Here is a 56,248-nt window from a genome sequence, read left to right as displayed (position 1 = left end):
GCACTTTGCTATACGCTTACGAAGAAAAAGAGTGGGTATTAGTTGCTAACTCTGCCGGCAGTATGATTGCTACCGAAATTGCAAGACGTCACCCAGACAAAGTAAAAGCGCTGGTATGTACAGGTTTCGGTTTGGTTGATGACGTTGAAAGCTGGTGGGGGGATTTGAAGAAAATGTCTTCTAACCCTGAACAATTCTTAGCGGCTGCATATTATCACCCACCTAAGATGACCCCTGCGCTTGAAGATTTACTTAACGATGTACTGTCTCGTCCTGCATATCACACTTTCTTGGACGAATACGCACGTAAATCAATGGTAACGACATTTGATGGTGTAATGGTACCAACGTTGTTTGTCGCGGGTAACCACGACCAAATAATTCCACCAGAGTGGAGTGAAAAAGCAGCTGAAAAGCTTGAAAACGCAACAGTTACAAGACTTTCAAGATGTGGCCACTTCTCTGCATCAGAGCGCCCAGAAGAGTTTGTTTGGGTTGTTGAAGATTTCTTAAACAAGGTGGAAATGGCATGAACGCATTCAAAAGTTACGACGTAGTTATTATTGGCAGTGGCCCCGCGGGTAGTTTGTGTGGTATTGAATGCCGTAAAAAAGGGCTATCAGTTCTGTGTATCGAGAAAGATGAATTTCCTCGTTTCCATATTGGAGAATCATTGACTGGTAACGCGGGCCAAATCATTCGTGATTTGGGTCTAGCCGAAGAGATGGAGGCAGCGGGTTTCCCTGATAAACCCGGTGTAAATGTAATCGGCTCTTTGTCTAAAAATGAGTTCTTCATTCCCATTTTAGCACCTACTTGGCAAGTAAGGCGCAGCGATTTTGACACCATGCTGAAGCGCAGAGCGCTTGAGCATGGTGTTGAATATCAGCAAGGCATTGTAAAAGACGTTATCAAGCATGAAGGTAAGGTTGTTGGTGCTATCTATAAAGCTGACGACATGGAGCATCAAGTGCGCTCAAAAGTGCTCGTGGACGCAAGTGGTCAAAATACATTCTTGTCGAGAAAGGGTATCGCTGGTAAGCGTGAAATTGAGTTCTTCTCTCAACAAATCGCTTCTTTTGCACATTACAAAGGTGTGGAACGTGATTTACCGCCGTTTTCAACTAACACCACCATTTTGTATTCGAAGCAGTATCACTGGTCTTGGATCATCCCAATCTCGCCAGATACAGACAGTCTAGGCATCGTGATCCCGAAAGATCTTTACTACAAAGAGTGTAAAAACCCAGATGATGCCATTGCCTGGGGTATGGAAAACATCAGCCCTGAGATCAGAAGGCGTTTCCAAAATGCGGAGCGTATCGGCGATTCGCAATCTATGGCTGATTTCTCTTATCGTATAGAACCGTTTGTCGGTGATGGCTGGTTATGTATTGGTGATGCACACCGCTTCTTAGACCCAATTTTTTCGTATGGCGTATCGTTTGCGATGAAAGAAGGGATCCGTGCCGCTGATGCTATCAAACAAGCCATTGATGGCAATGATTGGAAAACACCGTTCTATGCATACCGTGACTGGAGTAATGGTGGCCAACAGATCGCTGCTGACTTGATCCGTTACTTCTGGATATACCCAATTTTCTTTGGATATCAGATGCAGAACCCTGATTTACGTGACGAAGTAATTCGTTTACTTGGGGGATGCTGCTTTGATTGTGAAGGCTGGAAAGCGCCTACCATCTTTAGAAATGCAATTGAAGAATACGACCGTAAGCAGATGGCTGGTTAAGGAAGAGCATTGCGCTTTTCCTTCTAAAGGAAGGATTGATTATGAACTTTGAGTGGAATGAGGATCAGCTCGAATTGTTTGAACACGCACTAAGCTTTGCGAGGGACTTAGATTTTTCTAAAATGCCTGAAGGAGAATTTCCCGAAGGTGCTTGGCATGCGCTTGGTGAGTTTGGCTACTACGGGTTACCCATAGACAGTAAATACTCTTCATGCGGCAGTGGCTTTGATATTTTAACCACGGTCAAAATTCTTGAAGGCTTAGGGCAGGGCTGTACTGATACCGGTATCTTGTTTGCCGGTGCGGCGCATACCTTTGCTTGTGCAATGCCAATTTATGAGCATGGCAGTGAAAAGCTAAAAATGGAGCTGCTACCGGAGTTAACAAGCGGAGCCAAAATTGCTGCCAATGCGATATCTGAAGCAGAAGCAGGTTCTGATATTGGCAAGCTAACGACAAAAGCCTGGCGAGAAGGCGATTACTATGTCATCAAAGGAGCCAAATCCTATGTAACAAACGGCAGTGTCGCTGATTATTTTGTCTTGTATGCCACAACCAACCCTAAGTTTGGGTATTTGGGTCAAACGGCTTTTGTCGTGCCTGCTAATTTACCTGGGATTGAAGTGGGTAATAGTTATAAGAAACTGGGTTTGAACTCGGCGCAACTTAATCAAGTATTCTTCGATGAAGTGAAAGTGCATAAAGATTACGTTTTGGGCAGTGAAGGTCAGGGGGCACGGATCTTTGCCGCCTCAATGGACTGGGAGCGCTGTTGTTTATTTGCGTTGTTTATTGGTGTTATGCAGCGTGATTTAGAGCGCTGTATTGAATACGCCAACACACGTAAACAAGGTGACAAGACAATCAGTAAATTCCAAGCCGTTGCACATCGAATTGCTGACATGGAAGTGCGCCTACAAAGTGCAAGATTACTACTTTATTTTGCAGCGTGGCAAAAGTCGCAAAACGTTGATAATACGAAGGCGGTTGCTTCGAGCAAGCTAGCTATCAGTGAAGCGTTTGTACAATCTGGCATAGACTCTATTCGCGTTCACGGTGCACTTGGTTATCTACAGGAAAGCGGTGTAGATGCAAGTATTCGAGACGCTCTAGGCTCAGTGCTTTTCTCTGGCACTTCTGATATTCAGCGAGAATTGATCTGCAATAGGTTGGGTCTGCTATGAAGATACTCAGTGACGTACTAACAACTGGGCTTGCTAAAGTTGGCGACCATGCGCTAGCAGTGACTGACAGTTTTGAATCATACAGTTATGGCGAATTATCGTTGTCGGTCACGCAAATTGCTGTGCTTTTACAAAGCAAAGGGGTGGAACCGGGTGATAGAGTTGGCATTTGGGCTGACAAATCATGTCGCGCACTGGCAGCCATGTTAGCGGTGACGAAACTTGGCGCAGTATACGTACCGATTGACCCGATGAACCCGATGGTTCGAGTCGATATTATCCGCAATGATTGTGCGATGAAGGTGATGTTTACGACTCAGACTAAGTTTTCCCAGTATCGTGAGCAGTGTGCTGAGGGTTGTCATTTTGTAGTACTAGACAGTGAAGGCGAGTTTACTGCACCAGCAGCAAAGGCACTTGAGATTAATCAAGCAAGCAGTTGGCAAGATATCAAACGATGTCAGCCATCCAGATTGAGAATGAGTACCGCTGTTAGTGATGATGATCTTGCATACATGCTGTATACCTCGGGTTCAACTGGGGTACCAAAAGGCGTTCGAACAAGTCATACCAACGCACTTGCATTTGTAAAGTGGGTAATAGAAAAGGTAAAGCCAACTTCACAAGATCGCTTTTCTAATCATGCCCCATGGCACTTTGACTTATCTGTTTTGGATATCTATGTGGCGCTGGCAACAGGAGCAAGTGTACATCTAGTTTCTGAATTGGATAGTTATGTACCGCAAAAATTAGTGAACTTTATTGCTGAGCGTGGCATTACCATTTGGTATTCAGTGCCTACAGCCCTGACCATGATGATGAATGCTGACCCTCAGTTTGGTGAGTCTTGTAAGCAACTTCATACCATAATATTTGCCGGTGAGGCATTCGATGTGAAGTCACTCAAAGCACTACGCGCACAGTTTCCAAGCTCTGAACTATTCAATTTTTATGGTCCAACTGAAACCAATGTCTGCAGTTATTACAAGGTACCTGAGGTCGTGCCTGAAGAACTACCAATTGGCTATGCCGCAAGTGGTGCTCGCATCACCATTTGCAATGAAGAAGGCTGTCAAATTGACATGGGCAAGCAGGGATTTATCACCGTTATAGGCCCGACGGTTTTCTCTGGGTATTGGGGACGAGAAACCAGAACTGAAAGTGCCTACAACACGGGTGATATTGGCTATATCAATGAACTTGGCGAACTTATGTACGTTGGTAGGCAAGATCATATGGTCAAAGTAAAAGGGTATCGCGTGCACCTTGGGGAGGTTGAGCGTGCACTATATCAACACCCAGCCATTAAAGAGTGCTTAGTTGTTTTAAGTGAGGCAAAGACGCTCGAAGCACATATCGTGACTGAATCTGATCCCCCGTCATTGCTGACGTTAAAAATGCACTGTGCCAAACGCTTACCAAAGTACATGCTTCCTGAACAGATTGTGTATTGGGATGCGCTACCGCGTAACCGTAACGGCAAACTATCGCGTCAAAGCTTATCAGAATCGCGCCCACAACAAGCGACTGCCACTGTGCAGGGTGGTGCGTAACCAGTTTACATCTTTGTAAACATTAACCTAGGAGTTGTTGCTAGACGCTGTCTTGACGGCAATAACGAGCAGCTCCTTGCTATACACGGAGAGATTTATGAATAAGACCATAGCAGTCATAGGTGCTGGTTTATCTGGTATTGCCGCCGTCAAACAATTAACAGATGGCGGCCATGAAGTTACTTGCTTTGAAAAAGCCGAGAGCTTCGGAGGGGTGTTTGCAGATAAGAAGATCTACAACGACTTACACCTCACAATTTCGAACTATTTTATGGCGTATTCGGACTATGTCCCGAATCACCAAAAATTGAAATTCTGGTCAAAGAAAGAATATATTAACTACTTAGGTGAATACATACAGCGTTTTGATATTGCTAAACATATTCACTATGATCACGAAGTACGTCGCGTTGAGAAGCAAGGTGATAAATGGATAGTCACATGTAAAAACGGTGACAAAGAGCATAGCAAAGAGTTTGATATGGTTGCTGTGTGTTCTGGACATTTCCAGAAACCAAAGCTACCAGAATTGCCAGGCCTTGATATGTTTAAAGGAGAAATAGAGCACTCCAATGACTATCGCGACAAGCACAAGTACACTGACAAGCGAGTGTTGTGTGTGGGGCTTGGCGAAAGCTCTGCGGATATTACATCAGAAATATCAGAAGTAGCGCGTAAGTGTATCTTGTCACTGCGTCGTTACCCTGCCGTTGCGCCGCGCTATATGGCCTTTCAAGAAGACCCATATTTTACGATTGATACATCGTGGTTGACTTCACGTATCGTGAACAAACTACCGCATAAATATCACGGCGGGATCACCAAAGGCATTTTCAAAAAATACGTGAATAGCCGGAATGACCATGTACGTATTCGCGGTGAATGGCTGAAAAAATCGGGCCCTTCCCATCACCAAGCGGTCACTAAAAATGAGCGCCTGTTCCGACCTATCGCCGACGGAACAGTAATGCCAAACATTGGTGGTATCGAGCGTTTCGAAAAGAATGCAGTGGTATTTAAAGATGGCACACGAGAAGAAATTGATGCAGTAGTATTTTGCACAGGGTACCAGCTGAGCTTCCCATTTTTGGATGTCAGTATCGCGAATATGCGCGACCTCTTTAAGCAAATGTTTATTCCTGAGATGGGCCATACGCTGTCTTTCATCGGATTCGTTCGTCCTCAACAGGGCGGAATACCTGTAATCGCGGAAATGCAGTGTCGTTATTTATCTAAGCTGGCAGGTGGGGAAGCTCATTTACCTACTTTGTCGGAAATACACGACATTGTGAAACATGATACCAAGCACTGGCAAACCGAGTACAAGATCACACCACATGTGGCTTCTTTGGTGAACTACTGTCACTACATGGATTCGATGGCAAAGCTAGTTGGTTGTATGCCACAGATCCCGAGCTTGTTTAAAGATCCATTGCTGCGAGTCAAGCTACTTCACAACCCACAATTTGCTGCCCAGTACCGTCTAGATGGGCCAAACAACATGACACATACGGCACGTGAGTTTTTGTTGAGTTTCCCAAATATTAGCTCTTGGCCGCGGATCATTCATTTTGAAGTCGCCTTGGCAGCGCAAAAATTGCTATCCCGTCTGCGTTTAGATGGGTTACGCGAAATCAGCAAGTAAATAACAAGTACGAGGAAAGGACATGATCCAATTGTCAGATGAGTGTTTGAGCAACTTAGATGAAAATCTTGAAGTGCAAACCTATAACTTAAGCAGGCTCAGTTACCTACAAAAAATTATTTTGGGCACCGATGGTACGGTCACGCAGTTACTTGAAAGTATTGTAGGTGAACAGATCGTGGTCGAGAAGTTACTCGAGGCCGATGTGAATGTACTTCCTCATGAAGAAGACATGCACTGCCAACAGCGCGTGATCACGCTCAATGGGGCCAAAACTGGGTTACCTTATTTATACGCCGACTCTTTGGTGTATCACGGCAATATGAACGTGAACTTTTCTCGGGCTTTAACAGAAACACGCATTCCCATAGGAAAAGCGTGGGAAAAATTTCAAATAGAAACCTATAAGACCTTGCTCTCATGGGGCTTTGAATATGCAGGCGAACTGTCGCATCACTTCGCCGTAGAGCCCAGTGATCTTGTGTTATACCGCACTTACCTCGTGTATTCACAAGGCAAAAAAATATTTCGCATTACCGAGAAGTTTCCATTTGCTTGGTATATGCAATCAGAGCAGTTCGACTCTCAATTCGTATCAGCAGAACTATCAACCTTAGTCAGTGGGATTTGACCAATGAAAAATACCGATACAGCAGAAGCTTTGCCACAGAGCAAGTTAGACATAGACAAGTTGACACCAACGATTCCTCATATTCCATTTAACAGTGAGGATGGTCAGCGCTTTTTCTGGGGCGAAGATTACCACCTCATAATAGAAGAGTTGTCAAAGAAATACGGCGATATCTACTCAGTAGAGACCGCTAAGGGCCCAATTGTTGCGTTAAATGGATATCAATACATTAGAGAAGCGCTGGTAGCGCAAAATGATGTATTTAACGTGCGTGCAGATTATGAAATTTTACAAACTGCACCGCAAAAGCATTTCCTAGAATTAGAAGCGGGCGAGCAATGGCAAGTGCACCGTAAAGTGTTTGCACATGCAATGCGTGAGTACTTTGCTACTCGTTGGGATCAAATTGAAGATTGGATGACGACAGAGATTAATGACATTGCTGCCATTTGGAAAGAGCAGGGAGATATTTCATTTGATCCAAATAGAGAAGTTTCTTTAAAGTTAGCGAGCTTCTTGCACAAAGTGATGTTTGACGACCGCTTTGGTGAATTTGAAGTGAATATCTTTGATGAAAAGAGCTTAAGTTGGCTTCCAAACGGGTTTATCAACAGTACGCGCCACGAATTGATGCCTGAAAATTTACAGGAAAAGTATTACGCTCAGTATGGCGATGCAATTGAAAAGTTCAGCTCAAATCTAAATGGGTTAGACCAGTATGTGTCGTTTAATGTGGGTCGTCGCAAAGAAGATTATGTGCCGGGTGAATACCGCGATTTATGTGATTATTTATTTGAAGCCAATGACAGTGTAGATGACTCGACAAAAGCGGCATTAAACATCGGCGAAAAAGAGATTGTTGTTGGCTCTTTGACTCAAGTGGCTGGTGCAGGTGGCGGTGTTGGCGCATTTGCAATGCGTTGGGCGCTTCTATACTTAGCTGCTTTCCCTGAATACCAAGCGCGCGTGCAAAAAGAATTAGATGAAGTCGTGGGGCGTGATGAAGTACCACTGAATAAACACAAAGCAGACTTGCCATATACGCAGGCATTTATCGCTGAAGTATTGCGTCATTGCTCAATTACATCGATGCCAGCTGCTAACTATGGAACCAGTAAAGATACTTTACTGGACGGTTATTTTATTCTAGGTGGCACGCCATTGGTTATTAATAACTACAGTATCACTCGCGATGAAACGTTGTGGGAATTGCCAGACGAGTTTATCCCAGAGCGCTTTTTGGACGACAATGGAGAGTTAAGCAAGAAGCAGCAAGGCAAGGCATTTCCATTTGGACTTGGACAACGTCGTTGTTTAGGTGAGCATTTTGGCAAATACATTATCCATACTCTATTTGCACAATTGGCACACAAATTTGAGTTCTCAATTCCTGAGGGTAAAAAGGCGAACTTAAAAGCGATTTCTGGCGTATTTTTAGTGCCTGAAGAGGTTGAAATTAAAGCTAAGCCACGCTTCTAATTCTCTTTATTTAGTATTATGGCTAAGTACATTAAAACCACCGTTGTCGGTGGTTTTTTTATGAAATAGGTCAAACTAGAATTTGACCTATTTTGTCTATTGGCTCAGTTGTGACACTGCTTCGACGATACTTTCAACTTGGCGGTTGATGTCGGTAATCGTGTGATTAAGCTCTTCTATTAATAACACGCCAGACTCTACCTGTTGAGCACTTTTGCCCATTGACGCTGTAGCTTCTGTGGATAAAGCGACATTTTCTTTAACAACGTCAGCAATTTCAGTGGTCGAAGAACTGGTTCGAGCAGCCAATTGTCGGACTTCATCTGCGACAACTGCAAAGCCGCGGCCTTGTTCGCCGGCTCGTGCAGCTTCAATAGCAGCATTTAAGGCGAGTAAGTTTGTTTGATCGGCAATGGCGCTGATTGTCGATACGATGTTATTTATTTGGTCTGATTGTTTATTGAGTGCGTCAATATTAGTAACCGCGACACCCATATCTGTGCGTAAATCTTGCATGAGTTTGATAACTGTCTTTACTGATTCAGTGCCATTTTGTGCTGCTGTATCTGCAAGCTCAGATGCATGACCGACATTTTCTTGAGTTTGGCGTGTTGCAACAATTCGCTCTGTAATATCCGACGCAAACTTAGTGATTTTTATGACTTGGCCATTTTTATCGATTACGGGATTATAACTGGCTTCTAACCAAAGCTCATGACCATGTTTGTCTTTACGCTCTACTTGACCACTAAAATATTGGCCGTTGGCTAGTTGCCGCCACAGGAATGCATAGTCAGGGGAGTTTACAATATGACTAGGGCAGAAAGTACGGTGATGTTGACCTTGTATTTCATTTAGTTGATACCCTGTTGCAGCTAGAAAGTTCTCATTGGCTGTTAAAACATTGCCAGATACATCAAACTCAATGATCGCCATAGAGCGATACAACGCATCAATTACGTTTTGTTGTGACACAGCCGTGAGCTCTCGCTCGGTGACATCTGCTGCAAATTTTACAATCTTTAGCAGTTTACCTGAGTTGTCCAAAACTGGGTTATAGCTTGCTTCAAGCCAAAGCTGCTTTCCTGACTTTGTGAAGCGTTCAATTGTACCAGAAAAAAACTCGCCATTATTCAAAGTACGCCACAATGCCGCGTATTCAGGGGTGTTGGTATATTTTTTATCACAAAAAATGCGATGGTGCTTGCCAGCTAACTCCGCGACTGAATACTCCATTGCATCCAAAAAATTTTGGTTTGCAGTAATAATTTTACCATCAGGGGTGAATTCAATGATAGCAGTGGAACGGCCCACAGAAGCAAGGGTTTGCTCTAGCAATTGTTTATGATTGCGTTCTTGCTCAATAGAAAGCTGCAAAGCTCTTCTTTCTTTTCCAAAGGTAAACATTGATGATAAAACCCCGTGCGTTTATTGTTGATAAAACCGGCATTATTGCAATCAGGGTAAGCATGTCAATCATTGTACGCAAATATCATCCTAAGTTATGAGTTAAGAAATAGAGCTGATTATCGGCGGTAGAACAAACTAATTTTGGGACATGTTTCTCAAGAGAGAGGCTCTGTTGCAGTCTAACCACCTAGAGTTATTCGTTTTTTCTTTTTTTGGGTGCGCGAAAGGCGCATCCACTGAGCATTACAACACGTTAAGTTGCTTGAGCCATCTCTGCTTTTAACCATTGCGTAAATACCTTTAATCTAGCCACCCAGGCGAAGTAGGGTCGTACACAAAGTATCTTTTTATCGTATTTTTATGAGGTAAATCAAAGGGAATGGATAGCTCTGCTGAATCGAGTTGTCGTTGGCATACATACGGTACTGCCAACGTTACACCATGACCGCTAGAAACGGCGCTTAGTGCTAAGTCAGTTGAGTTGACTTTGGTCCACTGTTTATAGTTTTCAAATCTACAAACCTTGCTGAAGAAGACGCGTTTATCTGAATGCACGGATATTGCTCAGTAAACGATTGTAATCTTGGCATGAGCCACAGTGCGATAAACGCCTGAGTAGAAGTAATTGTAAGCTCACCTTCAATGCTTTCTTCCGGCAATTGATTGACGCCTTGATTTAAAATAGTTAGACCTTGTTGTGCGTGTTCAAATAGCACACGTCCGGACAGGCTTAGTAGCATCTTTTTTCCCTTGCGAACAAACAAGCGGGTGCTGAGTAAGCCTTCTAACTGGCGTATTTACTGGCTAACAACAGCTTGAGAAATACATAGCTTTTGCGCTGTGAGGCTATAACTGCGATACCTTGCTGCACACTCGAAAGTTACAAGCAGATTTATATTCTTAAACACAATATCTTAATTTTTGTCCTTGGCATTCATAATTATAAGCTCTGCTTATATTAAAAGTCGATTTTGATTGTTGGCGTTTGTAAATGAATATGAAGACAATAGTTCCATCACAGTCAATAAAATAGTTTACATGGAAAACATCATGAATAAATTTGAAATGCTTCATCAACAAACACAACCATTACTTATTGCAAATGTTTGGGATGCTGAAAGTGCCAAACGTGCCGAAAAGGCTGGGTATCAAGCATTAGGGACATCAAGCGCGGCAGTTGCTGCCGTATTAGGTTACGAAGATGGTGAACATATACCATTTGAAGAACTCGTATTTATGGTAAAAAGAATCTCTGCTTCAAGTTTGCTGCCACTGAGTGTGGATATTGAATCTGGATATAGTCGAGATCCCAAAGAGATCGCAGCTAACATAAAACAGCTAACTGAATTAGGTGTGGTGGGTGTGAATTTAGAAGATAGCAGAGTGACCAAAACCAGAGCGCTTATAGATAAAGATACATTTGCTGCATTGTTATCGGAGGTTATGAAATATCTAAGAGCCAGCGATGTTCGGGTTTTTGTAAATGTTCGCTGCGACGTTTTTTTATTGGGATTGGGCAATGCAACTGAAGAAGCAACCAAACGGGCTGATAGCTACCAAAATGCAGGAGCTGATGGATTATTTTTTCCTTGTATGACAGACGAGTCAGATATCAAGGCTGTTGTGGAAGCAACGTCGTTACCTATCAATGTAATGGCGATGCCTGATTTACCTGCTTTTGATACGCTGTCAAAACTAGGTGTCAGACGTATTAGTATGGGAAATTTCGCCTATTTATCGATTTCCAATCAATTAGAAAAAACAATGAAAGATATTAAATCACAAGGCGATTGCAAAACTTTATTTGCAGCAAACAATTTGTAAATTGAAAGCGAGGAGGCGTGGGCTATAGGTAAATTGAAATAAGAGAGTTAGGTTGCGGTATAAGTTTAAAGCTTTACGTAAAATAAAAACTACAAAAGGACCCGTTATGCGCTTTATATTAATTATTTTCATTACTGTTATGTCATTCAATGCCCTCGCTTCTTCTCCTGAGAGGTTGTGAGCCAACTTTGACAAGCCCTGTCACATGATAAAAATGAAAAAGCCGATATTGAACGGCTACAACAATTATTCCATTCGAATGCCACCGTTTTTGGATTGCATTTGAAAGAGGTAAACACAGCTTGATGGTCAAATCTGGCACGGACTTTATTCAGTTGTTGGATAAGACCTCTAAAAGAGGGTTTACGAATGCAAGGTTGTAGGAATAATCGAGAACAGTGTTGGAGTAGTCTAACGAGTGAAATAACAGAACAGTCAGTGGAAGTCGCCAGCTATTAATGGCGACATGATTCAAAATTACCTTTGAAACTGAGCAGCTACAATACGTCTACGTTAACTATTACCAGTGCTGATATTGACGCGATGGAAAATGTAACCTTTATTGTATTGGTGGTTGACACTAGTGACAACGAGTTTGAAAAGTCTCATATGGTTTGCATTGAGCCATTGATCAATTTAGCGCCAGAGTTAGAGAGCTCTGGGCCATCGGATGCACAAGAGCTTTCACAAATATAGTTTATCACTTCGATTAACGACCCCTAAGGGGATGACGTTGAGCTCAGTTGGCAGCATGATTCTGACTTAGAATTTAATATGACCGGAGAGGAGACTGCGAAGCTCAATATATCCATACCAGATATAGAAACGCAAACTTCAGTTACGTTTACGGCTACTGATAACCAAGGCGCTGTGGCCATCGAGGAACATCAAGTCTCGATCATCGCATTACCCAATGTCTTTACTGAAATAACTCTACCTCAACAAGCACAGAGTTTGAAGAGCGTGCGCCGTTTACTTTGAGTGCAAATGCAACGGGTGCTGATGGGCAGATAGAAACATATTCTTGGCAACCTGACTTAGGCTTAGAGCTGATATTGTCAGGCGAAAATAGCGCCTCTTTAACTGTATAAGTACCTGATATCACCGATTCACCGATTGCCAATGCGGATGTGCTGCTCAGAGTGGGTGAGCATATTTTACATGCTGTTGTGGACGCGAATGGTAACTATGAAATAGATATTGATCTTGATAAATCAGAAAAGAACAACCTGATAAAATTGTTTGCTCAGGGGGGCACCCAAAAAGATGTGGCTTTGATCTCTCAACTTGGCGAGTTTGCTGGTTTAGTTGAAGCAGTAGGGCAAGGTAACACTGTCGAATCAAGCGAATATTTTGGTATCAATATTACAAATGTAACAACTGCTGAATATGCATTTATTGTGGAAGGGGGCTCTGTACTTACCTACGAAGCTGAATTGGCAGCAGCGCAAGCGCATGTAGATAGAGAAGAAAAGCTCGAGGTTGCAGCATTGCTCAAGGCTGCAATAGATCATGGCCAAGCATTACCCGATGGGATCGACTCTACGTTAGAACTTGCCAGTGACTTTCGTGAAGCTCAGAAAATGCTTAAAGCCCTTAGAAAGTTAGGTCCAGAACTTATGGCGAAGTTACGTGAAATCAAAGGAGAGGTTATTGCTTGTGGAGGGTGGAGTTATCGCCCGACACTCTGGGGAGTGATAATGAAAAGAGCCGTAATGCTGCCTAGTTAGACCCTAAATCCCAAGCGGCAAAAGTACGAGCATTTTTTGTTATGCCTTACTATGCGAGACAAGGGCTTGGTTCTATGCTTATGAAAAAGTGTGAATCTGAGGGTGTTGCTATGGGGTATTCAACACTCGAACTTATGGCTATCTTACCAGGTATAAAGCTGTACGATAGGCATGGATTTATTGAACAGGGCTCATCGAGTGCCAATTGAGTGATGAGGCGACGATTACATTTGTGCCGATGAGCAAACAGATTTTAAAAGTTTAACCGCTTATACTTTCGAACTTACCGTTCATGTTATTCGTGACCTGAATTGATTGCGTAATAAATGTGAATTTTGCATAGTCCAATCACAGGTTACAAAGTTATAATGGATGCGCTTACCTTAAAGGATATAAGGCATATATAGCAATTGTATGTCATTTCTTTGTGTCATTTTAACGATTTAGAATTGAATTAAAAGGTTCTAACATGCTAAATATGCCACGCGCAGTTTTCCCCTTACTGATCGTATCATCTACTGTTTATTCATCTGTTGCCAGCGCAAACAGTTGTTTAGGCGAGCTTTACTCTATTAACTCAGGTCGCGGCGCACCTGGAGTTTTATTTAGTTTGCAAGAGCAAGACAAGTCAGCAAAAGCAATTTCGATGGCTGAATTTAGCTCCGCGGCTATGGCATACGATACAAGCCTTAATCGAATGTACTATGTATCCTCGCCGATCCCTTTCGAATACAAAGTTGATTTAAGTGCGTTAAATGCATCGCCTGAAGTGCTCGCGCAAATACCAGTACAAGGTGATAGGTTCAATTACACCCGCTTAGCCTATTACGACTTTGCCAGTAAAGAACATCATGTTGTTGATAGAACCAAATCAGTGATAGGTATGGTTTACGATGAAGAAAATGATGTATTAATCGCTAACGGCTATACCGATCTATATGAAATTGATAAAGGCACCGGTGCAGCCACTAAGCTTATGCATTTTGGCGGTGTTGATGGTCAATACAGAGGTGATTTAGTTTTCCATCAAGGCCAGTTGTACTTAGTTTCTTCGACATCTGTCTATTTAATTGACAGAACAGATGAGAATAATTACGGATTGATAAAACAGGCTGACCATAATCTGATTGCGGTTACAGGAGCTACAATTGGTCAAAATGGTGATGTGCTTGTTAGTCGCGCTGTGATTAACGACCATGGCCACCGAAATCAGTCAGAGCTGTATAAAGTTAATATGCAAACAGGAGGCACTTGCCTCGTTGCGACATTGCCGCTGCGAATCAACGACCTTGCGACAAATACAGCTGCGCCAGTAGCTTGCTATCAAGCTGACCCATGTGCATTGGACAACAAGGTCACTTTGGTTTCTGATTCGATTGTAAAAAACCTAGACCAAAAATGGCAATCGTACTCGACCACAGGCGCTAACTTTTTCGCTCCAGCCGTTTTCACGTCAGCACCGAGTTTTAATGGTAGCCACGGTGGGGTTAACCGAGTCAGAAATGTGTCACCTACAGGTTTTGAGGTAGCATTTAAAGAGTGGAATTACTTAGACCAAGTGCATCCTTACAAAGAATCTTTCGATTACATGGCTCTAGAACAAGGCCGTTACACCATGGCCGATGGTACAGTCATTGAAGTGGGTAGCTTTGAACTCAATGATACAAAAGTATTCAAGCAAACAAACTTTAGCCAAAGCTTTGACCGAACTCCACATGTTTTCCTTCAAGTTCAAACCTTTAATGGTGGCCACACTATCGCTACGCGTGTTAGGGACATTTCAACGACTGGTTTTAAAGCGGCTTTTTATGAACAAGATACATTAAACGAAGGTCATGAATACGAAACTGTGTCATATTTCGCAATTGTGCCTGGAAGTGGCTCTTCAGGAACGTTAGAGACGCAATCTGGTAGCCCATCTTATGAATTATTCAGTGCGAATATTAATCATACGGGTGGCCAAATAGGGGAACACTACTACTTATTGGTTGAAGATACCTCAAAGGATAAGGAGTTAAACCATATCATGGAAACAGTTCAAGTGATGGATATCGGTGGCGTAAGCCTCGTGCAGCAAGTTAGCAGCAATGGGGATGATAACTTAAGTATTCGACGTAAAGATTGATCAACCCTTGGACATCTGTCTCGGCCCTCGAAGGGGGCCTTTTTTATTTTCGATTCTTTACTTTTGGTTTTTGTCTTCTAAAACCACATATTCCTGAGATCGGACCATTAATTAACATGTAACGTTACCCAATTTGTGGCCTAAATAGTGCATATAAAACCAGTACTGTTTATTTTAGTGAATAATAACAGCGACTTTTATACAGCTTTCTACTCATTGAAGTTTAAAGCACGTAACCACACATTTAAAGATCTTAAATTTTGGTACTTATGAACTAGGTAAAAAGTCTCATATTGCGTAATTTACTAAAGAAATCACGTATTTTCACGATAAATTTAGTAATAATAGTAACTTGTCCATTATTGGCACTAACCGTGTTTACAATCATTCATAATTAGCGCTAAAAGCCGCCTATTTTGACTTAACATTACAAGGTTGTTGTGCTGAAATGAGGAAGGTTGCATAAAAACAAATAAAAAATGCAAGAGTATTTAGGAAGGAAGTGATGTCTTTGTTTCATTTTGATGAGGAGTCTGGGTATGTTTCTATGAAGGAACATCCTGCGCATTCAGGGTTTCCCGCGAGTGCAGCACAGCTTGTTGAGCTGTTAGAGCAATCTCCTTATGCTGACTTTGATGTCATTCACGCCAATATTGGCCAATTGTTTTCGCCATCAGATGATCAAGAAAAAGATTTACTGGTCGTTGCGAGAGCTGTTGACGCATCTATTATGATCCATGTCGAAGAAAATAATATGCTGGCCGAAGCCCGGCTAACAACCGCAAGAGGCGGAAAGCTTATTTCAATCGATGATGCAAGAGCAGCGTTAACAAGTGCTGGCGTGGTTAAGGGGATAAATGAAAGAGCACTCGATACATTTTTAGGCCAGCAGTTTGAGCAACCTTCTGGAAGTGTCTACTCGGGTATCGTAGCACATGGTGTGAGAGCAAAAGACGGTACTGACGCACGATTCGTGCGTTTGTGTATGACAGCCCAAGACAGAGTACTTAGCCCTCAACAAAAGTCGGGTGGTAAAGTAGATATGCGCGACTTGGGGGCAATAATTACGGTCAAACCGGGTAGCCCTTTAATGAAGCGCGTGCCGCCTACTCCAGGAGAGCAAGGTTTCTCAGTGTTTGGTGATATTCTTGAAGCAAAACCTGGTAGAGATTTCACCTTACAGGTCTCCGAGGGAACTAGAGTCAGTCCGGATGACCCTAATCTTCTGATAGCAGAAGCGAAAGGTGTACCTGTCGCTGTACCTAGAGGTATGAGAGTAGATGACGTTTTGTGCTATGACAATGTTGATGTCACAACTGGGCACATAGAATTTGATGGCAGTGTCGTTGTTAGCGGTGATGTCAAAGATGGGATGAAAATAAAAGCCACTGGTGATATTACCGTTATTGGCTTTGTAGAGTCCGCCCATTTGGAAAGTGGGAGCGCAGTTACCGTTATGCTTGGTGCTATCGGGCGAAAACGAATAGAGGGTGAAGACTTTTCTTGCATTATCAAGGCAAAGCGCACTATCTCTGTAGGTTATGGCCAGTACTGCCACATAGAATCAGAACAAGATCTCTTTATTGAGCGCCAAGCGCTGCACTGCGATTTAAAATCTAAACGACTGATTAGGATAGGAAAGGGCGACACACCTAGAGGTAAGCTCATAGGTGGAAACGTGTATAATGCGATGCGCATTGAGGCAGGTGAAGTAGGTGCACCATCTGGCACTCGTACGAGAATTGTACTGGCTCAAGACTGGTATGATTTGAAGAAAAAAGAAAACGAGTTTAAAAACCTAGATAAACTGCTTTCTAATAAGTTACTCACCATTAAGCGAGCTCAAATTAAAGCAAAGAAAACGAAAGCATCTGAAAAGCGTGACGCGTATTTGAAAAAGCTTGAAATCACAGAAAAGCGTTTAGATACACATTATCAGCGGAATGTGAGAAATAGCAAATTAGTAGAACAAAAACTTAGACGGTTAATTAAACTGAGCCGTGTAAAGGTAAATGAATTAATGCACCCGGGTATCGAACTTACAATCGCAAAAGATAGCCGCTCTTTTTCTAGAATTTACCCTCCACACCTCGTAAAGCTCGATGAAGGGAAAATTACCCAAGAGTTTAATAACTGATGATATTTTGAAACAAAAAAGCAGCTTAGGCTGCTTTTTTGTGAGTTGGAGTTACTTGTCATCGCCTGTCTGCGCATGTTGTTCGTCATCCTGAGGCAATGGCCACCCACCCAAAGCTTGCCACTTATTAACGATATAACAAAATAGCTCCGCTGTGCGTTCTGTATCATACAATGCAGAATGGGCTTGTGCGTTATCAAATTCTATACCAGCTGCTCTGCAAGCTTTTGCCAGCACTGTTTGACCCAGTGCGAGTCCTGCTAGTGAGGTGGTATCAAAGCTAACAAATGGGTGAAAAGGAGTTCGCTTGATATTGTTGCGTTCAATGGCTGCATTTAGAAAGCCGTGATCAAACGCTGCATTGTGTGCCACGATTACCGAGCGCTGGCAACCAGTATCTTTCTGCGCTTTTCTGACTGCCTTACAGATCTCTTTGATGGCTTCACTTTCCTCAACGGCTCCGCGCAGTGGGGAGAGTGGATCTATGCCGTTAAATTCTATTGCCGATTGCTCAATGTTAGCGCCTTCAAAAGGCGCAACGTGAAAATGCAATGTTTTATCGATACTAAGCTCGCCCTCATCGTTCATTTTTAAAAGGCTAACAGCGATTTCTAAAAGGGCGTCAGTGTCTTTATTAAATCCAGCTGTTTCAACATCAATTACAACGGGGAAAAAGCCGCGAAAGCGCTTTGCAAATAGGGACTGCTCTTGTTCTGCCATGGTCAACTTGGTTTTCTAAATCAAGCCGCCTATTATACTGATCGTGCGCCAAGATGCTATTTAGTATAAGCTGATAAATAACTATTTTTATGCGTTACGGCATTTTTGGCGCATTAAAACGGTACGTTAATTGCTTAAGTTAGTGCAGTAAGAACATTCAGGTGAAAGACGCGTTGCCTGAAAACCGACTACATTGCTTGAGGTAAGAAAAGTGAAGTGTAATATCAACATCTTAGTTGCAACAATTGTGTTATCAGTTGTTTGGCCTGCGCAAAGTGCTATGCGGCAATATAGTGCCTCGGTAGATAGTTCTAAGTGGATGGTTGATCGTACAACTCGTTTGTCATGCACATTATCTCATAACGTCCCTTATTATGGGGAAGCTATTTTTAGCTCCACAGCAAGTAAAAATAAAGATCTTACTTTTAGCTTGGATATGGTTATTAGGCCAGAAAGCTACGACTTTGCTGGACTAGAGTCGGTGCCGCCAAGTTGGCGTGCAGGTACGCCGGCAAGAAGTATGGGCAAAATGTCGTTACTGAAAAAGTTCGATGGGGAATTAGGCAACCCAGTTGCTTGGGAAATGCTAACTGAGTTAGAAAAAGGGTATCAGCCTACTTTTTACTATGAAGACTGGAACAATAAGCATGACCAAATATCTGTGTCATTGTCTTCGGTAAACTTTAAGAAGTCTTATTGGGAGTTTTTGCAATGTAGAGACAATCTGTTACCTTACAGCTTTGAAGACATTGCTTTTGTTGTCATGAACTACCGTCAAAATTCCAGCGAGTTAACTCAATCTTCGCGCAAAAGATTAGATATGATAGGCGAGTATTTAAATAACGACCCGGACATTGATTCTATTTACATTTCAGCATACTCAGACAGCTATGGTGCTAAAAACGTCAACCTGAATTTATCCAAAAAGCGGGCAATGGCAATCAAGGACTATATGGCGAGCAAGGGCGTGCCAGCAAACAAGATAATTGCCGATGGTTTTGGTGAAAAGCGGCATGTTGCAATAAATACAACGCCAATCGGTCGAGAAGCAAACCGACGCGTTATCATTCAAATATCCAAGCCCTAAATTGGGCTTGGAAGATTGTTAGGCTTATTAGATTTTATTACGAATTAGGTCTCGTACATACAACCTTGAGGGGTGCAGAGCCTCATGTACTCGCTCACTGAATGGAAGAGGTTCTTCCAAAAGGCTGGCGACTAAGTGTTCAGTAACCATTGGAGCTGTGCACAAGCCTCTCGCGCCAAACCCAGTCACAATGTGAAGCCCTTGATGTGGAAGCTCTTGAGGTGAAAAGTCATAAAATTTACCCTTACTAAGATTCCGGTAAGCTTGGATCACATCTTCTTTTTGTTGCACTTGTCCAATCATCGGCGTGTGGTCATTAAAGCAGCACCTTACAGCTGCCTTGGCACTTTTAACGTCTCCCAAACTGGTGTCGAATTTTGTGCCTTCATAAAAGCTCGCCAATTGTTCACGGTTGGTAATGTTATCTTGCTCTTTGATTTGTCTCGATTTCGAGTGTTTTTCGAAAGTAGCACCCATGCAATGCTGGCCGTTTTGACTTGGTGTGAAGTAGCCTTTGTGACAAAGGACCGTCGATAGCTGTTCAGAAGTTTCACCCGCTTCAATATGAGATACTTGGCCTCGAACGCCATGAATACCAATATCTTTTGTTTGTTCGAAGCGATCGCTGTGCTCTCCTGCGCATACGAAAACTTCTGAGAATGGCCCAAATTCTGTTTCTTTTGAAATCAAGTACCAGCCATCTTTCTTTCGATCCAACTTTTCGATGCAAGTATTAAAATACGTCGTGCTCGGTATTAGGTCATTTGCAGCATCAAATACAGCCTGTGTTAGCTCCGGCGGGCTTACCCAGCCACCTTGCTCAATAAATAAGCCTCCATAAGGTATGTCGATGCTTGCAATTTTTTGCGCTTGCTCAGTTGTGATTGATTTGATGAGTTGTTCAGGGTAGAGCGAACTGGTTGCTATCTTGTGATGTTGTTGTTTTTTCGCTTCAGTGACGCTCTGCAACAATACACCGCACCATTGATGGGCAAAGTTGTATTCTTGCTTTGCTAATGTTTGATAAAAGCGCAGGGCATACAAAAAGCTATGTGCGTAAAACTCAGAAGGAATTCCAAATTCACTTTGTAAGTTTGGATAAACAGCCCCTTGGCGATTATGAGATGCGCCTTGCGCCAGAGAGTCATCTTCACAAAATAGCGTTGTTTGAACACCTCTTTTTGCCAAGTTGTACATTAAGCAACTTGTGGCGATACCCCCGCCAATAATCGCGGCGCTATCGAGTGAAGCTTTACTTTGTTGGAAATAGATGGGTGTAGTCTGGTGAGGGGTTGCGTTTTCCAACTGACCAACCACCATTTCTCTTTTTCTACCGTAGCCTTTGACTTTTTTACAGTCGAACCCTGCTTCTTGTAGACCTCGCCTAACAAAACCAGCGGCCGTGAAAGTGGCGAAAGTCGCATTGGTTTGACTTAGGTTTGCCATGGCGTCAAACAACGATTGCTGCCACATATCGGGGTTTTTACTCGGTGCAAACCCATCTAGATACCAAGCATCTACTAATCCCTTATTTTTGTAGGCAATTTGAGGTAAGGATGCTTGAACGTCCCCGAACCACAGGTCAAGAATTACCCGCCCTTGTTCAAACTCCAGACGGTGGCAACCTTGTAACGCCATTGGGTATTTTTCACAAAGTTGATCTGACAGTGGCTGAAGAGAAGGCCAAGCTTGTAGCGCTTGTTTTAAATCGTCTAACTTGATTGGGTATTTCTCGAAAGAGATAAAGTACAGACGTTCAATGTTTGAATCTTTTGATCTGTTGTTAAAACGCGTCCAGCTATTTAAAAAGTTAAGTCCAGTACCAAACCCAGTTTCAGCAATAACAAAGTGAGGTCTTGGGTGGTTATCGAAGCGTTCTGGTAAATGGTTTTGCTCAAAAAAGACATAATTAGACTCAGCAAGTCCATCGTCATTAGAGAAATAAACGTCATCAAAATTATCGGCAACAGGCGTGCCGGCGTCGTTAAAATGGATTTGTGCGTTACTTATCATAGAAATACGTTAGAATACCTTCTGTAATTATTCGCTATTTTACTGCTTTTATTTGCATTAGTCCGTTGCAATTTTGCAAATATCAGTTCAGAGTACGTGTGTACGCTGGAAAGCTGACCACTTGATTAGCATTTTCCGCGTAGAATACACCTAAATTTTTTAAGTCCTAAGGGAATTACCCATGAGAAGAGCCGTTATTACGGGGATCGGTGTTGTATCTAGCATCGGTAACAACAAGCAAGAAGTATTAGAATCTTTGAAAGCGGGTAAAAGTGGTATTGCTTTTAACCAAGAATTTGCAGATATGAATTTACGTAGTAACGTGTCTGGTAAAATTGATATCGACGTAAAATCACTGGTTGATCGTAAAGCGCACCGTTTTATGGGTGATGCTGCTGCGTATTCTTACATTGCAATGGCACAGGCTATTGAAGACTCAGGTTTGAATGAAGAGCAAGTTTCGAACGAACGTACTGGCCTTGTTGTTGGCTCAGGTGGTGGTTCTTCTAAGTACCAAGTTGAAGCAGCAGATATTTTGCGTGAGCGCGGTGTTAAGCGTGTAGGCCCTTACATGGTACCTCGTACTATGGCTAGTACGACGTCTGCATGTCTTGCTACGCCGTTCAAGATTAAAGGCGTCAACTATTCAATCAGCTCTGCATGTGCAACTTCTGCGCACTGTGTAGGACACGCAGTGGAGCAAATCCAGCTTGGAAAACAAGATGTTATCTTTGCAGGTGGCGGTGAAGAACTTCACTGGACTCTAGCAATGGAATTTGATGCGATGGGCGCTCTTTCTACTAAATATAATGAAGAACCAGAAAAAGCGTCTCGTACTTACGATGCAAACCGTGATGGTTTTGTTATCTCAGGTGGCGGTGGCATCATGGTTATCGAAGAATTAGAGCATGCCTTAGCACGTGGTGCACATATCTATGGTGAGATCGTGGGCTACGGCGCGACGTCTGATGGTTATGACATGGTTGCGCCATCTGGTGAAGGTGCTGTACGTTGTATGAAGCAGGCAATGGCGACAGTGGAAGGTGATATCGATTACCTAAATACGCACGGTACTTCAACGCCTGTTGGTGACGTGAAAGAATTAGGCGCAATTCAAGAGCTATTTGGTGATAACTCTCCTGCGATCAGTGCAACTAAAGCGATGACAGGACATGCATTGGGCGCGGCTGGTGTTCATGAAGCTATCTACTCTGTACTAATGCTTGAAAATAACTTTATCACTCCGTCAATTAACATTGACGAGTTAGATGAGCAAGCAAAAGGCTTAGATATCGTAACTGAACGTCGTGACACCGAGTTAAACACCGTAATGTCTAATAGCTTCGGCTTCGGCGGCACCAATGCAACATTGGTTGTGCAAAAATATAAGGGTTAATCCTAACTAGCCCAAAAGGAAAAGCCCGAAAGGGCTTTTTTTTGCTATTCATGATACGCGTATAGCAGGGTCATTCAAAACTACACTTATCAATAATACATAGCGAACCAAAGCTCAATTGGGTATCTCAAGACTTACTAAATACTGCGGCATGATTATTCTAAAGCTGATTGAAATGCAATATTTTGTTTAGTGGTGATGTGGGATAATAAGTAGATTGAGTAGCCACAATGAAATTAGCGGCTACTATGAACAGGTTTAGACTTTATGCTTCATAAGGCGCTCTTTATCTCTAGACCAATCACGGTCTTTGATATCTGCGCGTTTATCATGCATCTTTTTACCTTTAGCAAGGTGAAACTCAAGCTTAACCCAGCATTTCTTCCAGTACATCGCTGTTGCAACCAAGGAAAAGCCATCACGCTCAGTTGCACCGATAAGGCGATCAATCTCGCGCTTATTCAAAAGCAACTTGCGATACCGTAAAGGGTCACATATCACGTGGGTAGAGGCGCTGTTTAATGGCTGAATTTGACTGCCTAACAAAAATGCTTCGCCGTCTTTTAAATGAATATAAGTTTCAGAGATATTAACTTTACCAGCTCGGATGCTTTTCACTTCCCAACCTTGTAGTTCCATACCTGCTTCGAACTTATCGTGTAAAAAATACTCATGACGCGCTTTTTTATTTAACGCGATGGTATTGCTTGTTGATTTATTTGATTTTTTCTTTGCCATAATGGCTTAGTCTACCTACAAATCGAATTGGAAAACAGTGTTATTTAATTTTTATGGCATATTTTCGCCTACAGTGTCTCTGCAAACAAGATAAATCTTAAAAACCTTGGTAAAATCGGTCTGATAAAGGTTTGGAGATCGTATGCCACAAGTAGAAAAAAGTGCATTGGTGATGTACAGCACACAAGAAATGTTTGACCTGGTTAATGATGTAAATGCCTATCCGGATTTCTTACCAAACTGTTCTGGTGCAAAGGTACTAAGTAGTTCGAATGAAGAAATGACAGCCAGTCTAGAAATTACTAAGGCGGGCCTGACTAAGTGGTTTACCACCAAAAATATATTTGAAGGTAATAGGGTCAAAATGCAATTGGTTGACGGACCATTTAAATCTTTGCAAGGTTATTGGGAGTTCGTTGAGTTAGATGAGCAAGCGTGCAAAGTAAACTTAAAGCTTGAGTTTGAGTTCGCGAGCAAATTAATCGAACTTGCATTTGGTAAAGTATTTAATGAAGTTGCAAAAAATATGGTCTCAGCATTTACCCAGCGTGCTAAGTCTGTGTATGGAGTTAGATAATGATAAAAGTGGAAGTTGTTTTTGCATTACCTGACAAAGCAACAACTGTGACGGTGGATGTTGCCGAAGGCACATCAGCAGAACAAGTCGTCTTGCAGTCAGGGATTTTAGAACGTTGTCCAGAAATAGAATCAACTAATTTAAGTTTGGGTATTTGGAACAGAACAGTTAAATTGCATCAAGTTGTTAAAGAGGGAGATAGAATCGAAGTTTACCGCCCTCTGATTGCTGATCCAAAAGAAGCGAGAAGAAGACGCGCCGACAAGGCAAAAGAAGAAGGGCGTGCAAATAAAATAACTGGTGGCAGAGCCTAACTATATAGACGTCACTATTATTGCTATTGAGAAAAGCCACGCGAGTACGTGGCTTTTTAGTATTAGTTCGAACAAAAAGTTAGATCGATGATTGCCATTAACTCTCGTTTTTATGAGCTGATTTTTCATCAGCTAAGTCTTCTTTCAATTTACGTATTTTAAGGCCCAACTCCTGTCCACGATGACGTGCATAATAAGTACAGCCGATAAACATACAAGTAGAAAAAAGGAGTTCTAGGAGTACCCAGACAAGTTCGTCGCTTGCAATCCAAAGTAAAGTAAAACCATGGATAAAATAAATCAGCACGATGAAGTTGGCCCACGCAAACGTGTATGGTTTGTCTTTGAGAATGCCTCTAAGCGGTAAAAGTAGTGGCAATATATATACCACAAACATAAAACCGATGCTGTGCCCTTCTCTTGGCGAGATAAAAAACAGCCATAGTGGCATTAAGGTTAATAAACCGATATAGCCGAATAGGGCGAGTTTATAAAACAATTTTGTTGTAGGTTGCTTTGGGATCTGGCTCATAATAACTTTTTAGATACGTTGAAAAGGCGCTTAGCTATGGCCCTACAGATTTTAACTTCGGTCTCTGTTAGCTCTGGGCTATTATCCATTCCAGCTACGTGGCTTGCACCATAAGGTGTTCCACCACTTGTTGTAGACAGCAATTCTGGTACGTCATAAGGTACTCCCATTAACATCATGCCATGATGGAGTAATGGTAAAGACAAGTTCAACAAGGTTGCTTCATTTCCGCCATGCATACTGCTGGAGGAAGAAAATACACATGCAGGTTTGTCTATAAGCTGTCCCTTTAACCATAGATCACTGGTAGTTTCCCAAAACGTTTTAGCTTGGGCTGCCATCATGCCAAAACGTGTTGGTGAGCCAAACGCAAGACCATCACATTCTATTAAATCTTGTTTTGTCACGACAACGTCGTGAGCTTGCCTTTGCACAAAAGTGCGCAACCTTACCTCAGCGCCAAGCGCGCTGAGTGTATCGTAAATTTCATTCGCCATTGCAGATACAGAGCCCTGGCTGGAATGATAAAGAACTAGAATTACCGGCATAATATTTAAATGATCTCTAACACAGATTCTGGCGGACGGCCCAAAGCTGCTTTCTCACCTTTTACCACTATTGGACGCTCAATAAGTTTAGGGTTTTTAATCATAGCTTTTCGAAGCGTTTGTTCATCGCTATCTTTGCTCAGCCCTAACTCTTTGTATATGGTTTCTTTGTTTCGTACCAACTGATGTGCAGATTCAAACCCAAGTTTTGAGATCAGTGAATCTAAAGTAGCTGCGTCGACAGGTGTTTTTAAATATTCAACCACTTCAGGTTGAATTGAGTTTTCTTCTAGTAACGTAAGTGTTTGTCTAGACTTAGAGCAGCGAGGGTTGTGATAAATAATGACAGACATAAGAATCCCTTAATAAGCGAATTTGTTTTTTCTAATTGAGTGAGATTGTATCTTAACAAAATCATACTGCCTAACATTTATGATGAGTTAAATTACATCAACTGGATTGTTAGGCAGTAAATGGTGGTTTAGAACTGTGCTAACTCTTTTTGCATATTTCGGTAGTTTGCGAGTAGAGCCTTCAATCTAAGCCGTTTAATCTCGTCTTCTTTTTCAACGAAGTTTAGCGCTTTTTGAACTTCGTCTGCCGCTTTCATGAATGCGCCATAATGTGATAACAAACTAGCATTAGCTTCATGATAGGCTGCTTTATCTTCGCTGAGCTTGTAGGTATCAGTTAGCAGTTGTTTTGCAAGTACGTGATTTGGTTTATCAAGCAAAAACACTTTCAACAATTGTTCTGCTTTGCTGTACTGCTCTGCTTTAATCGCGATGTTTGCCAAATTAAGTGTTATGACCTGATTGTTCGGCCTAAGCTGATGCTTTTTATCAAGCAGCTCAATCGCATCGCCATATTTTTCTTGACCAATTTTAATGTCGGTATACACATCTAAAAAAAACAAGTTATTAGGCTTTGATGCCAGTAACTTTTTAATAAGTGCTTCTGCTTGTTGATACTTATCTTGATCGAGCAAAGCAATGGCAAGACCGTACTGTAAAGCACTTTTATCAAGCGCAGAACTTGTTCTTAATTGGTTTTCAAAGAAAGTTTGGGCGTCCGCTTCTCTCATATGGTAGCGAGCCATGACTCGGCTTTTAGCGTAATGGAAGTCGTCGCTACTTTGGACGTATCTCTTAGGGTATTGTTGCGCACGAAGGCGCACGTCTGAAACTCGAGACTCAGGGAGTGGGTGCGTCAGTAGAAACGCGGGGGGCTTATTTTGAAACCTCACTTGCGCAGCAAGCTTGGTTAAAAACTCACTGGCCGCGTATGGATCGTAACCGGCTCTTTCAAGAGTTTGCATACCAAACCGGTCAGCTTCTCGTTCAGCTTTACGGCTATGTGTTAGTTGACTCAATGAGGCTTGTGTACTGTTTGCAGCAAGAATTGCCATGCCTGCGTCAGGAGCGACTACGGTTGCCAAAATTCCGGTAATTAAGCCTGCAATTGTAAGTGCACTGTTGTCTTTGGCTTGCTGAATTCGTCTCGCCAAATGTCGCTGAGTTACGTGGGCAATTTCGTGTCCCAAGACCGAAGCAAGTTGGCTTTCGTTGTCTGACTGGGCAAGTAGACCGGTATGGACCCCAACATGACCGCCGTAGAATGCAAATGCATTAATGGCTTTATTGTCTAACCAAAAAAACGCAAAGGGAAACCTAACATCATTTGCACTAGCGACAAGTTTGTTACCTAACGTGGTTAAATATTCATCCAGAACAGGATCTTGTACTAATGGAGAACCAGAGCGTATTTGCATCATCATGACGTCGCCGATGAGTCGCTCTTTCTCAATTGGTAATACTTGCACTGCAGATGTACCAAGGTCTGGTAACTTAAAATCGGACTTTGCCTGGCTAGCAGCAGAAAAACTCAGAGAGAGGGCACACAAAGTGGTTACAATTGCTTTTTTAAATTGCATTCTAGTCCTTCTTTAATTCATCGCCGAGCATGATTTTTGCGAGGTTGATTTCATCTTCGCATGCTCTGGCGTCTTTCTCACATAACATATAAAAATCTTTAATTGAGACCCCATCAACACACACAACGTTCAATTCTCTTTTCAAAAGAGAGATAGTTTGATGGACAACTTTGTGTGCATGGAGGATAAGTGCCTTGTCTGCAATATCCCCTCGTTCAAAATAAAACCTAATAAATTTATGTAGTTGGCTAAAGCGTATTAACGTCTTCATAGCGTGGGGATCCCACACATTAAACTCCAAAAACTTGTTATCTTTAAGGTAGGTGTCGACTTTTACGTTACGTGCTATTGGGTAAGCCCAGAGTTCGAATCCTCTTTCTGTAAAAACTTGATTTAAATGGATTTTTGGAGCGCCTTCACAATGGATGATACCATTATCATCCTCGTACCCATCTAGCAGGTGTAAATTCCAATTTCGTTTATCAATCAGACGCTTGATTGCATTATCAAAGCCATGCTGAAAAATACCTTCACTCTCACTAACTGAAGAAGCAACAAGGTGGTAAAAAGGAGGAAGCTCACCCCAATTGATTTGTTTTTTGTACCAATTGATCTCTTTTAATGTTGGGTTAGCCGGCAAACGTGCCTTATTATTTGCTCGTGGCATGTGGTTTCCCGTAATGCTTGTTGTATCTATAAGAATAAACCATTGCCTAGATACAAGCCATAGAAAGAAAGTTTAATTATTACCTAAACGTACAATTTATTGCTTGCCACCAAGTGCTTATATACTCTATAAAGCTGATTGTGTTTTATTACATACAAATATAGAGACTTTGCTTTTATATCAGGTATGTAGAATAAATTTAACCAATAGTTGTAAATTGTGATTTTTAGGTTAATTCTAACGTTTGCGCTATTAATTTTTGATAGGGCTTGGGAGTGCATTTTTGCATATCGATAATATGAATGAACAAAATATCTATGCAGTAGATCTTCGACGCTATGAATGTCCGCAATTATTTGTCCAGTTTAAGTGGCAGTTAAGAACCAACAGAGATCATGTTGGTGTAATCAGGTTTAGCTATAGTAAAGAACAGGATATAAGCGACGTGATAAGATATTTAGAAAGTCAAAAAATGAGCTTTTCGGTGACAACCGACAGTAATATAAATTTCATAGAGGTGCACAGCACGGATGTTTGAACTTATTAAATCTTGGTATCAAGATAAATTCTCTGATCCTGATTCGGTCACTTTACTGCTCCTATTGTTATTTACCGGGACCATGCTGTATTTTTTTGGCGCTTTTGTTATTCCTGTACTTGTCGCACTGGTCATAGCTTATTTACTGGATTGGCCTGTAACAAGGTTGCAAAGAGTACTTCCAAGTCGAATTATGTCAACAAACATAGTGATGCTAGGATTTATTGGTGTGGTACTGGCATTGTTGTTGGTGATTGTGCCTGTGTTGTGGTCGCAAACAAGTAATCTAGTTCAAGAAGCGCCCAGTATGATAGAAAAAGGCAAAGACTATTTACTCCATTTGCCTGACAACTATCCAAACCTGATTTCGGTTCAACAGGTTCAAAATATTGTTGCAGCAGTTGAAAGTAAAGTAGTCGCGCTGGGGGAGTTAATTGTTTCTGTATCTTTGACATCCATTAAGGATTTTGTTGCATGGTTGATCTACCTTATTTTAGTACCATTACTTGTATTCTTTATGCTCAAAGACAAGGAGCCTTTAACCTCGGGCATTAAGCAGCTGGTCCCAAAAGATCGTCGTTTGATTACGCAAGTTTGGGAAGAAATGGATCACCAAATCATGAATTATATTCGTGGTAAAGTTATTGAGATTGTGATAGTGGGTGGGACAAGTTTTATTGCTTTTGCAGTGCTTGAGTTGAGATATGCGGCTTTATTAGGAACCTTAGTAGGGCTATCTGTATTAATTCCCTTTATTGGGGCGGCCTTAGTAACTATTCCTGTAGCCGCCGTCGCGTTATTCCAATTCGGTATTGCGCCAGAGTTTTGGACCATTCTAATAGTATACGGCATTATTCAGGCCCTAGATGGGAACTTACTTGTTCCGCTTTTATTCTCGGAAGCAGTTGATTTAAACCCTGTTTATATAATTGTTGCAGTGTTGTTTTTTGGTGGACTATGGGGTTTTTGGGGAGTGTTTTTCGCGATACCACTGGCATCCTTAGTCAAGGCTCTTGGAAACGCTTGGTCAACCAGCCACAACAAACAATTAAGCTAAACATAAGCATTTAACAAAGGGGCATTTGCCCCTTTTTGATCGATATTAAATATATACCTCTAACTTTCTTGGAAAAATCGGCTTAACTAAGTGATAACTACTGTGTAAAATGAAATAACATATTTCATTTAGTTATAAGTTGTGCCAGTGAATCAACCCCCTTCATTACAGCCCATTTACTTGGATGCCAATGCCACGACCCCCGTCTTAGAGCCCATCGCAACGAGTGTGATGAGTGTAATGCTGGCAGATTTTGGAAACCCATCAAGTGCACATGTTACAGGTGTTAAAGCTAAGCGTTTGTTAGAGGAAACACGCGCACTGGGGCTTGAAATAATTGGCACGCAATCAGGTGAACTGCTGTTTACATCAGGTGCAACCGAAGGAATTCAAACAGCTGTTGTGTCGGCAATTAGTGACTACCTTCAAAGCGAACAGCTGCATTACGACTCACCAGTACTACTTTATGGCGCGACTGAGCACAAAGCAGTGCCTAATACGCTCATTCATTGGAATAAAATGCTGGGGCTCAATGCGCGTATTTTAGAAATACCAGTCGACAAAGTGGGCTTATTAGACCATAACTTTATCGCTGAGCATGCACATCAAGCCGTGATGATTTGTACTATGGCGGTTAATAATGAAACGGGTGTAAAACAAGATCTAAAGTTACTAGAAGATACAATTAGAGCTGTAAATACTGATGTGGCTTGGTTAGTGGACTGTGTACAAGCCTTGGGGAAAGTCCCGTTAAATATGGATACAATCTCTATAGATTATGCACCATTTTCAGGGCATAAACTTTACGCACCTAAAGGAGTGGGCTTTTTGTACATTCGCAATGGGCGGCCGTATACCCCTTTTATTGCGGGTGGTGGGCAAGAATCAGGAATGCGCTCTGGTACCGAAAATTTACCAGGCATTGCAGGATTAAAAGCACTGTTTGAAATCTTGATGAGTAAGAGTGCCCTGTTTAAATCAGGTGAGCAGTTGCAACAACATCGCCTATTATTGGTTGAGGCATTAAATGATACGTTTGAAGACGTATCTTATCATAGCGATCCTGAGCTTAGCGTTTCGACAACAATTAACTTTTCTGTAGCCTATCTAACTAACAAAGAAGTGATGGATTTATTTGATGCGGCAGGGATCAGAGTTAGTGGAGGATCCGCATGCAGCGCGGGTGCATCGAGCAGCTTTGTGCTAGAAGCGATGGGGTTAACACGTTGGCAATGCGAAAATGCAGTAAGGCTGTCTTTTGGTCCTGCTGATGATTTTGAGTTTATTACGAATGCCTGCTCTGCGATACGCTGTTTGAAGCCGTCACTGCAAAAACTATACTTAAAGAATAATGAGAAGAGGTCAGCAAAGCGCGTTAATTACATTGGACTAACGCAGTTAGAGTGCGACAGCCAAAGCTGCTGGCTGTTCGTAACAGAAGATTTTGAGGCGATTGTTTACAACCCGATTGAAAGTGTCATTCAAAAACTTTCACGCATTATTTTATCTCAAAACCTAACCTGTACAGCTATTCTTTTGAAACAAGATTCAGTAAAGCAACAACATGCGAGAGAACGCTTGCTTTCTGTGTTAGAGGTAAGCAATGAGACTAACTATAGAGAAATACCGACTTGTCAAAAGTGGAACTTGAAACGAGAAGAATCAGAGCAGTCGCTGAGTTATGTATTGCGATTTACAAATGGTAAAAGGATTAGATTTGCAGAGAAAGCTCAAGCAGAATCGTCTTCACACGAAGCCCTATTCACGCCTCGCGGTGCAGGTTTTGACTTGGTGACCGAAAAAACGGGTTTAAACAAGCTCAAGCCAATCGAGATTAACTCTGTTGAAGAAGCTAAAAGTTGGTTATCTCAATTTGAAGGGGTCGTTTTAGATGTGAGGGACTTAGTGGAACACGAAGCGTCTAAAGAACATGTTAAAGCCCTGTTTGGAATGGGAGACAGCCCTAGCTTTATAAATATTCCAAGAAGTCGCCTCGCCAATGAACTTCTAGAAAAACGGTTGAATGAACATACGCCCTATCTACTGATATGCCGCACAGGTACTCGCTCAAAAAAGGCACAAGAAACACTAATAAAGTTAGGTTTTAAGCATGTTGCGAATTTAAGCGATGGGTTGGCGCTGGTTTAATAGCGCCATGCGGAGATTATTTAGGGGCAGGGCCTGTACTTTCTCGAATAACAACCGAGGGTGTAAATGTGGTTATGATGTCTTTGTCATGGGAACGACTGCCTCTTGTTTTAGAAAATAGCAAACGAGCAGCATGTTCAGAAATAACGCTGTTTGCTTGGTGAGCAGTCGTCAGTTTTGGCCAAGTTTGTCTAGAGAATGGAGAGTCCTCAAACCCTGATATAGATAGCTGCTCAGGAATCGCAATATTCATTAGTCGAGACGCAAATAACGCACCAGCAGCAATTTCATCATTCCCGCCCAAAATTGCTGTAATGCCAGACTCGTTATTATTTTTTAGCAGCGCTTTTGCACCCTCTACACCAGATTCAAAAGAGTAGGTTCCGCCATATACAAGTGCATCATTAAATTCGAGTTGGTTGTCATCTAATGCTTGCTTATAGCCTGCCAATCGTTCAGTTGTTGATTTGTGTTCTGCATCACCGCATGCAAATGCAATAGTCTTATGCCCTAAGTTAATTAAATGCTCGGTGATTTCGTAGGCTGCGGCATAGTCATCAACATAAATACAGTTGTTGTGTCTATGCTCTGCTGTTGACCCTTGTTCTTTTTCAGGGTCATTATTTTGACCTGAAAGAAGTCTTACGTATGTAATACCAAGGTCGTCAAGCATCTGTATGATGTGCTTTTGTTCTGAAAGAGGTGGAGTAAGAACTAGTCCAGCAAGTCTTGAACGCTGGATCATCGTTGCGATTTCTTGCTGCATATCAGGGTCACTGGCAGAGCAGGGGTGTATGACTAGCTCATAGCCCTCTTCTTTACATCTTGAAAGCACACCATTTTGCATGTCGATAATATAGTAGGCGTTTGGGTTATCATAGACTAATCCGATAGCAAATGAAGACGTACCTGCTAAGTTTCGCGCAGCGGTATTCGGCTGATAATTCAGCTCTTTTACGGCCTGCATAACTATATCGTAGGTTTTCTTTCTAACCGAAGGTTCTTTATTTATAACCCTAGATACTGTCTTCATTGATACGCCTGCATGTTTAGCGACGTCGTTGATGGTTACTTTCATTTTTTTTCTTCTATGAGATCACAAGGCGTTTTGTATCGCCAAAATATGGGTAACTGCGGTTTAGCCTCAAAAACAGTGGGCTTCACACTCGAAACGAATGACACGTTTAATTATTTAAACGCAATATAGTATATTTCCGCTTTTCAGGAAACGATCAAATTAACTTGATTAGTATTGTGCGTTAATTTTAACCACAACTGAATATCTCTAAAATATTTTATGATACCGGTGTCAAAAATTAAAAAATCGGTTATCATAAAGAAAGTAAAATGAGAAACATGAAGTTTGACAGCGTTGTCATTTTAACTTATGGTTAACGCTCGATTATGTTTATTGTGTGCAGGTTTTGTATTTTGCAGACAATCATCGCTAGGGGAAAATTATGAATTGCCGTACATCGTTACAAAGTTGGCAAGCATTAACTACATCGTCAGAAAGACTAAAAAAACAGCATCTAAAAACACTTTTTGACAATGACTCAGGACGTTTTGATAAATTTTCTAGACATATTCCCGGGGTACTTTTTGATTTCTCTAAACAACTGTTAGACGACTCTACGTTCGAACAGTTAATAAACCTAGCGAAAGAATCAGATTTAGCTTCTTGGCGTGATAAAATGTTCTCTGGTGAAAAGATAAACTTCACCGAAGACCGTGCTGTGCTGCATGTTGCGCTTAGAAATAGAGCTGGCACCCCAATTCTTGTAGATGGTGTTAATGTAACTGAACAAGTTCAGTCAGAATTGGATAAAATTAAAGGTTTTTCAGATCGCGTTAGAAGCGGTGAGTGGAAAGGCTACACTGGCAAAGCAGTCAAAGATGTGGTTGCGATCGGTGTTGGGGGCTCGAATTTAGGGCCTCAAATGGTTACTGAAGCTCTAAGTGCATACTCAGATGAAACGCTAAATGTTCACTACGTTTCTAATGTAGATGGTGTGCAGTTAGCGCAAGTATTGAAAAAAATAGACGCAGAAACGACGCTGTTTGTTATCTCGTCAAAAACATTCACAACTTCTGAAACGATGAATAATGCGCTTTCGTCTGTAAGTTGGTTTTTGGAAAGCGCACAAGAAAAAAGTGCGATTGCGAAGCATTTTGTTGCTGTTAGTACCAACCTAGAAAAAACGCGTGAATTCGGCATTGCAGACGAAAATGTCTTTACTATGTGGGACTGGGTGGGCGGTCGTTTTTCGCTATGGAGTGCAATTGGTTTACCAATCGCTTTGTATCTAGGTTTTGATAAATTTATTGAAGTGCTTGAAGGTGCTTTTGAGGTCGACGAGCATTTCAAAACAGCAGAATTTGAGCATAACTTGCCGTTGATTATGGCCTTGTTAAGCGTTTGGAATACCAGCTTTTTAGGGCATACATCTCAGGCTATATTACCTTATGATCAGGCTCTTCACATGCTCCCTGCTTATTTACAGCAAGGTGAGATGGAAAGTAATGGTAAACATGTAACATTTGATGGTCAGACTGTACCATATACAACTGTGCCAATTATTTGGGGCATGACAGGAATTAACGGTCAACATGCATTTTATCAATGTTTACATCAAGGTAACGTAATTGTACCAGCAGATTTTATTGCATCAGTCGAGCCGCAAATCGCGTTAGGCAAACATCATGATGTATTGTTGTCTAATTTCTTTGCGCAGACAGAAGCAATGATGGCTGGTGTAAATGAAGAGCAGGTGCGCGCCGATTTACTTGCAAAGGGTAAATCTGAGCAAGAAATCGAAGAACTTGTGGTGCATAAAATACATCAGGGTAATCGTCCAACAACATCGATTGTTCTAGATAAAGTAGATGCAAAAGCGGTGGGTAGATTGATTGCAATGTACGAGCACAAAATATTCTGCCAAGGCATCATTTTGAGTGTATGTTCTTTTGATCAGTGGGGTGTTGAGCTTGGTAAAGGGTTGGCAAATAATATTGAAGCTGAACTTACACAAGACAATGTTGCTCACAAACACGATAGTTCGACGTCTGGTTTGATTGCTTACTACAAACAACAGAGAGATAAATAATCAAGTTGTTTCAAGACGACTTGGTATGTAAAGAATACCTTTGAACGGGTAGCGCTGGAGTACTTAGGGCCTGTATTTTTGTGAGAGGAATTACAGAGCCCCTAAGACTCATTTTAAAACTAATTTGAATACAACTTACTTAATTTGCTTTTCCACATAATTGTAAGTAAGTAAAATAATCTGCGAACGAATTCAAACCTAAAAGAAGTAGAGTTTGGTCTATTCAGCATTGAACACCAAACGGTTTTGATTATCGCGCGTGTTCTCTTCACACTATGATCGCGCGCCTAACCTTGTGAGATATAATTATGCTTAATCCTTTTGATATCGTAATTTTTGGTGGGGGCGGTGACTTAGCGTTGAGAAAATTGTTGCCCGCAATGTATAGAGCATATCAAGAAGGCAATTTGCCTCAGGGTACCCGCATATTGCCGACTGTTCGAGAAGAAAGTAAAAAAAATGAATATATAGATACGGCACATAAAGCACTTCAAGAATACCTAGGCAGCGGTGAATATAACAATAAAGATTGGAATGAATTTGCCAAGTTCCTTGTACCTGTTGTGGTAAATGTTACGGAAGCAGACGACAACTGGGACTTACTAAGAGAAATACTCGCGTCAGAAGACGAAGACAAATCTCGAGTATTCTACTTATCCCTTCCTCCTGCTGTGTATGGCACATGTTGTGAACTTCTTTCTAAGAAATCCCTCATTTCTAAAAACTCTCGTGTAGTTGTTGAAAAACCAATTGGCTACTGTGGTGAGTCAGCGGAAGAAATTAACGCTAAAATAGCGGAGTATTTTACAGAAGAACAAATATTCAGGATTGACCATTATCTTGGAAAAGAAACGGTTCAAAATCTTATGGCGTTGAGGTTCTCAAATGTTTTATTTGAAAACTTATGGGACGCTAAAACCATCGACAACATTCAAATTAGTATTTCGGAGACTGTTGGCTTAGAAAGTAGAGCCGGTTTCTATGACAAAGCCGGTGCACTTCGCGATATGGTACAAAATCACCTGTTGCAGCTACTGTGCCTTGTTGCTATGGAGTCTCCTCATAAGCTCAATGCGAACAGCATACGCAATGAAAAACTAAAAGTTTTGGAAGCGCTACGACCATTGGCCAATGAGTTAGTCGACGAAAATGTGGTTAGAGGCCAATACGTGCCGGGCGACTTAAATGGCAATCTTGTGCCTGGTTACTTAGAAGAGCTTGGCGAAGGTTCAAGTACGACAGAGACATTTGTTGCGATCCGAGCGCACATTGAAAATTGGCGTTGGTCAGGTGTTCCTTTTTATCTGCGTACAGGTAAACGTATGAAGCAGCGCTGTGCTGAAATTGTCGTTGAATATAAGCCTGTATCTCACAATGTCTACGATGATAAAGTTGGACCTATTTTACCTAATAGACTGATTATCAGATTGCAACCAGAAGAAAGCATCCAGCTCACACTGATGTCTAAGCGGTTAGATAACCTCGATATGCAGCTAGAGCCAGTGACGCTAAATATAGAATTGAGTGAGAAATACAGCAATGGATTCCACTCTGATGCATACAAGCGCCTAATGCTAGACGCTGCCGCTAACAACCCTTCTTTATTCATCCATAGGGATGAAGTTAGACAAGCTTGGAAATGGATTGACCCGATCATTGCTAGATGGCAAGAGAAGGGCACCCCAGCACTATATCGTGCAGGCTCTTGGGGTCCTGAATCAGCTGATGAGTTACTTGCAGAGAAAAACCACGCTTGGTTCAATGTTGGAGAAAACAACTAATGGCACTGTTAAACGAAAAATTCTTTGACTCGAAAGATGAAATGACTGAGCATTTAGCGTCTCTTCTAGAAGATACTCTCAGCACTGCACTTCAATTAGATGGTAAGGCGAGTATACTGGTTTCCGGTGGTTCATCACCTGCACCTGCATACAAGCGTCTATCAAATTTGGATCTTGACTGGAGTAAAGTAACGGTTGCGATGGTTGATGAAAGGTGGGTCGAAACGACTCATGAAAAGTCAAACGAAGCATTTATTAATTCAACGTTATTGCAAAACAATGCATCCAAGGCAGACTTCGTAACTATGAAAAATAGTACTGAGTCCGCAGAGCTTGGCCAAGCTGCTGTTGAGAGTGAGTACCAATCTTTGAAGCAGCCTTTTGATGTTACTATTTTAGGTATGGGCCCGGATGGGCATACAGCTTCTTTGTTCCCTAATGCCAGCGGTTTAGAGTCAGCATTGCAGACCGAACAGCTTGTTTGTGCAATCAATGCAATTAAAAGTGAAGTCACCGGAAGTATTACGGAACGAATGAGTTTATCGCTCAATGGTATCGCGAATACAAAACACGCAATCTTGTTGATAAGCGGTGATGCAAAGCGTGAAATCTATGAGGAAGCTAAACAACCTGGTTCTGAATTTGATATTCCGTTAAGGGCAGTTTTGGGCTTACCCGATTTAAACCTAAGCGTGTTTTGGTGCCCATAAGTGTAATATACAAAAAAAGCACCTTGGTTGGGTGCTTTTTCTCTCTTCTTCTCTACACAAAAAATCTTTTCACAACTTTTCGTCTTTTGCGTCTTTTAAGTACAACTTGTTATTAGTCTTTTGTACTGTGCATACCAACTTATTGAGTCAATTTCGTACCTATTACTGATTTAATTATTTTTGTGCCTTATTATTTACATACTTTATTATGAAACGTTATATACAGGACAGGCAGTTTGAAAGTTTTTTTACTGACTATTGTTGCTAATAGTCTAATTGAGAAAGAGGGTGAGGTAGGTAACTAATTAATTTTAAAGTCAGTTCTTCTACGTTTATTAATTCTGCTGCAAGTATTCTCAAAGTGAAGCTTTTACTAGACACGAGCTCGCAAATAAACTAAAATGACAGCGTTGTCATTGAGAATGTTTATCACCTTGAACAGCTTCTGCCCAGGCTATTGTTTTGGTAAACTCTTCAAAAAGCTGCATTAAAAATACGCAGTTCTTAAATTAGATACAAAAAATTGTATCAATCACCTCAGAAACTACAGATTTATACACTTCCTGTGGTATATTACTATTCGTTTGTAACAAAGTATATCCAAATTCAGAATAATCCTTTACTTTTTAAGGTTTTAGCATTTGAAATGAAAAATTTTAAAGTGTTAAGGCAAAAAACATGTAGCGATTATGTAATTTTGGGTGTATGGTTTGTTATTAGATGACAGCGTTGTCATCATCACTGGGCAGAAGTGATTTAAAAACCAACAAAATGATTCAAGGGGAATCCTGTGTTAGCTAATAATTTTAAGAAAAGTTTACTAGCTGCAAACATTGGTCTTGCGTTAACCGCAGGCGTATCTGGTGTAGCAGTTGCTGAAACCGGCAATCAAGTTCAAGAAGACGTAGAAGTAATTGAAGTACGCGGTATCCGCCGCTCTTTAGAAGCATCACTAAATACAAAACGTTTTTCAGATTCAGTAGTCGATGCTGTAACAGCTGAAGACATCGGTAAAATGCCGGATAAAAACGTTGCAGAATCACTACAGCGTATTCCTGGTGTAACAGTTCAGCGTCAATGGGGTGAAGGTGCTGCGGTTTCAATCCGTGGTGTTGGTAACGACCTAACTTTGACAACTCTAAACGGACAAAATGTAGCATCTACTGGCTGGTTCGTGTTTGAGCCTGCTAAACGTTCTTTTAACTATTCTCTATTACCATCAGAGCTGGTAGGCGGCTTAGAAGTTTATAAATCTTCTCAAGCAGATCTATTAGAAGGTGGTGTAGGTGGTACAGTTGTTGTTAATACACGTAAGCCACTTGATTTAGATCCTCTAACTGTTTACGGCTCAGTGGAAGCGCTACATTCTAGTGATTCAGATACGACTTCACCTCAACTTTCTGGTCTAGCAAGTTGGAAAAATGATGATGAAACCTTTGGTGTTTTAATCGCTGCTGTTTCTCAAGAGCGTGAATTGCAACGTCAAGGTAATGAAGCATTCTGGCAATGGGGCGCAGGCCCTGTAGCTTTCGAGCAAGAACGTAAGCGTAATGCATATGCTGCTACTTTCCAATTTGCACCTTCGGATGAATGGGATATTACATTCAATGCGATGGATATGGAAATGGAAGCAAACAACGTAAACTATGCTCTTTTCTTAACTCAAGCAGATACGACTTGGGGTGGTGGAGAATCTGAAGCATTCATCGAAGGTACGCCTGTTCATGGTCCTCTAAACGTTGGCTTCTGGCAGGCTCGTCCTCGTGAAGCGACAATGAGCTCAGAGGTTTACGACTTAAAAGTAGAATACAAAGGCGACGGCTACGAATTAAGTTTCCAAGCTGGTGATACTTCATCAACTGGTGGTACTGACTTTGAAATTGAAGTATTTGATGCAAATGGCAGAGTACCTGAGTCAGGAACTCCAATTGTAGATGGTACTTACGATTTCTCAAACGGTAACCAAACTTGGAATCTTCCTAATGGTATTGGTGGCGCTTCGATTGCAGACTACGTTCCTTCACACGTAGCAATTGCGAGCTGTCAAACAGATGCATCACACTGTTCTCGTATGAACAGAACGCCTAAGACAGATGAAGAGCAATACTTCCAAGCAGATGCAAAGTTTGAAGTTGACTTTGGGCCTATCACGTCTCTTAAGACTGGTTTACGTTACTCTACGCACGAAACAACAAGCCGTCGTTATGAGTTTATTACACCAGATTCATTCGACCCTTACTTTGATACGTCTGCGCTAACAGGTGAGAAGATCGACATCGGCTTTGGTGATTACCAAATGACGAAGTTCGACAGTGCTACTTTCATGAATGCGGCTAAAGCTGCAGTTACTGGCGAAACTGAAGATCTTGGTGCATACAGCCACATTGAAGAAGATAACCTAGCACTTTATGTAATGGCTAACTTCTCAACTGACTCATCTCGCGGTAACTTTGGTATTCGTTACGTTTCTACAGATGCAACATCTCATTACTACCTAGACGGTGCGCGTGAAAAGTCTGATGCTGATTACTCTGAGTTCTTACCAAGTGCTAACGTGGCATTTGACTTAACTGAAGACGTAATTCTACGTGTTGCAGCTTCTCGCACACTATCTCGTCCTCAGTACGTTGATATGTACGTTAACCCTAATGTAACGGGTGCAAATGATAACGTACCAAACAACCAAAACTGGATTGTTGGTAACGTAGGTCTTAAGCCATTTATTGCTAATAACTTTGACTTAGGTGTTGAATACTACTTCAACGAAAGCTCTCTAGTTTCTGTTGGTTTCTTCATGAAGGATGTTAAAAACTTCATGTCAGTATCTCAACGTCAAGCAACAGCTGCTGAAATTGATTACTCTCTAAACGCGGAAGAACAAGCGTTCGGATGGACTGTTGAAGAGAAGCGAAGCCAAGGTTCTGCAAATGTTGAAGGTATTGAATTCCAGTACCAGCAAGACTTTGGTAACGGTTTCGGTACGGTTTATAACTATACTTACACAGACACTTCAGTATCTGACAAGATGTTGTTTCCTGACCAAAACCCAGTACTTGCTGACAGCTCTCGTCACACGTACAACATAACAGGTTACTATGAGAACGAGATGTTTGAAGTTCGTGCTTCTTACAACTGGCGTTCAGAGTACATGATCCGTGATGTGGGTGCATATGGTAACCGACTTCATGATGACTACGGTACACTTGACCTAAGTGCGACTTGGCATGTTACTGAAAATATCGACCTAAGACTTTCAGTTGTAAACCTACTTGAAGAAGATGCAATTCAAGAAGGTAATAACAACTTCTACTCAGAAAACACAGGCTTTACACGCGGCTTCCCAGTATACGCGTATGAAATGCCTCGTTTGATCTCAGTAGGTGCTAGCTTCCGCTTCTAATTTTTATTAGAGTGGTCTAAGAAAAAAGGGAGGTTACCTCCCTTTTTTAGTTTCTGAGTAAAACGAAATACAATTTTCTGGAGAAGCTGTGATAAAGAAAATCGTAATAGTAGGTGGGGGGACAGCTGGATGGCTTGCTGCCAACCATTTAGCCAAAAAGTTAAAACCTTACAATACTTCACAGGTGGAAATCACACTTATCGAGTCTCCTGATATTCCAACGATAGGAGTTGGTGAAGGGACTGTTCCCATGATGAGGAGTACACTGCAATATTTTGGTATTAGTGAAACCCAGTTTATCAGAGAGTGTGATGTTACCTTTAAACAAGGAATTAAGTTTGTAAATTGGCTAAACAACCCTGAAGTTAGGCAACATGCATACTATCATCCTTTTGATTATCCATTTTTAGAGAAATTTGATCTCAGTGCATATTACTTACTTGGTGCATTTGAAGATTTTGGTAGTTATTCAGAGTTAGTCGGTTTCCAAAGCCACGTATGCAACGCTAGCTTAGCGCCTAAATCGATTACTCACACAGAGTTTCAAGGGGTCTCAAATTACGCTTACCATTTAGATGCTGGTAAATTTTCGAGTATGCTCCAGAAGCACGCTACCGAAGTGTTGGGTGTTAATTATATTTCGGCAACAATGAAGCATGCAAATCTAGGAGTTAACGGCGAAATTACTTCTATTGAAACGCTTGAAGCTGGTGAAATTGAGGGGGACTTCTTTCTAGATTGCACAGGGTTTAGTGCAAAGCTTAGCAGTGATGTTTTAAATGTCCCTTTTGTGGATAAGAAAGATACTTTGTTTGTGGATAGGGCACTGGCAATTCAGGTCCCCTATGATAAGGAAAATGATTCTATTCCCAGCTATACAGTGTCAACCGCACAAAAAAATGGCTGGATTTGGGACATTGGTTTAACCTCAAGGCGCGGAATTGGTCATGTTTACTCCAGTAGTCACACTTCTGACGAACAAGCTTTGCTGGATCTATCTAAATATTTGAAAATGCCTGCTGAGCAAGTCGATGCGAGAAAGATCTCAATGAGAATTGGGTATCGACAAGAAGCATGGACAAAAAATTGCGTAGCGATGGGCCTTGCGCAAGGGTTTGTAGAGCCATTAGAGGCCACGGGCCTTTTAGTGTTCGATATTACTGCTAGAATGCTAGCAGAGCAGTTTACGTTTGAACATAAAGCGATGGAAGCCAATGCAAAAGCATTCAACCGAAGAGTATGCCATATGTGGGATAAGGTTATAGACTTTATCAAGCTTCATTATTGTATATCGAAAAGAAGCGATTCACAATTTTGGTTGGATAATCGCTCCACTAGTTCTATTCCCGAATCTCTACAAGAGAAACTAACTCTGTGGCGATATCAAATACCAAAAGCATATGACTTTAGTTCTACTTTAGAAGTATTTAACCTCGAAAACTATTTGTATGTTTTGTATGGAATGGAATTTGACACTGACATTTCTGCATTATCATGCATATACCAACAAAAAGAATTGGCAAGAAAAGAAGTGGCAGAAATCTCAAGGTATGCTCAGAGCCTAGATAAACAATTAGAGCCAAATAGGGCTCTGTTGGAAAAAATTAACCAGTTTGGTTTGAGCAAGGTTTAGGCCAAAAAAATGGAAAAATCACAAAGTAAAGCTGGTTATGAGGCATTAAAATCTGCACTTATAAACGAGGATAGCTCAAATGTAGCTAAACAGATAGAGGGGTTATTGGTTCAAGGAGCATCAATAGAAACATTACAAAAGGGATTGATGTGGCTTTATCAAACCGGGCGCTATAGCTATTTTGTAGATGTAATGGCTAAGGTTATGCAGAAATACCCCTCTTTTGAACCCGGGTATAAGTTTTTGGCTCACAGCTATCGCTCACTTAAACAACACGCAAATGCAATTAATTTGCTGCGCCGTGCGTTGGCATATCATTCTGATAAATCTTCGATCCACAATCAGCTTGGTATTTTATACCGAGAAATAGGGGACTTAGAGCAAGCCTCTATTTGTTTTAACAGTGCTTTAGCGATGAAACCTGATTTTTCAGAGGCTACATATAATCTAGTGCGAGAACAGCAGGGTAGTGACCTTTTACTCACTAACAGTCTGAAAGAGCGTTACTTCAATGCAGAAAAGAATAAAGACAAAGCGTTTTACGCTTTTGCAATTGCAAAGCAGCTTGTAAGCAGCCCAGAAGAGTATGTTCACTGGCTAAATGCAGCAAATGAGTTACAGCGCAAGATAGTGCCTTATAATGGCGCAGTTGAATTAGAAGCTCTGCGCGAAATTAAAGAAAAGTTCTCACACTCAGAATTAGAGAAAAGTGATAACTCATCTGCAAAGCCAATATTTATTATTGGGATGCCCCGCAGTGGGACGACATTGATTGAGCAAATACTGGCTGCACATAGTGAAGTTATTGCAGGAGACGAGCTTTTTGAGTTTGCTCGTTGCAGCGCTGAAGTCGCAGCACAACATGTGCCGCGAACAGCGTTTCCTCACTGGTTAGGTAAAATCAATACCGATGCATTAAATAAAATAGCTGACCGTTATCTAGAGAATACAGAGTTCTTGCAATCTGCTACTTATTTTACGGATAAAATGCCGCAAAATTTTAAGGCTGTTGGACTGATACAGCAGGTTTTCCCTAACGCAAAAGTCATCCATTGTAGGCGTTCGCCGATGGATACCATATGGAGTTGTTATGAGCAAAACTTTGGATTAGGTAATGGCTTTGCCAATAATCTAGATGATTTAACAGACTATTATTTAGAGTATGACAAATTAATGTCTTTTTTTGAAAATACATCAAAAGGCGCAATTTTTACGTTGGAGTATGAAGAGCTTATTGCTAACCCTAAAAAAGTCATAAGCGAAGTGTTGATGTATTTAGGGCTGAATTATCAACAAAATTGTGAACATTTTTATGAGAGCAGTAAAGTTGTTCATACTGTAAGTAATCAGCAGGTGAGACAGCCAATATACACATCGTCAGTTCAAAAGTGGCGTAAATATGAAGCGCACTTGTCACTTTACCAACAAAAACTGGAACAGGGTAACGCATAATTGCGCTACCCTGTTTGTTAGCTATTAATCCTCTGCAGTGCTTCTTCATGGGTCATAACTGAACTGATTAGTCGGTTAACCCTGTTTTGCAGCTCCTCAAAAACAGCTTCATGCTCCGAATAATCATATTCAATATTGAGCTTGGGGGCATAGCCCATGCCATAGAGAATATATCTATAGTTTTCATCAGTAAAACAAGACGTTCCCGCGCTGCCTATATCTGCAAATTCGCACGGCTTATTACGCCACAGCGCTAACTTTTCTGTTAGCTCTGGACAATGCTCTACAGACTTTCTTGCTTGTACCCAGAACTCGCTGTCGTCTCTGTCAGTCAAACAGTAGTGCAATACAATAAACTGTTTTAAATCATCATAAGCATGCCTCATTAATCGGTTATATGAGTCTTTAACTGATAGAGGTACCTGTGTTCCAGTAAGGTGTGTAGAAAGTAAACGTGCCCCAAGGTTAATTAGGTGCAAGCCAGTTGACTCTAAGGGTTCAATAAAACCACCTGAAAGACCAATACAAATACAATTACCAACCCAAAACTCTTTTCGTCTGCCAATTTGCATATCGATGTGTGTTGTTTTGATAATCTCACTTTCTTCGCCGAGGAAGGATTTAAGCTCTTCTTCAGCCTCTTTTTTAGTGAGTCGGTTTCCATCATAAACATAGCCAGTGCCTTGGCGATTTGCTAGATCAATCTGCCATACCCAACCATTACTTAAAGCGGTTGCAACTGTGTAAGGGGTTGGTGTTTTATTCGCAGGTAACTTTCTCTGAATTGCGACTGCTTTATTACAAGGTAATGCTTCCTCGAAGCTTTCCCAGTTGTCCGAACTAACTTTATTGATTAATAACCCTTTAAACCCAGTACAATCAATAAAAACATCTGCAGAAAAGTTTCCCTTTTCGGTATGTACCGTATCAATATTACCATCTACTACGGAAATATCGGTTACGGTGGCTTCAACGTGTCTTACGCCCGCAGAGGTGCATTTAGCCTTTAAAAAGCGCGCCATTTGAGTGGCATCTAAATGATACCCGTAAGGTGTGGGCGCTTTGTAGCCAGTTGAGTTGGGTAACTTAGGGGATAGGGCGTGTTTGATTGTGTGGGAGCTTAAACATACGCCTTCATCATATCGCTCTTGCTTATTTCGGTCACTAAGAAGCCAAGCTGTGGCTATATCAATATTTGACCCTAGCTGTTGTTGTTCAAACGGGTGGAAGTACTCATGAGTTTCACCTGACTCAGAAGGTTTCATCCAGTTTTTGAACATGATGCCTGATTTGTAGGTTGCTTGGGTTTCTCGCATTAGCTCTTGTTCGTTAATACCCATAGCAGCAAAGAAGTATCGAATTGAGTGTACGGTTGCTTCGCCAACTCCTAGAATACCAATATCTTTGCTTTCAATTAGAGTAATGTCGATTTTGTGTGATTTGCTATTGTACAACTGGTTTAGATATGCAGCGGTCATCCAGCCAGACGAGCCACCGCCTACAATAGTTATACTTTTTATCGATTGCTCAGACATGAGAGTTACTCCAGTTATCAAACTTGTAACAAAGTATACAGGTATAGACAGCGATGTCATTTAATTCGTGCTACATGCTTTAAGCTGTTGACATAGAGCAGGAAGAGAGCAACCGGTTGACTAAAAACTCTACGGAAGCTTTTTGACCATTTGTGAAATAAATGAGAAGTTCATAAATTCACTTCCAATTTGTGTTCAAAACCATTAGCCTTAGAGCCACTAAAAGTAATAATTACGAATTTGAATGGAGTAGTATTATGGCGGAGCAGCAAGTGCAGCCTTTACACAACGAGAAGCATGCCAATATTAAAGTTAAAAACGGCATCAATGTTGAATTTCTTAAATCTCAGCACCTAATCCCAGTTGTTGCACATGAGTTTGCTCGTGTTGCGACAGAGTTCCCTATGGCGTTTGTTAAGAATACTGAAACTGGTCAATTTCAAGCGGTTGCTTTATTCGGTTTAGAGCCAGGTGAGAACCTATATGTTAAAGACGGCAAATGGCAGGCAGGCTTTGCTCCTTTAGCAGCTGCTCGTTACCCTTTCGGTTTAGTTAAGCACCCTGAGGAAGATCAGTTCGGTATTGTTATCGACGAAGCTAGCCCATTAGTTGGTGAAGAAGGTAACGCGTTATTTGCAGATGGCAAAGAAACTGAGTACCTTCAGGCTCGTAAAGAAGCGCTTGTAAACTATGTTGAGTTTGCACGTGTAACGGAAGTATTCACTCAGTTCCTTGCTGATAAAGAGCTACTAGTACAACAGACGCTAACGGTTGATATTGCTGGTGAGAAAAAAGACATCAACGGTATTTACTTAGTAGACGAGCGTAAACTAAACGAGCTAAGTGATGAAGAGTATTTAGAGCTACGTAAGCGCGGTTATTTAGCGCCTATTTTCGCATTCTTGACTTCAACTCATCAAGTAGCGCGTCTAGCTCGCCTTAAAGCTCAGTTTCCAGAAGCTTAATATAGTCTGTTCACTGTGTGGGCATGACGAACAGATAAAAACGCTTGCATCGCAAGCGTTTTTTTATGCCTTAAAAATATTTATTTTTTTAGTTAATTCAAATAACAGCACATTGGTTGTCATCAACTATTTCATTTACACAAGGTCTTAGAACAGCCACTCAATGTTAATTCACTTTTGTTGGCTGATTGCCACTGTACTTTAACGCAAAAGCTTGCCTCTCTTCGTCTTTACGCGCATTGTTATAGCGTTAAAAAATCCAAAAAAGGATAAAAATGAATAACAAGACTTTATTGGGGCTAATGCTAACACTGGCTTGCACGGGTGCAGTAGCAAAGCATGCGGAGCAACCTATTGCAATTGCCATTCATGGTGGTGCTGGGACCATTGAAAAAAGCCGTTTTACGCCAGAAAAAGAACAAGCATATCGAGCAAAGCTTCAAGAAGCAGTAGAGGCCGGTTATAAAGTGCTTGAAAACGGCGGTGATAGCTTAGACGCAATTACAAAAGCAATAAATATTCTAGAGGATTCACCATTTTTTAACGCAGGTAAGGGAGCTGTGTATACCTATGACGAGAGCCATGAGTTAGATGCATCTATAATGGACGGCCGGAACCGACAAGCTGGTGCGATATCGGGTGTTAAGCATGTAAAAAACCCAATAAACCTTGCCCGAGAAGTTATGGACAGTTCTGTACACGTTATGCTCAGTGGAGAAGGTGCTGAGGAGTTTGCCAAAAAGCAAGGTGTTGAACTGGTAAAATCAGATTATTTCAATACCCCGGACAGATATAAGTCTCTCTTGCGTGCTAAAGAAAAGCTACGTCAAAAGGAAAGTGGCACTAAAAATTACCAAGCAGCACATCAGTCATTACCAGTAGAGTTAAAAATGGGCACAGTTGGTGCTGTCGCGGTTGATAAACATGGCAACCTATCGGCAGGTACTTCAACAGGAGGTATGACAGCAAAACGATATGGACGGGTTGGTGACTCGCCAATCATTGGTGCGGGCACGTTCGCTGATAATCAATCATGCGCAGTTTCTGCAACTGGCCACGGTGAGTATTTTATTCGTTACAATGTCGCAGCTGATATTTGTGCCAGAGTTGAATATCAAAATAAATCTATCGAGCAAGCTGGTAAAGAAGTGATATTTGGACCTATGTTCCAATCTGGCGGTACTGGAGGGGTTATAATTGTTGATAGCCAAGGAAACATCAGCATGCCGTTTAATACCAAAGGCATGTACAGGGCCCGTAAGTCAAATTCTACGCCGACTTATGTAGGTATTTTTAAGTAAAAATAAAAGGTTATTGATTTTTAGGCAAATTTATCAACGCCAGCTACTATTATAAATGTAGCTGGCGTTTTATTTGGGGGAATAAATAATGCAATCAGTTAAAGTAGTAGATTATCTAAATCACAGACCAGTGACATTTATCGCAAACATGCGTATTGAAATGGCGGTCGAAAAACTATTACAAAGCGGTCAGTCAGGTGGGCCTGTTTTGGACGACAATCACAAAGTGATTGGCTTTTTGTCTGAACAGGATTGTATCAAAAAAATGTTAGAAGCAACTTATCAAAATGAGTCTCATAGTATAGTGTCTGATGTGATGAACAAAGACCCTGTATGTGTTCACCCTGAAGACAGTATTTTGCAAATTGCTGATAAAATGTCGAAGGATAAACCCAAGCTTTATCCTGTTTGCGATGAAGATGGGCGGCTTATTGGTGTCATTACTCGTGCTCACGTTTTACTCGCTTTTGATAAACATTTGCATGATACCTATGAATCAGGAAACAGATTTGTTTAAAAGTCTGTTTTTCCTTGGGTAGAAGCGTGAGGTTTTGGTAGACTACGCGGCGATTTTGGAATTTTCAAGGTGTCGTGTAGTGGACTTAAAGTCGTTATATTCAGATATTCCTTTTTGTTTAAAGAAGGATCAGTTTTTATTTAAGAAACGTCTTCAAGGTGTGAAAAAAATCACTGATGAGAAAACACAGCAAAAAGTTGTTGTTCAGATCAGTGAATCCATTGCACGTAGTCAACAATTGAAAACCCAAAGGCAAGAAGGGTTGCCTCAAGTTTCCTATCCAGAATCGCTACCTGTTAGCCAAAAGAAAGAAGACATTAAAGAGGCTATTGCAAACAACCAGGTTGTGATAGTTGCTGGTGAAACCGGCTCGGGTAAAACGACTCAGTTACCAAAAATTTGTTTGGAACTTGGTCGCGGTATCGATGGTTATATCGGCCATACTCAACCTAGGCGTCTTGCTGCGCGTAGTGTTGCTAACCGGATTGCAGAAGAGGTTGGATGTGAACTTGGTGAGGAGGTGGGTTTTAAGATCCGCTTTAGTGATCAAGTCTCAGACAAAAGTTACATCAAATTAATGACAGACGGTATCTTACTCGCGGAAATACAGCAAGATAGATTTTTAAATCAGTACGATACCATCATTATTGATGAAGCTCACGAACGAAGCCTCAACATCGATTTTATTCTTGGATATTTAAAAAATCTTTTGCCAAAAAGGCCAGATCTTAAAGTTATTATCACCTCTGCGACTATTGACCCTGAGCGATTCTCAAAGCATTTTAATGACGCACCAATTATCGAGGTTTCTGGTCGTACTTTCCCTGTTGAGGTGCGTTATAGACCGGTAGTAGACGTATCTGGTGAGCAAAGCGAAGCCGAAAATGACCAATTACAGGGCATATTTGACGCAGTGGATGAACTCTGTGGTGCAGGTTCTGGTGATATTCTAATATTTATGAATGGCGAGCGAGAGATCAGAGACACAGCGGATGCATTAGGCAAACGCAATTTAAAAGGGGTCGAAATTCTCCCTTTATTTGCTCGTCTATCTAATGCTGAACAAAACCGTATTTTCGCGCCGCATAGCCATCGAAGAATTGTACTCTCTACCAATGTCGCAGAAACCTCTTTGACAGTACCTGGGATCAGGTACGTTATCGATCCAGGCACTGCGCGTATTAGCCGCTATAGCTACCGTACCAAAGTTCAGAGGCTACCTATTGAAGCTGTATCTCAAGCAAGTGCAAACCAAAGGACAGGCCGCTGTGGACGTGTCGCAGCTGGTATCTGTATTCGTTTGTATTCTGAAGAGGACTTTTTATCTCGCCCCGAGTTTACAGATCCAGAAATTCTGCGTACTAACCTCGCGTCTGTTATTTTACAAATGTTGGCGTTAGGGCTTGGTGATATTGCCAAGTTTCCATTTGTTCAAGCACCAGACAACAGAAACATCAAAGATGGTATGTCGCTGCTTGAAGAACTTGGCGCTGTTAAAGCTGCTAGCCGCAGAGAAAATGCAAAGCTCACGCAAGCAGGCCGCAACCTCAGTCGCTTACCAATCGATCCGCGTTTGGCCAAGATGGTACTGTCTTCGGTCGAGCAAGGTGCGCTAACTGAAGTTATCATTATCGCTGCGGCACTTTCGATTCAAGATCCAAGAGAAAGGCCGCAAGAAAAGCGCGGAGCGGCGGATGAAAAACATGGCCGTTTTGATGACCCAAACTCTGATTTTATGACATTTTTAAATTTATGGCAGTATTTAGAAGAGCAGCAAAAATTGCTCTCTAGAAGTCAGTTTAGAAAGCTATGTCAAAAAGACTTTTTAGCTTATATGCGTATTCGCGAGTGGCAAGATATCGTTTATCAGTTGACCACAGTATGCGATGAAATGAATTTAAAAGGCTCTGGCAACGAAGCTAACTATGAGGCAATTCACCAAGCATTACTCAGTGGTATGTTGAGCCATATTGGTGTTAAAGACGAAAAGCAACATTATAAAGGTGCCAGAAATAGTATTTTCCATGTTTTTCCTGGTTCAGTTTTGTTTAAAAAGAGCCCTAAGTGGTTAATGTCGGCAGAGCTTGTAGAGACCAGTAAACTCTACGCTCGTATAAACGCTAAAATTGACCTAGCATGGGTGCCGCCACTGTCGCAGCATTTGGTTAAACGCAGCTATAGTGAGCCGCATTGGGAGAAGAAGCAAGGGGCTGTAATTGCGTTTGAACAGCAGACGTTATACGGCCTGACTATCGTATCTAGAAAGCGCACGGTATATAGCCAGATTGACCCAGTTATTAGCCGCGAGTTATTTATTAAAGAGGCCCTAATTGGCCAGCAATTAGGGCAAAAAGCCCAGTTCTTGGAGTGCAACCAATCATTGATTGAAGAGATCCAATCTCTAGAAAACAAAGCGAGACGTCGAGATATCCTGGTTGACGAGCAGCAGATGTTTGAATTCTATGATGAACGTATCCCCGCTGAAGTAAATAACCGTGCAGCATTCAACAACTGGTGGAAAAAACAAAGCAACAATCGTGTACTGCACATGGACCGAGATGCACTCATGCGCCATGGGGCTGATAAAGTAACGGCTTTTGATTACCCTGATACATGGCAACAAGGCAATTTAACCTTAGCGCTAAACTACCATTTTGAGCCCGGGAAAGCGGTAGACGGTGTATCCGTTATTATCCCTTTGGCACTATTGAATCAAATTCAATCAGAAGGCTTTGACTGGCATATTCCGGCACTGCGTCATGAATTGATCTGCGCGTTAATTAAGAGCCTACCTAAAAACTTAAGAAGAAACTTTGTGCCAGCCCCAAATTACGCAGACGCGGTACTTGCTTCGATTGAGCCATTACAAGGCCTGTTATTAGATTCTTTGGCCACGCGATTGCTGCGCATGACGGGGGTCAAAGTACAAGAAGAAGATTGGGATTTATCTTCACTGGAAAATCATCTAAAAATGCAATTTGAAATTGTTGATGACAGTGGAAAAGTGCTTGCTCATGGTTTTGAGTTAGGTGCCTTAAAGGAAAAGCTGCAAGGGAAAGTATCACAAACCTTATCTAAGGTAGCTGAAAAGGGTATTGAGCAAGAAGGCATCACTGAGTGGCAGTTTGGAGCGCTACCTAAAGAATATACCAAGAAACAGGGAGGTTACGAGATAAAAGCGTTTCCTGCCTTGGTAGACAATAAAGATAGCACTGCCATTACTTTATTTGATCACCCAGACAAGGCAAAGCAGGCACATCAACTTGGGCTAAGAAGGCTGGTGTTATTGAATATCCCGTCTCCTGTAAAATATTTGCAGCAACATTTACCCAATAAAGCCAAATTAGGTCTATATTTTAATCCGTTTGGAAAAATCCATGATTTAATTGCAGATTGCACGGCTGCTGGTGTAGACAGCTTGCTAGGAAAGTTTGAGGCAATTAGGGATGAAAATGAATTTGAACGTGCAAAAGAGTTTATTAGAGGTGAGCTCGGCGATAAGGTCGTTGAGATTGCGTCACAGGTTGAGCAGGTTTTGAGTATTGCGCATGCTGTTAATAAACGCATGAAAGGGCGTGTAGATCTGACAATGATTACTGCCCATGGAGACATTAAGTCTCAATTAGAATCTCTTATTTTCAAAGGGTTTGTAAGTGCGCATGGTGCAGACAAAGTAACTGATTTATTGAGATATTTAAAAGCAATTGAAAAACGTTTAGAAAAGCTGCCAGTAGACCCGAATAGAGATAGGTTATGCGTTCTGGAAATCGAAAAAGTGTCAGAGCTGTACTTACAGAAATACAATAAAGTACCTAAAGGTATGCCAATACCTCAAGATTTATTACATATTTTTTGGATGCTACAGGAACTTAGAGTTTCATTGTTCGCTCAAACATTAGGTACACCTTACCCAATTTCGGCTAAGCGTGTTAGCAATGCATTAAATGAAGTGGATTTATAGGAATTGACTTGCATTTTGCCTTGAGACAATTACCTTAATAAGAGGATATGATTTTTGGATTGTGAGAAGGAAGCGGCATTGACTATGTCCACGCAGCAAAGACGGAGTAGAACACCGCACGTATTGGTTGTTGATGATGAGTATTTCAATTATGAAATGTTATCGATGGCCTTGTCGGATGCGTTTAAATTCAGTTATGCGGAATCAGGGTTGAGTTGTTTATCTAATGCAATAGCAGATCCACCGGATGTCATTTTGCTCGATGTTTGTATGCCGGGCCTTGATGGTTACGACACATGTCGTATGCTAAAGAACACACCTGAGACCAAAGATATTCCAGTAATGATGGTATCGGGTTTAGAGTCTGAACAGGAAAAACAAGCAGGGTACGAAGCAGGTTGCGATGAATATGTAGTAAAGCCATTTGCGATGCAATCTCTTTTGGAAAAAATAAAAAATATGGTCTAGGAGTTCACTATGATCCATGAAGACAAACGTCGCTTTATGCGCATGATGGTTAATGCACAAGCAGAATTAACGGTCAGCCAAACAGGGGAAAAAATCATCGGTGTGTGCCAAGATTTAAGTGCAACAGGATTATCTGTTGAAATCGAAAGCCCACTAGAAGTAGGTGAGTTGATAACCGTTTTTATTAATAGTAAAAGCGCGACAATTCCGCCGTTTAATGCGAATGCTAAAGTTGTTCGCTGTGGTAGCACTGAAAACTCACCTGACTCTTATATCATTGGTTTAGAAATCGTACAAATTAACTAAATTCATCAAGAAAAAGCGAGCTTTGGCTCGCTTTACGTTCTGCATCTTCCACGGTTTTTGCACATTTTTGGTAAATAATGTAAACAGCTTATCTGGTATCCATAATCAGCTGCCAATCCTCATGGATAAGACCGTCATTTAATTCAATAGAAATTTTTATGGAACAACAACTTGCGACGAAAAAGGTAAGCATGGGTACCAAAGCCAACTTGTTTGATAACAATGGAGTTGCGATGAAACTTACCTTGCGACGAAAGTTGCTTGCCATTTTGCTATTAGTTAACGCTGTTTTAATTTCGGCCGTTTATTATGCTAACCAGCTTGCGTTTGAAAAAAGCTTTCGAGAATACTTACAAAATAGTAGCCGTGCCAAACTGATCGCTATTATGCCGACAGTTAGAGACAACTTTGCATTACATGGCGAAGAGTGGGTTACTAGGCATAATCCTCTATGGCCAAGACTAGTAGGTGAATTTGAAGGCCGCTCAGAAGCCGAAATTGAGCAGATGGCCAAAAAGCCAAGAAGAGGACCACCTAAGCACCTTGGTAAAGAAAGGCGCGAAGGAAAGCCTGCAAGAGGACCTGAAGGCAGAGCAGGTCGGCCGCCAAAACCCAAACACAAATCTCCTGCTAGATTAGTGTTCAAATCAGTGAGTGGTTCGATGCTAATAGGTCGTCCAAAATCGAAAAATACAGCACTGTGGCAACCTGTATATCAAAATGAAGACAACTCTGGGCGCTTATTAGGCTACATTGGCATTGCTAACGGCATGGAGATAAGCAACTCACTAGATGCATTATTTGCAAGTCGTCAGCAGCACTGGTTTTTAGGTATTGCCATTGTGGCAATGCTTGTGAGCAGTTTATTGGCTATCCCATTTAGTCGATTTTTGGTTGCGCCAGTTTTGTCATTACGAAGTGCAGCAAAAAAGATAGCTTCAGGTGATTACAAACCACCTTTCAAAACCCATAGTAAAGATGAACTTGGTTTGTTAGCACGAGATCTGAATACATTGGCATCAACACTAGCTGAAAACCAGCGTTCTCGACAGCAATGGATTGCGGATATTTCACACGAGTTGAGGACGCCCATAGCAGTATTTAAAGCTGAACTAGAGGGCATGATTGATGGTGTCATTGAGACTGACGAAGAGCAGTTAAACTCGCTATATGACGAAATTAACAGGCTTACTAAATTAGTTGATGACTTGCACCAATTGTCCATGTCTGATAGAGGCTCTCTCAGTTATAAAATGGCCGATTGTGCGCTTATAGATATTATTAAACACACTTTTGACTCCCATGCAGCGACGCTTAAAACGAAGCATTTTGAATGGTCAATTACGGGTGAAACGGACATCGATTTATACTGTGATGAAGCTCGGTTGGCACAGTTGTTTAATAACTTGATGCAAAATACGCTACGCTATACAGATTCCGAACTAGGGCAATCAGGTGTTATAAATGTACATTTACACAGAAATAAAGGCATTGTGTGTGTGCAGTGGCAAGATAGCAGTCCAGGAGTGAATGCTGACTTGCTGCCAAAGTTGTTTGATAGACTGTACCGAGTAGATCAAGCGAGAGATCGAGCATCTGGAGGGTCTGGGCTGGGGTTGGCTATCTGCGCGAGTATCGTCCAAGCACATAATGGTGAAATTCATGCACTATCTAGTGATTTAGGAGGTATTAACTTTAAGATTACACTGCCCATAAAATAGCAAAGTAAACTGCCCGATACTAAGAATACGCAAGATCAACAATATAAAGCGAATGAAATAATAAGGTACTGACATGAAAAAACAAAAAGTATTGATTGTTGAAGATGAAGAAAAACTCGCAAAAGTTTTAGGTAAGTACCTTGAGCAAGCAGGATATGAATACGATATAGTAATGGATGGTGCGGATGCGCTTAAACGCTTTTGTACTTTCTTACCAGACATTATTTTACTGGACTTGATGCTGCCATCAGTGGATGGCATCCAAATTTGCAATCAAGTCCGCAAAGATTCAGCTGTGCCTATCATCATGACAACCGCAAAGGTAGAAGAAATTGACCGCCTGTTAGGTCTGGAGGTTGGTGCGGATGACTACGTGTGTAAGCCCTATAGCCCCAAAGAGGTCGTTGCGCGAGTTAAAGCGATATTGAGGCGGACAAACGGCTCAGGACAGATACAAACCGGGCTTCACTTAGACGAAGAGACATTGTTTGTTAACTATGCAGGCAGGCGAACAGATTTAACTCATGTGGAGTTTATGCTGTTACAAACAATGTTCAAACATCCCGGGCGGGTCTACAATCGAGCACGTTTGATGGATTCAATTTACGATGATGATAGGGTAGTCAGTGATAGAACAATTGACAGCCATATAAAGAAAATCCGTAAAAAGCTTCATGATATTGCGCCAGATTGTGAGTTTATTCATTCGATTTATGGTGTCGGTTATAAATTTGAAGCGTAAATAAATGACGTGTTTAGCACCTTGGCAAGCGCAGTTTTGCAAAATTTTTCAGCTACCCTTTAGTTACGTGACGCAAGTTGAAAAAGCGCTGGGTTGGCTAGAGAAAACGGTAGAGCGGTCCGAAACGCCTTTGATTGTTGCCATATCTGGGTGCCAAGGAAGTGGGAAGTCAACATTATCAGCCTATATGGTTGCCTATCTACAGAAAAGTGGTGTTCTTGCAGAGTCAGTTTCGATTGATGATTTTTATCTCAGCCAGAGTCAAAGAAAGGTTTTAGTAAGCAATTATCATCCAGCGTTTGAAACTCGTGGGGCACCTGGCACACATGATGTTAAGGCTGCCATACAAGCGCTCCACAACTTTAAAAGAAATAAACCGTTTGTACTTCCCCGATTTGACAAGTCAACGGATAATCCATTTCCTGAGTCTGTTTGGACGACTGTGAGCAGTCCTATAGACGTATTGATAATTGAAGGGTGGTTTCTGGGTATACCAGCTCAGCCAGAGACACTTTTAGTCGATGCTTGTAACCAGTTTGAAGTGCATCAAGATGCGACTTCAGAATATCGAAAGCAAGTAAATGAGTTTCTAGCATTAGATTATCAATGTTTGTTTGGTTTGTTCGATAAATTACTATTTTTAAATGGTAAAAGCTTTGAGCATGTGTATAACTGGCGATTAGAACAAGAACAAAAGTTAGTGATGAAAACAGGGAAAGGGATGGATCAACAGCAAGTACAGGAGTTTATCCAATCGTACCAGCGTTTAACGCAATGGGGTATAGAGCAGCTGCCCAAACTATGTGATTTAGAATTGGTACTGGATGCAACTCGCAATGTAACAGCGGTATTTGATGCAAATGAAAAAGGCGCTTTTTAGCTGTCTCTATATTACACAAATCCCTGCTAAGAA

Annotated in this window: 48 protein-coding genes and 1 pseudogene; 36 read left to right on the top strand and 13 right to left on the bottom strand. The window is 41.5% G+C overall.

Going from position 1 to position 56,248, the window contains the following annotated elements:
- The 7 genes from N482_RS14385 to N482_RS14355 all read left to right on the top strand — a co-directional run.
- On the top strand, nt 1-533 hold a 533-nt coding region (locus N482_RS14385), incomplete at its 5' end, for an alpha/beta fold hydrolase (protein ID WP_063377696.1).
- A complete protein-coding gene (locus tag N482_RS14380; protein WP_063377695.1) occupies nt 530-1,750 on the top strand; it encodes an NAD(P)/FAD-dependent oxidoreductase in 1,221 nt (406 codons plus the stop codon). The genes N482_RS14385 and N482_RS14380, both read left to right, overlap by 4 nt.
- Nucleotides 1,751-1,791: 41 nt before the next feature.
- Nucleotides 1,792-2,934 carry an acyl-CoA dehydrogenase family protein gene (locus tag N482_RS14375; protein ID WP_063377694.1) on the top strand — a complete coding sequence of 381 codons (1,143 nt, stop codon included), beginning with the start codon at nt 1,792-1,794 and terminating at the stop codon, nt 2,932-2,934.
- Nucleotides 2,931-4,487, top strand: a complete 1,557-nt coding sequence (locus N482_RS14370; protein ID WP_063377693.1) for an amino acid adenylation domain-containing protein — start codon at nt 2,931-2,933, stop codon at nt 4,485-4,487. The genes N482_RS14375 and N482_RS14370 overlap by 4 nt, the downstream gene beginning before the upstream one ends.
- 97 nt (nt 4,488-4,584) lie before the next feature.
- Nucleotides 4,585-6,132, top strand: coding sequence for an NAD(P)-binding domain-containing protein (locus N482_RS14365; RefSeq protein WP_063377692.1), 1,548 nt, complete (start codon nt 4,585-4,587; stop codon nt 6,130-6,132).
- 22 nt (nt 6,133-6,154) lie between these two features.
- On the top strand, nt 6,155-6,763 hold the full coding sequence (locus N482_RS14360; RefSeq protein ID WP_063377691.1) for a chorismate--pyruvate lyase family protein: 609 nt from the start codon (nt 6,155-6,157) through the stop codon (nt 6,761-6,763).
- A 3-nt stretch (nt 6,764-6,766) separates the two neighbouring features.
- On the top strand, nt 6,767-8,242 hold the full coding sequence (locus N482_RS14355) for a cytochrome P450 (RefSeq protein ID WP_063377690.1): 1,476 nt from the start codon (nt 6,767-6,769) through the stop codon (nt 8,240-8,242).
- 96 nt (nt 8,243-8,338) lie between these two features.
- Here N482_RS14355 and N482_RS25935 read toward each other — a convergent pair whose 3' ends face one another.
- The 3 genes from N482_RS25935 to N482_RS25985 form a co-directional block, all read right to left on the bottom strand.
- On the bottom strand, nt 8,339-9,649 hold the full coding sequence (locus N482_RS25935) for a PAS domain-containing methyl-accepting chemotaxis protein (RefSeq protein WP_063377689.1): 1,311 nt from the start codon (nt 9,647-9,649) through the stop codon (nt 8,339-8,341).
- 470 nt (nt 9,650-10,119) lie between these two features.
- Nucleotides 10,120-10,392, bottom strand: coding sequence for a hypothetical protein (locus N482_RS25670; RefSeq protein WP_063377688.1), 273 nt, complete (start codon nt 10,390-10,392; stop codon nt 10,120-10,122).
- Nucleotides 10,393-10,449: 57 nt separating this feature from the next.
- The gene (locus tag N482_RS25985) at nt 10,450-10,560 is read right to left on the bottom strand and encodes a LysR family transcriptional regulator (RefSeq protein ID WP_331245818.1); all 111 of its coding nucleotides are present in this window, start codon (nt 10,558-10,560) and stop codon (nt 10,450-10,452) included.
- A gap of 142 nt (nt 10,561-10,702) precedes the next feature.
- Between N482_RS25985 and N482_RS14340 the strand changes: the two genes are divergently transcribed.
- From N482_RS14340 to N482_RS14315, 7 genes and pseudogenes are all read left to right on the top strand, one after another.
- Nucleotides 10,703-11,476: an isocitrate lyase/PEP mutase family protein gene (locus tag N482_RS14340; protein ID WP_063377687.1), complete on the top strand. Its 774-nt coding sequence runs from the start codon at nt 10,703-10,705 to the stop codon at nt 11,474-11,476.
- Nucleotides 11,477-11,959: 483 nt separating this feature from the next.
- Nucleotides 11,960-12,172, top strand: coding sequence for a hypothetical protein (locus tag N482_RS14335; protein WP_063377686.1), 213 nt, complete (start codon nt 11,960-11,962; stop codon nt 12,170-12,172).
- 78 nt (nt 12,173-12,250) lie between these two features.
- On the top strand, nt 12,251-12,457 hold the full coding sequence (locus tag N482_RS14330; protein WP_063377685.1) for a hypothetical protein: 207 nt from the start codon (nt 12,251-12,253) through the stop codon (nt 12,455-12,457).
- 161 nt (nt 12,458-12,618) lie between these two features.
- Entirely contained in the window at nt 12,619-13,206 is a 588-nt protein-coding gene (locus N482_RS14325; RefSeq protein WP_155730596.1) for a hypothetical protein, read from the top strand.
- Between the two features lie 20 nt (nt 13,207-13,226).
- Nucleotides 13,227-13,415: pseudogene (locus N482_RS24380) on the top strand (GNAT family N-acetyltransferase); the annotation flags it as partial.
- A gap of 260 nt (nt 13,416-13,675) precedes the next feature.
- Nucleotides 13,676-15,331, top strand: a complete 1,656-nt coding sequence (locus tag N482_RS14320; RefSeq protein ID WP_063377683.1) for an H-type lectin domain-containing protein — start codon at nt 13,676-13,678, stop codon at nt 15,329-15,331.
- A 505-nt stretch (nt 15,332-15,836) separates the two neighbouring features.
- On the top strand, nt 15,837-17,468 hold the full coding sequence (locus N482_RS14315) for a DUF342 domain-containing protein (protein WP_063377682.1): 1,632 nt from the start codon (nt 15,837-15,839) through the stop codon (nt 17,466-17,468).
- A gap of 51 nt (nt 17,469-17,519) precedes the next feature.
- On the opposite strand, the gene rnt is transcribed toward N482_RS14315, so the two are convergent.
- Nucleotides 17,520-18,188, bottom strand: a complete 669-nt coding sequence (rnt, locus tag N482_RS14310; protein ID WP_063377681.1) for a ribonuclease T — start codon at nt 18,186-18,188, stop codon at nt 17,520-17,522.
- 223 nt (nt 18,189-18,411) lie between these two features.
- Here rnt and N482_RS14305 point away from each other — a divergent pair, with 223 nt between their 5' ends.
- The gene (locus N482_RS14305; protein ID WP_419555041.1) at nt 18,412-19,275 is read left to right on the top strand and encodes an OmpA family protein; all 864 of its coding nucleotides are present in this window, start codon (nt 18,412-18,414) and stop codon (nt 19,273-19,275) included.
- Between the two features lie 27 nt (nt 19,276-19,302).
- Here the strand turns inward: N482_RS14305 and mnmC are convergent, their stop codons facing one another.
- A complete protein-coding gene (gene mnmC / locus N482_RS14300) occupies nt 19,303-21,288 on the bottom strand; it encodes a bifunctional tRNA (5-methylaminomethyl-2-thiouridine)(34)-methyltransferase MnmD/FAD-dependent 5-carboxymethylaminomethyl-2-thiouridine(34) oxidoreductase MnmC (protein ID WP_063377679.1) in 1,986 nt (661 codons plus the stop codon).
- A 181-nt stretch (nt 21,289-21,469) separates the two neighbouring features.
- Here mnmC and fabB point away from each other — a divergent pair, with 181 nt between their 5' ends.
- The gene (gene fabB / locus N482_RS14295) at nt 21,470-22,684 is read left to right on the top strand and encodes a beta-ketoacyl-ACP synthase I (RefSeq protein ID WP_063377678.1); all 1,215 of its coding nucleotides are present in this window, start codon (nt 21,470-21,472) and stop codon (nt 22,682-22,684) included.
- 258 nt (nt 22,685-22,942) lie between these two features.
- On the opposite strand, the gene smpB is transcribed toward fabB, so the two are convergent.
- Entirely contained in the window at nt 22,943-23,422 is a 480-nt protein-coding gene (smpB, locus tag N482_RS14290; protein ID WP_023401520.1) for an SsrA-binding protein SmpB, read from the bottom strand.
- Between the two features lie 142 nt (nt 23,423-23,564).
- Here smpB and N482_RS14285 point away from each other — a divergent pair, with 142 nt between their 5' ends.
- The gene (locus N482_RS14285; protein ID WP_063374004.1) at nt 23,565-23,999 is read left to right on the top strand and encodes a type II toxin-antitoxin system RatA family toxin; all 435 of its coding nucleotides are present in this window, start codon (nt 23,565-23,567) and stop codon (nt 23,997-23,999) included.
- Entirely contained in the window at nt 23,999-24,313 is a 315-nt protein-coding gene (locus N482_RS14280) for an RnfH family protein (RefSeq protein WP_063377677.1), read from the top strand. Before N482_RS14285 ends, N482_RS14280 begins: the two co-directional genes overlap by 1 nt.
- 97 nt (nt 24,314-24,410) lie before the next feature.
- Here N482_RS14280 and N482_RS14275 read toward each other — a convergent pair whose 3' ends face one another.
- The 5 genes from N482_RS14275 to N482_RS14255 all read right to left on the bottom strand — a co-directional run bounded on the left by N482_RS14275 (nt 24,411) and on the right by N482_RS14255 (nt 27,993).
- Entirely contained in the window at nt 24,411-24,845 is a 435-nt protein-coding gene (locus N482_RS14275) for a DUF2069 domain-containing protein (protein ID WP_063377676.1), read from the bottom strand.
- Nucleotides 24,842-25,396, bottom strand: coding sequence for an NAD(P)H:quinone oxidoreductase (wrbA, locus tag N482_RS14270; protein ID WP_155730595.1), 555 nt, complete (start codon nt 25,394-25,396; stop codon nt 24,842-24,844). Before wrbA ends, N482_RS14275 begins: the two co-directional genes overlap by 4 nt.
- A gap of 2 nt (nt 25,397-25,398) precedes the next feature.
- A complete protein-coding gene (gene arsC, locus N482_RS14265; protein ID WP_063377674.1) occupies nt 25,399-25,746 on the bottom strand; it encodes an arsenate reductase (glutaredoxin) in 348 nt (115 codons plus the stop codon).
- Between the two features lie 128 nt (nt 25,747-25,874).
- Nucleotides 25,875-27,326, bottom strand: a complete 1,452-nt coding sequence (locus N482_RS14260) for a M48 family metalloprotease (RefSeq protein ID WP_063377673.1) — start codon at nt 27,324-27,326, stop codon at nt 25,875-25,877.
- Between the two features lies 1 nt (nt 27,327).
- Nucleotides 27,328-27,993, bottom strand: coding sequence for a hypothetical protein (locus tag N482_RS14255; RefSeq protein ID WP_063377672.1), 666 nt, complete (start codon nt 27,991-27,993; stop codon nt 27,328-27,330).
- A 283-nt stretch (nt 27,994-28,276) separates the two neighbouring features.
- Here N482_RS14255 and N482_RS14250 point away from each other — a divergent pair, with 283 nt between their 5' ends.
- From N482_RS14250 to N482_RS14240, 3 genes are all read left to right on the top strand, one after another.
- A complete protein-coding gene (locus tag N482_RS14250) occupies nt 28,277-28,531 on the top strand; it encodes a hypothetical protein (protein WP_155730594.1) in 255 nt (84 codons plus the stop codon).
- Complete coding sequence (locus N482_RS14245; protein ID WP_063377670.1) at nt 28,524-29,588, top strand: AI-2E family transporter; 1,065 nt, start codon at nt 28,524-28,526, stop codon at nt 29,586-29,588. Before N482_RS14250 ends, N482_RS14245 begins: the two co-directional genes overlap by 8 nt.
- A gap of 147 nt (nt 29,589-29,735) precedes the next feature.
- Nucleotides 29,736-31,736 (top strand): aminotransferase class V-fold PLP-dependent enzyme, encoded by a 2,001-nt coding sequence (locus N482_RS14240; protein ID WP_081227960.1) that lies wholly within the window; start codon nt 29,736-29,738, stop codon nt 31,734-31,736.
- Nucleotides 31,737-31,752: 16 nt separating this feature from the next.
- On the opposite strand, the gene N482_RS14235 is transcribed toward N482_RS14240, so the two are convergent.
- Nucleotides 31,753-32,814 carry a LacI family DNA-binding transcriptional regulator gene (locus N482_RS14235; RefSeq protein WP_063377668.1) on the bottom strand — a complete coding sequence of 354 codons (1,062 nt, stop codon included), beginning with the start codon at nt 32,812-32,814 and terminating at the stop codon, nt 31,753-31,755.
- Between the two features lie 382 nt (nt 32,815-33,196).
- Here N482_RS14235 and pgi point away from each other — a divergent pair, with 382 nt between their 5' ends.
- The 6 genes from pgi to N482_RS14205 all read left to right on the top strand — a co-directional run bounded on the left by pgi (nt 33,197) and on the right by N482_RS14205 (nt 43,819).
- Entirely contained in the window at nt 33,197-34,843 is a 1,647-nt protein-coding gene (gene pgi, locus N482_RS14230; RefSeq protein ID WP_063377667.1) for a glucose-6-phosphate isomerase, read from the top strand.
- 308 nt (nt 34,844-35,151) lie between these two features.
- The gene (gene zwf / locus N482_RS14225; RefSeq protein WP_063377666.1) at nt 35,152-36,624 is read left to right on the top strand and encodes a glucose-6-phosphate dehydrogenase; all 1,473 of its coding nucleotides are present in this window, start codon (nt 35,152-35,154) and stop codon (nt 36,622-36,624) included.
- A complete protein-coding gene (gene pgl, locus N482_RS14220; protein ID WP_063377665.1) occupies nt 36,624-37,334 on the top strand; it encodes a 6-phosphogluconolactonase in 711 nt (236 codons plus the stop codon). The genes zwf and pgl overlap by 1 nt, the downstream gene beginning before the upstream one ends.
- Nucleotides 37,335-38,124: 790 nt before the next feature.
- A complete protein-coding gene (locus N482_RS14215) occupies nt 38,125-40,734 on the top strand; it encodes a TonB-dependent receptor (RefSeq protein WP_063377664.1) in 2,610 nt (869 codons plus the stop codon).
- An 88-nt stretch (nt 40,735-40,822) separates the two neighbouring features.
- Nucleotides 40,823-42,367, top strand: a complete 1,545-nt coding sequence (locus tag N482_RS14210; RefSeq protein WP_063377663.1) for a tryptophan halogenase family protein — start codon at nt 40,823-40,825, stop codon at nt 42,365-42,367.
- 9 nt (nt 42,368-42,376) lie between these two features.
- The gene (locus N482_RS14205) at nt 42,377-43,819 is read left to right on the top strand and encodes a tetratricopeptide repeat-containing sulfotransferase family protein (RefSeq protein WP_063377662.1); all 1,443 of its coding nucleotides are present in this window, start codon (nt 42,377-42,379) and stop codon (nt 43,817-43,819) included.
- Between the two features lie 17 nt (nt 43,820-43,836).
- Here the strand turns inward: N482_RS14205 and N482_RS14200 are convergent, their stop codons facing one another.
- Nucleotides 43,837-45,354 carry a tryptophan halogenase family protein gene (locus N482_RS14200; RefSeq protein WP_063377661.1) on the bottom strand — a complete coding sequence of 506 codons (1,518 nt, stop codon included), beginning with the start codon at nt 45,352-45,354 and terminating at the stop codon, nt 43,837-43,839.
- A gap of 257 nt (nt 45,355-45,611) precedes the next feature.
- Here N482_RS14200 and N482_RS14195 point away from each other — a divergent pair, with 257 nt between their 5' ends.
- The 9 genes from N482_RS14195 (at nt 45,612) to N482_RS14155 (ending at nt 56,215) form a co-directional block, all read left to right on the top strand.
- A complete protein-coding gene (locus N482_RS14195) occupies nt 45,612-46,319 on the top strand; it encodes a SapC family protein (protein WP_063377660.1) in 708 nt (235 codons plus the stop codon).
- 302 nt (nt 46,320-46,621) lie between these two features.
- On the top strand, nt 46,622-47,620 hold the full coding sequence (locus N482_RS14190) for an isoaspartyl peptidase/L-asparaginase family protein (protein ID WP_419555040.1): 999 nt from the start codon (nt 46,622-46,624) through the stop codon (nt 47,618-47,620).
- Nucleotides 47,621-47,708: 88 nt separating this feature from the next.
- Nucleotides 47,709-48,137, top strand: a complete 429-nt coding sequence (locus N482_RS14185; RefSeq protein WP_063377658.1) for a CBS domain-containing protein — start codon at nt 47,709-47,711, stop codon at nt 48,135-48,137.
- Between the two features lie 79 nt (nt 48,138-48,216).
- On the top strand, nt 48,217-52,098 hold the full coding sequence (hrpA, locus tag N482_RS14180) for an ATP-dependent RNA helicase HrpA (RefSeq protein ID WP_063377657.1): 3,882 nt from the start codon (nt 48,217-48,219) through the stop codon (nt 52,096-52,098).
- Nucleotides 52,099-52,182: 84 nt separating this feature from the next.
- Nucleotides 52,183-52,566: a response regulator gene (locus tag N482_RS14175; protein WP_063373982.1), complete on the top strand. Its 384-nt coding sequence runs from the start codon at nt 52,183-52,185 to the stop codon at nt 52,564-52,566.
- A gap of 9 nt (nt 52,567-52,575) precedes the next feature.
- Nucleotides 52,576-52,872, top strand: coding sequence for a PilZ domain-containing protein (locus N482_RS14170; protein ID WP_063377656.1), 297 nt, complete (start codon nt 52,576-52,578; stop codon nt 52,870-52,872).
- Nucleotides 52,873-53,030: 158 nt separating this feature from the next.
- Complete coding sequence (locus N482_RS14165; protein ID WP_231100868.1) at nt 53,031-54,593, top strand: ATP-binding protein; 1,563 nt, start codon at nt 53,031-53,033, stop codon at nt 54,591-54,593.
- 73 nt (nt 54,594-54,666) lie between these two features.
- A complete protein-coding gene (locus N482_RS14160) occupies nt 54,667-55,335 on the top strand; it encodes a response regulator (protein WP_063377655.1) in 669 nt (222 codons plus the stop codon).
- A gap of 4 nt (nt 55,336-55,339) precedes the next feature.
- Entirely contained in the window at nt 55,340-56,215 is an 876-nt protein-coding gene (locus N482_RS14155; RefSeq protein WP_081227957.1) for a hypothetical protein, read from the top strand.
- The last annotated feature ends 33 nt before the right edge of the window (nt 56,216-56,248 follow it).

Origin of the sequence: Pseudoalteromonas luteoviolacea NCIMB 1942 (genome assembly GCF_001625595.1) — a bacterium.
GTDB lineage: Bacteria > Pseudomonadota > Gammaproteobacteria > Enterobacterales > Alteromonadaceae > Pseudoalteromonas > Pseudoalteromonas luteoviolacea_A.
This window is presented reverse-complemented; position numbering and strand designations above follow the sequence as displayed.

What these genes read in the sequence shown, in the direction of transcription:
- N482_RS25935 (WP_063377689.1), bottom strand. Translation starts at nt 9,649, where the DNA reads ATGTTTACCTTTGGAAAAGAAAGAAGAGCTTTGCAGCTTTCTATTGAG.
- N482_RS14260 (WP_063377673.1), bottom strand. Translation starts at nt 27,326, where the DNA reads ATGCAATTTAAAAAAGCAATTGTAACCACTTTGTGTGCCCTCTCTCTG.
- mnmC (WP_063377679.1), bottom strand. Translation starts at nt 21,288, where the DNA reads ATGATAAGTAACGCACAAATCCATTTTAACGACGCCGGCACGCCTGTT.
- N482_RS14155 (WP_081227957.1), top strand. Translation starts at nt 55,340, where the DNA reads ATGACGTGTTTAGCACCTTGGCAAGCGCAGTTTTGCAAAATTTTTCAG.
- N482_RS14315 (WP_063377682.1), top strand. Translation starts at nt 15,837, where the DNA reads ATGTCTTTGTTTCATTTTGATGAGGAGTCTGGGTATGTTTCTATGAAG.
- N482_RS14200 (WP_063377661.1), bottom strand. Translation starts at nt 45,354, where the DNA reads ATGTCTGAGCAATCGATAAAAAGTATAACTATTGTAGGCGGTGGCTCG.
- N482_RS14235 (WP_063377668.1), bottom strand. Translation starts at nt 32,814, where the DNA reads ATGAAAGTAACCATCAACGACGTCGCTAAACATGCAGGCGTATCAATG.
- N482_RS14190 (WP_419555040.1), top strand. Translation starts at nt 46,622, where the DNA reads ATGCTAACACTGGCTTGCACGGGTGCAGTAGCAAAGCATGCGGAGCAA.
- N482_RS14365 (WP_063377692.1), top strand. Translation starts at nt 4,585, where the DNA reads ATGAATAAGACCATAGCAGTCATAGGTGCTGGTTTATCTGGTATTGCC.
- N482_RS25670 (WP_063377688.1), bottom strand. Translation starts at nt 10,392, where the DNA reads ATGCTACTAAGCCTGTCCGGACGTGTGCTATTTGAACACGCACAACAA.
- N482_RS14255 (WP_063377672.1), bottom strand. Translation starts at nt 27,993, where the DNA reads ATGCCACGAGCAAATAATAAGGCACGTTTGCCGGCTAACCCAACATTA.
- N482_RS14185 (WP_063377658.1), top strand. Translation starts at nt 47,709, where the DNA reads ATGCAATCAGTTAAAGTAGTAGATTATCTAAATCACAGACCAGTGACA.
- smpB (WP_023401520.1), bottom strand. Translation starts at nt 23,422, where the DNA reads ATGGCAAAGAAAAAATCAAATAAATCAACAAGCAATACCATCGCGTTA.
- N482_RS14355 (WP_063377690.1), top strand. Translation starts at nt 6,767, where the DNA reads ATGAAAAATACCGATACAGCAGAAGCTTTGCCACAGAGCAAGTTAGAC.
- N482_RS14205 (WP_063377662.1), top strand. Translation starts at nt 42,377, where the DNA reads ATGGAAAAATCACAAAGTAAAGCTGGTTATGAGGCATTAAAATCTGCA.
- zwf (WP_063377666.1), top strand. Translation starts at nt 35,152, where the DNA reads ATGCTTAATCCTTTTGATATCGTAATTTTTGGTGGGGGCGGTGACTTA.
- fabB (WP_063377678.1), top strand. Translation starts at nt 21,470, where the DNA reads ATGAGAAGAGCCGTTATTACGGGGATCGGTGTTGTATCTAGCATCGGT.
- N482_RS14340 (WP_063377687.1), top strand. Translation starts at nt 10,703, where the DNA reads ATGAATAAATTTGAAATGCTTCATCAACAAACACAACCATTACTTATT.
- rnt (WP_063377681.1), bottom strand. Translation starts at nt 18,188, where the DNA reads ATGGCAGAACAAGAGCAGTCCCTATTTGCAAAGCGCTTTCGCGGCTTT.
- N482_RS14360 (WP_063377691.1), top strand. Translation starts at nt 6,155, where the DNA reads ATGATCCAATTGTCAGATGAGTGTTTGAGCAACTTAGATGAAAATCTT.
- N482_RS14330 (WP_063377685.1), top strand. Translation starts at nt 12,251, where the DNA reads ATGACCGGAGAGGAGACTGCGAAGCTCAATATATCCATACCAGATATA.
- N482_RS14320 (WP_063377683.1), top strand. Translation starts at nt 13,676, where the DNA reads ATGCTAAATATGCCACGCGCAGTTTTCCCCTTACTGATCGTATCATCT.
- N482_RS14275 (WP_063377676.1), bottom strand. Translation starts at nt 24,845, where the DNA reads ATGAGCCAGATCCCAAAGCAACCTACAACAAAATTGTTTTATAAACTC.
- N482_RS14170 (WP_063377656.1), top strand. Translation starts at nt 52,576, where the DNA reads ATGATCCATGAAGACAAACGTCGCTTTATGCGCATGATGGTTAATGCA.
- N482_RS14160 (WP_063377655.1), top strand. Translation starts at nt 54,667, where the DNA reads ATGAAAAAACAAAAAGTATTGATTGTTGAAGATGAAGAAAAACTCGCA.
- N482_RS14380 (WP_063377695.1), top strand. Translation starts at nt 530, where the DNA reads ATGAACGCATTCAAAAGTTACGACGTAGTTATTATTGGCAGTGGCCCC.
- N482_RS14175 (WP_063373982.1), top strand. Translation starts at nt 52,183, where the DNA reads ATGTCCACGCAGCAAAGACGGAGTAGAACACCGCACGTATTGGTTGTT.
- N482_RS14245 (WP_063377670.1), top strand. Translation starts at nt 28,524, where the DNA reads ATGTTTGAACTTATTAAATCTTGGTATCAAGATAAATTCTCTGATCCT.
- N482_RS14195 (WP_063377660.1), top strand. Translation starts at nt 45,612, where the DNA reads ATGGCGGAGCAGCAAGTGCAGCCTTTACACAACGAGAAGCATGCCAAT.
- N482_RS14165 (WP_231100868.1), top strand. Translation starts at nt 53,031, where the DNA reads ATGGAACAACAACTTGCGACGAAAAAGGTAAGCATGGGTACCAAAGCC.
- N482_RS14285 (WP_063374004.1), top strand. Translation starts at nt 23,565, where the DNA reads ATGCCACAAGTAGAAAAAAGTGCATTGGTGATGTACAGCACACAAGAA.
- pgl (WP_063377665.1), top strand. Translation starts at nt 36,624, where the DNA reads ATGGCACTGTTAAACGAAAAATTCTTTGACTCGAAAGATGAAATGACT.
- arsC (WP_063377674.1), bottom strand. Translation starts at nt 25,746, where the DNA reads ATGTCTGTCATTATTTATCACAACCCTCGCTGCTCTAAGTCTAGACAA.
- pgi (WP_063377667.1), top strand. Translation starts at nt 33,197, where the DNA reads ATGAATTGCCGTACATCGTTACAAAGTTGGCAAGCATTAACTACATCG.
- N482_RS14375 (WP_063377694.1), top strand. Translation starts at nt 1,792, where the DNA reads ATGAACTTTGAGTGGAATGAGGATCAGCTCGAATTGTTTGAACACGCA.
- N482_RS14280 (WP_063377677.1), top strand. Translation starts at nt 23,999, where the DNA reads ATGATAAAAGTGGAAGTTGTTTTTGCATTACCTGACAAAGCAACAACT.
- N482_RS14370 (WP_063377693.1), top strand. Translation starts at nt 2,931, where the DNA reads ATGAAGATACTCAGTGACGTACTAACAACTGGGCTTGCTAAAGTTGGC.